The organism is Nonomuraea sp. NPDC048901 (assembly GCF_040649695.1).
Lineage (GTDB): Bacteria > Actinomycetota > Actinomycetes > Streptosporangiales > Streptosporangiaceae > Nonomuraea.
Genome location: NZ_JBEZFW010000006.1, coordinates 498,456 through 554,062, shown reverse-complemented (window position 1 = coordinate 554,062; position 55,607 = coordinate 498,456). Strand labels below are relative to the sequence as shown.

The following is a 55,607-nucleotide window of genomic DNA, read 5'->3' as shown; positions in this document are numbered from 1 at the left end:
CGTCGCTGAACCCCGGCTACGTGCGCTGGGACCGCCGCATCCTTGAGGCGACCTGCCACCGCAACACGTGGGACGGCACGCTCAACGCGCGGATCCGGCTGGTCTCGCCGCTGCCCGAGGAGCTCACCCGCTCACGGGCCTGGTGGCGCGACCGCGGCTGGCTGGGCTGGCAGGAGACGTTCGGGCAGTATGTCGAGCCGACGCAGCAGGACCTGGCCAGGATCCCGTTCCTGCGAGCGACGCTGCTGGTCGAGGTGCCGGTGCCGCTCGACGACCTGCCGCCGGAACCCGAGGGCCCGCATGACGAGGTCGAGCAGAGCGCGGCGCGGGCCCTGGCGGTGCTGGTCCGCGAGCTGAACCAGCTGGTCACCCCCATCCTCGACCAACTCGGCTGACAGCATGCCCGCCACATAACTGGGTAGCGGGGGGCGCATGAGAATGGTGCGCGCCGTGCTATCGATTTCGTCGCTCGCGGGCTGTGCCGTGCTGTCGATTTCGCTGACCGCGGGCTGCGCGGTGGACGCGACCGCCCCGGCCCGCACGGCCGAGCGCTTCCACGCCGCCCTCGCCGCGCACCAGGAGGACGCCGCCTGCGCGCTGCTCTCCCAGCAGACCGCGGAGAAGCTGCCCGACCCCGGCCAGACGTGCGCCGACGCGCTGCGCGAGCTCAAGCTGGGCGCCGCCGGACCGGTCACCTCGGCGCAGGTCTGGGGCGACGACGCCCAGGTACGGCTGGCGGGCGACACGCTCTTCCTCCACCACTACCAGGACGGGTGGCGGGTCACGGCCGCGAGCTGCCGCCCGCAGGGAGACCGCCCCTATGACTGCGAGGTGGAGAGCTGATGCGGGTGATGTTCACGATCACGCTCATCGTCATCGCGACCGGTTTGATCTGGTTCTTCACGACAGGACTGGTCCGCCTATGAAGCAGAAGATCAAGGAGAACGGGCTGTCGCTGGCGTTCCTGGTGATGTTCCTGCTGACGCTGGCCGGGCAGGCCATCGCGGGGACGGGCCAGTTCAACGACCAGCAGCTGGTCAATGGCGGGGAACCGGTGTCGGTCTTCACGTACGTGACGTCCTCGGACTTCGCCGTGGACGTGGCCGAGAACTGGCAGTCCGAATACCTGCAGTTCTTCCTGTTCATCACGATGACGATCTGGCTGGTGCAGAAGGGTTCGCCGGAGTCCAAGGATCCCAAGGAGGCGGGTCTGGAATCGGACGAGAAGCAACTCGTCGGCCGCCACGCCCGGCCCGACTCCCCGGCCTGGGCGAGGGCCGGCGGGCTTCGGCTCCAGCTGTACAGCAACTCGCTCGGGCTGGTGATGGGGATCGTCTTCGTGCTGTCGTGGCTGGCGCAGTCGGTGGCCGGGGTGGCGGCGTACAACTCGCAGCGGCTGCTCGACCTGCGGGATCCGGTCTCGTGGGGCGCCTATTTCACCTCGCCGGAGTTCTGGAACCGGAGCCTGCAGAACTGGCAGTCGGAGTTGCTCGCCGTGCTTTCCATGGTGGCGCTGTCGATCTACCTGCGGCAGCGGGGATCGCCGGAGTCCAAGCCGGTGGGCGCGCCGCACTCCTGGACCGGCGTCGAGGGCTGATGGGTTGCCAGGGTCGAGGTCTGATCGATCGCCGGGCTCCACGCCTGATCGGGCACCGCGCTCCCTGGCTAACCGGTCACCGCGCTCCCTAGCTGGTCGGTCGCCGGGCTCCACGGCTCACCGGTGACGACCGCGACGATGCGGGTGCCCGGCTGGAAGACGCCCTGCCGTACCAGGTCGAAGACGCCGTAGAGCATCTTCCCGACATACACCCCCTCGACCCGATATTTCGCGACGAAGTCATCGAGAACCGGGGTTGAGCGGGCGTAGCCCCCGAAGTGGTAGTCCAGGTTGACCGACCAGTTCGGCCACACGCGCCCGTAAGCCTCGCGCTGCAGGCGCGCCACCTCATCCTCAAGGAACCCGGCCCCCTTGAGCACCGCGAACCCGATCGCCCGCCGGCCCTCCGGCAACCCGGCGGCGATCCCGGCCAGGGTGCCGCCGGTGCCGACCGCGCAGCAGATCACGTCGTAGTCGCCGCCGATCTCGCCGGGCAGTTCGGCGCACCCGCGTACGGCCGCCGCGTTGCTGCCCCCCTCCGGCAGGATCGCCACGTCACCCCACTGCTCGCGCAGCGCGGCCTGCACCTCGGGGGTGTGCTTGCGGCGGTATGTCCCCCGGTCGAGATAGGTGAGCCGCATGCCGCAGGACTCCGCGTACGCCAGCGACGGGTTGAGCGGCAACGTCTCCTCACCCCGGATCACCCCGATCGTCGCGAACCCATCCCGGCGCCCGGCCGCCGCGACAGCCCTGATGTGACCGGAGTAGGCACCGCCGAACGTGAGCACGCGAGGATGGCCCAGGTTGTACTTGAGCTTGCGGGCCTTGTTGTCGTCGCGGACCAGGAAGACCCGGACAGAGGCGAGCGCCGGATCCACCAACTCCTCCATGGCGCTAGTCTACGGTCGGACCTTTGTTGAGGAGTGTTGGATTATGCGCGTTGTCGATGCTTTTCGGGCCGCCTTCGGCGCCGACCCGCGGACGGTCTGGCACGCGCCCGGCCGCGTCAACCTGATCGGCGAGCACACCGACTACAACGACGGCTTCGTCCTGCCCTTCGCGGTGCCGTGGGGCGTCACGGCGGCCGTCAGCCCGCGCGAGGACGCCACGATCCGGCTGCTGTCCCTGCAGTCGTCCGGCGACCCGCTGGTGATCTCCAGTCACGAGGAGTCGCAGGGCTGGAGCCGCTACGTGGTCGGCGTCCTGGCGATGCTGGGCGACCGGGTGCGCGGCGCCGACATCGCCATCGACGGCGACGTGCCCCAGGGCGCCGGGCTCAGTTCGAGCGCCGCGCTGGAGGTGGCCATCGCCTCGGCCCTCAACGACCTGTACGACCTGGGCATGACGCCCATGGAGCTCGCCCTGCTCAGCCAGCGGGCGGAGAACGACTTCGTCGGCATGCCGTGCGGCATCATGGACCAGGCGGCGTCCGCGCTGAGCGCCGAGGGGCACGCGCTGTTCCTCGACTGCCGCTCGCTCGGCTCCCGCAACATCCCGCTCGACCTGGCCGCGCACGGGCTGACCATCCTCATCATCGACACGCAGGTGCACCACGAGCACGCGGGCGGCGAGTACGCCAAGCGCCGCGCGGAGTGCGAGTCGGCGGCCCGCAAGCTGGGGGTCGCGGCGCTGCGCGACGTCACGGACCTGGCCGGGGCCCTCGACCAGCTGCAGGGCGCCGAGCGCAAGCGCACGATGCACGTCGTCACGGAGAACCACCGCGTCGAGGCACTCATCGGCCTGCTCAGGGCCGGGGCGATCACGGAGATCGGGGCGCTGCTGAACGCCTCCCACCTGTCGCTGCGCGACCAGTACGAGGTGTCGTCGCCGGAGCTGGACCTGGCCGTGGAGGCGTCGCTGCGCGGCGGCGCCCGGGGCGCCCGCATGACGGGGGGCGGCTTCGGCGGCTCGGCGATCGCGCTGGTGTCCGACGAGCGCCTGGAGGCCGTGAAGGAGTCGGTGAGCGCGGCTTACGCCGAGCGCGGCTGGCAGGCCCCTCGCTTCCTCCCCGCCACCCCCTCTTCGGGTGCTCGGCGTATTTCCTGACTTCTCTTTAGATCAACATCTTTTGTTACGGCAGGCCCGGTGGGCCCCACCCGCCAACCGGGGCCGGGGCCCGTCCAGGGGCACGCTCCTCCGGTGGAGATGGCTGGGCGCCGTGACGTGCGTCTTCTTGGCCCCGGCCGTGGTCAGTCCGACCCACCGCACAGAGCCGGGCCCGTCCAGAGGCACGCTCCTCCGGTTCACCGGCTCGCCGCCGCAACGTGCGCACGGACATCTTCTGCGTGGTCTTCGGGAACCCCTCTGATTACAAGGGCGGGAAGTTCGGCGGGCGGCGTTCCAGGAAGCTCGCGACGCCCTCGGCGAAGTCCGGGCGGTTGAAGGAGGCGAGCATCTCCTGGGTCGCCGTCTTGGCCGCCTCGTCCAGGGTGATGTCCCAGTCGTTCCAGACCTGACGCTTGATGACGGCCATGGAGGCCGGGGAGCTGTGGGTGGCGAGCTCCAGGGCGTACTCCTGGGCTGTGGCGAGCAGCGCGTCGCCCGGGACCGAGCGGTTGGCCAGGCCGAGCTCGTAGGCCTCCGCGCCGGTGAAGACCCGCCCCGACAGGAGGATGTCCATGGCTCTCTGCTGGCCCATGAGGCGGGGCAGGATCCACGACAGGCCGTATTCGGCGATCAGGCCGCGGCGCGGGAAGGCCGTGGTCCATTTGGCGTCCTCGGCCGTGAAGATCAGGTCGCAGGCCAGCGCGTGGACCACACCCAGACCGGCGCAGGCGCCGTTGACGGCGGCGATGATCGGCTTGGCGATGGTCGTGGGGAAGGTGTTGGGGCGCGGGTCCGGCGTCTCGTCGTAGTCTCCAGTCTGGATGGCGCTGAGCGTCTGGAAGTCGGCGCCCGAGCAGAATCCCTTGCCCGCGCCGGTCACCACGATGGCCCGCACGTTCGGGTCCTTCTCGGCCTCCTGGAGGAGGTCGAAGTAACACCGGCCCATCGCGTCCGTCCAGGCGTTGAGCCGGTCGGGACGGTTGAAGGTCAGGGTGAGCACGCCTTGATCGGCCGAGGAGAGAACGAGTTCCGCCATAGGGCAACAGAATCATATTCTAGCGATGAAGGGCAAGACAACCCTCCGACCAGCGGGCGAAGCGAACGAAAGCAGAGGTCAGAGTGGGTTGCTGGAGTTGGGGGAGGTGGAACACAAGACGAACCTCCGGTCAGCCAGCGTGGTGGACGAAGGCTGGGGTCATCGTGGGGTTGTCGTAGTAGCGGTGGAAGACGCGTGTGGTGCCGCCGGAGATGGGCGGCACGATCCACGACCAGTCGGCCGGGCACACGCGCCCCGCCTTCTCCTCCCGTCCCAGGTGGGTGAGGAACCGGTTCGACTCCGTGTGGTGGTCGGTCATCGTCACCCCCGCCTGCTCGAACGAGTGCAACACGGCCACGTTCAGCTGGACCAGCGCGTGGTCCCGCCACAGCGACCGGTCGGAGGCGGTGTTCAGCCCGAGCCGCCCGGCGACCACGGGCAGTTGGTCGTAGCGGTCGGTGTCGGCGAGGTTGCGAGCGCCGATCTCCGCCCCCATGTACCAGCCGTTGAAGGGCGCGCACGGATAGCAGAGCCCGCCGATCTCCAGGCACATGCCGGAAATGGCCGGCACGGCATGCCAGCGCAGCCCCAGGTCGGCGAACCACGGATGGTCCGGATGCGTGAGGGGCACCTCCAGCACCGCGTCGCCCGGCAGATTGCACAGCAGCCTCTGCCCGCGCCCTGGCTGGATGACCAGGGGCAGCACATCGAACCTGCCGCCCTTCCCGCCCCGCCAGCCCAGCCGCCTGACCTTCTCGGTGAAGTCGACATAGCGGGGATCCCCGACGATCGACCCGTCGCGCATGCGATACCCGGCGTACCGGATGAGCTGCTCGTTCAGCACCCGGGGTCCGCGCCGCTCAGGCGTGTCCGGCGGGAACACGGTGATCGTCGGCCGGATCTTGCCCTCACCCGTCGCGTCGCGCAGATGAGCCACGCACTCTAGGGCCACGCCCTCGGCGCTGGTCACTTGCCTGCGGTCGCGTACCCGTAACGAGCGCCAGTAGAGCCGCCCGATGCAGCGGCTGCTGTTGCGCCAGGCCACCCTGGCACCGAACTGCAACTCCTCGAAGGTATGGGCATAAGTCCCATGACGGGCGATCTCCTTGGCGACCTCACGCAGACGCGCGTGCACGCCACCCGCGTCGGGATTCTCGGCGTGGAAGAGCCTGATGAAGCGCTCCGCCTCGCGAATGTCGATCGTTCGCTCGATGAGCGTCTGTACGGCGATGGCATCGAAGGGACGTAGGGACCTGATCCAGGTACGCACGCAGTAACCAGCACTTTTCCATCAACGGAGCGCCCCGCCGATTCCGGGTCGGCGGCACCTCCTGGCAGGCGGCGCCCTCTCCACACCGCCTTCACGACGTGCCCGCAGCTCCTGCCATCCTTCACCGTCCACAGCCGTTTGTCCCGGCAAATCGAAAATCCCGTGACCTTACGACTACAAAGCGTGAAAGACGCTATCCGCCGGGCCGCCGCACCAGGTCGAGCCGCATCGCCACCACCACCGCCGAGGTCCGGTCGGAGACGCCCAGCTTGCCGTACGCCCGCAGCAGATGCGTCTTGACCGTGGCCTCCCCGATGAACAGCCGCCGGCCGATCTCCCCATTGGTCAGCCCCTCCGCGACCAGTTCCAGCACCTGCCGCTCCCGCGCCGACAGGCGCCACCCTTCGGGTCCGGCCTTGTGCCAGGTCGCCAGGCGGGCGGACACCGACGGCGACAGGACGGTCTCGCCGCCCGCCACCGCCCGTACCGCGGCCGCCAGGTCGGCTCGTGACACGTCCTTCAGCAGGTACCCGGCGGCGCCGGCCGACATGGCACGCTCTATGTCCGCGTCGTTCTCGTACGTGGTCAGCACGATCACCCGGTAGCCCGCGCCCAGCCGCCGGATCGCGGTCACTCCGTCGCAGCCCGGCATGCGCAGGTCCATGAGGATCACGTCGGGCCGCAGCCGTGGCGCGACCGCGAGAGCCTCTTCACCGGATCCGGCCTCGCCGACCACCTCGATGTCCGGTTCGGCGACGAGCATCCCGCGCAGGCCCTCGCGGACCATCGGGTGGTCGTCGACGATCAGCACGGCGAGCATGGCAACTCCACCGTGACCGTCGTGCCCGACCCAGGAGCGGCCGCCACGGTGACGGTCCCGCCGAGCCGCGCCACCCGGACACGCATGGTCCGCAGGCCGTACCCGTCACGGGTGGTGGACGGCTCAAAGCCGTCACCATCGTCACTCACCGACAACCGCACCGCTCTGTCCCCGGAGTCGCTCACCGACAACCGCTCTGCCGCGCCCCCGGAGTCGGTCACCGACGGCAGCACCGCCGTGTCCCCGTAGTCGGTCACCGACGGCAGCACCTCCGTGTCCCCGTAGTCCAGCGCCAGCCGTGCGGACCGAGCGCGGGCATGCTTGCGCACGTTCGCGAGCCCTTCCTGAGCAACCCGCACCAGCACCGCCTCGGCCGTGGCGGGCAGCGCGATGGGCTCGCCCCTGACGGTCACCTCCACCGGCACCTCGAACCCCTCCCCCAACCGGCGCAGCGCCTGCCCCAGTGACGTGCCGTCGAGCGCGGGCGGGGCGAGCGCCGCGATGAGCGCCCGCGTCTCGGCCAGGTTCTCCTTCGCCGTCTGTACGGCCAGCGCCACGTGCCGCTCGGCCCCCCGACCGGCCTCAGCGGCCTGGAGGAGCATGATGATGCTGGTGAACCCCTGGGCCAGAGTGTCGTGGATGTCGCCCGCCAGCCGCTCGCGCTCCGCCAGGACCCCGGCCTCCCTGCTGACCTCCGCCAGCTCCTCCCGGGTGCGGTCGAGCTCTTCGATCAGCTCGGCGCGTTCGCGGTTCTGCTGGTACAGCCGGCTGATGAACGTGCCGAGCAGCGCGCTCGCCGGCAGTCCGACGGCCAGGGCGAGGAGGGTCATCAGCGGATCCGCCCCGGCCGTCGTCAGTCCGTTGATCATCGGCGCGGCGAAGAACGCCGCCGTCAGCACCACGGCGTGCGCCACCCGCAGCGACATGAACGCCATCGGCACCAGCGCGGACAGCGCTATCCCCGCCGCCGACTCCAGCAGCCCGGCTCCGGTGACCAGGACGAGCACGCTCGCCGCGTACCACCAGCTCTCCCGCACGGGGATGGCGTCCGCGCGGACGGCTCTGCGGCCGAACAGGACGTAGGAGAGGGCCATCAGGAGCACCAGTCCGACGGCGATGGGCGGGCCGCCGTCCGCCACCATCGCGATGACGGTGGTGATGAGCACCACCGCGAAGTACGCGTCCCAGAACGGATAGGAACGCAGCCAGGCGTTCTCGGCCCGCGCCGCCACGGGACTCCCCATGATCTGCAGTTTTACCCCCTCATGGCTATATGTCCACCGATCGGTGGATACCCCGGCGACGCCGGAACCGTGATCGTCATGGTCATGAACAAGCACACCTACCGCACGGTCATGCTCGCCCTGTCGCTCGTCTTCGCCGCGCTGATCGCCATTCTGGCCCTCCTCGGCAGCGGCGCCATCGGCCTGGTCGCCGGGATCGGCGGCGTCCTCCTCGGCCTCGGCTGGGCGCTCTACGGAGTGCTGACCGGCAAGCGGGACACCGCGGTCTAGCCGCAACAAGAAACCCCCTCCCCGGAGACCCGGGAAGGGGGTTCAGCCTTGCTCCCGCGATAGGACTCGGACCAGGCATCGCTGGCAAAAGTACTTATTCAGTGACGTAGGTGCGACGGCTGCTAGGTCGAGGGCTCCCGGGCACTGTGCTCCCCGAGCAGCCGATCGATCATCGCCAGCAACAACGGTTGCAACCGATCCAGCGGGGCGTCACCGCGCACAATGATGTCGGCGTACTGCCGGGACGGCTCGATATACAGCGCGTGCCCGACCCGAGCGCTCTCCCGGTAGTAATTAGCGATCATCTCCGGCTCGCTCAGTCCGCGCGGCTCCTTCATGTCCCGCAGCAGCCGACGCAGCGCACGCTCGTCCGCGTCGAGTTCGACGAAGAGCCGCAGATCGAGCCGTTCGCGCACCGCTGCGACATGCAAGATCATGAGCCCTTCGACAAGCAGCACGTCCGGCGCTACTACGTCGCTGGTCCGGCTGTCGAGGTCGCGCAGGAAAGCGAGCCAGTCGACCGACTCGGGCCGGTTGTAGTCGAAGGTCACCTCACCGGTCGTGGGGGAGACGAAAGTCGGGCCGCGATCGACGTCGTGACACATGTACGGGTCGCTGGTGAGCACGTCTACGGTGCGTCCGGATTGCTCGACGGCGGTACGCAACCAGGTGGCGATCGTAGTCTTGCCTGACGCGGAGCCGCCGGCGATGCCGACGACGAGTGGGTGCGCCACGTGGTCTCCAAGGCCGATCGGACAAGATCAGATCAGCCTATCTCCGGGCACGTGCCATCTGGCCGCTTCGTCGATCTGCACGGGAAGTGACGGCGCGTGCTGCGGGGATCACAAGAAGGGCGGGCATCGGGAACCGCTGGAAGGTACGAGAGCTCCGCCACTGCTTCGTCTCGATCCTGAGCGATGGGGACGTCTCGGTGGAACGCATCGCCGATCTCGTCGGGCACTCGACGCCCACCACCACGCAACCGTCTACCGACACCCGATCAGACCGGTCATCGTCCATGGCGCTGAGACCATGGAAGCCGTCTTCGGCGACGCTGACCAAACCGGGTAGTGGCTCCCGGAACGACTCAGGCCCCTCATCCTTGATCCCGGAGAGGGGCCTGAGCTCTGCCTACCTCGGCCTTGCCGAAGCTCCCGCGATAGGACTCGAACCTATAACCTGCCGGTTAACAGCCGGCTGCTCTGCCGTTGAGCTACGCGGGATCGTACGTTCGCGCTGATCGGCGGGCCTTGCGAGCCGCTCCCCTGGGCGCAGGAATAGATTAGCGCACTCGAGGAGTGCGTGTCGCATCGTCATTCGGGTAGGCCCGGAGACAGCGGAGGTGCAATATGCGTTATCGGATGACATTCGCCATTGGTCTCGCCGTCGGCTATGTCCTGGGCAGCCGGGCCGGACGCGAACGCTATGAGCAGATCAAACGGGCCGCCCAACGCGTTGCCGACAGCCCCAGGTTCCAGGAGACCGCGGGCGTGATGGGCGCCCAGCTGTCGAAGGCGGCCGGAGTGGCCAAGTCGAAGGTGGGGGACACACTCCAGCATCGGATCCCGTTCCTCAACGGCCACGACCACCACGACACCGGCACCGGCTGGCCCGGCGAAGAGGTCGAGCAGGCCGGCCAGAAGAAGACCGACCAAACCGGCATTCCGCACTGACGCGGAACTTGACGCGGAACTGCCGCGAGCAACGCCGGGCCCCGGGCATGAGCGCAGGACGAACCACCGCCCATGCCCGGGGCACCCGCGTGCCACCCCACTCACAAGCCCGGGGTCCCACTCCACTCACAAGCCCGGGGTCCCACCCCACTCACAAGCCCGGCGCGCACGCATGTCCCGCTCGTCTACCGGGCGCCCGAACTCATGCCGCCCGCGCGATCCGGCTCCTCAGACCCCCATGCTGCGCCGTACGCCCTCAAGGGCCTGTTCGGCCTGTGCGCGTACGCCCGGGTCGTTCGGATCGAGGCCGTCGTCGAAGACGAGGGTCCACCCCAGTACCTCACCGCCGGGCGGACGCCTGGCCACCAGCCGTACCCCGCCACGACCGGGCAGGTCCACGTGCTTGTTCACCACGATGGTGGCGTTGACCCGCTCCCGGACCGTCTCGGGCAGCAGCCGCGGCTCCGGCAGCTCCACGCGGTGCCGCTCGCCGGACATGGTGAGGATGTTCAGCCCCTCCTCGTCCCAGGCGGCCCGGTCGATCGTCTCGTACGGCACGCGGATCCCGCCGGGCAGGTGCAGCGCTAGATTGGTGGCCACCACGTGCCCGTCGCCGGTGGCGGCGAAGGTCAGCACCCGCTCCCCCGGCTCGGTGACCAGGGCCTTGCGGACGTCGGCGGGCAGGCGGCGAAGAAAACTCATTCCTTCACGCTATCGGCGAGCAGGTCGAGGGTGAGCGCGGCACTCCAGGAGAAGTCCCGGCACCCCCGGCCGCTGCCGTCGAACGGGTCGAAGCACTCGCGGAACCCCGCCTGCCTGACGAGGCGGAGCGTGCCGTTGGCGAGTTGCCGGCCGAGCGAGCCGAGCGCGTGGACGTCGGCCGCCCGGCGCAGCAGCCAGTTGGTGTTCACCCAGGACGGGCCGCGCCAGTAGCGGGTGCGGTCGAACTGGGCGGCGCGGATCTCGCAGCTGGGCACCGGATAGCCCGTGGCGCCCATGAACCTGGCCGATTCGAGCATCTCGATGGCCGCGTGGACGCGGTCGCTGGGCAGCTCGGGGTCGAGCAGCGGGCCGAAGCCGCCGACCGTGCAGACCCGGATCAACCGGTCGGCCCGTAGGTCGCGGGCGTAGAAGCAGCCGTCCCACAGGCGGTCGAGGAGCGCCGACCTGATGCGCTGGGCCTGCTCGGCGTGGGGCACCGGGTCGGCGCGGGCCAGCGGCGCCAGCTCGGCCATGGCCTGGCAGGAGGCGAGCCAGATCCCGTTGAACATCGGGTCCTCGACGGCGAACGGGTGCTCGTCGCGCAGGTATTCGGCTCGGTAGCCGGCGTTGCGGTAGCGCAGCGCCAGCCAGACGTAGCGGTCGTGGTCGCTGTCGGGGTAACGCTGCTCGAGTTCGACAGTGCGGTAGCCGTACCTGATCTCGGGCAGCGCGGCGAGCGGTTGGTCCCAGGCCGGGCTGTCGTCCATGCCCGACTCCCAGGGGTGCACGATCGCCGCGAGCCCCGAGCCGCCCAGGTCGCGCGCGGCGGCCAGGTAGGCGTGCTGGGCGGCCAGCGCCGGAAACGCCCGCCTGACGAAGTCGGCGTCGCCGGTGTGCCGGTAGAGCCACCACAGGGCCAGCGCGTGCAGCGGCGGCGAGGTGAGGCCCGAGGTGAGCACGCGCGGCGCGGCGTCGTGATCCTGTGAGCGCCAGACCGAAGGGCCCGGGAAGTACGCCTCGGGGGTGTGGAAGACGATGTGCGGCACCATGCCGGTCGCCCACTGACCGGCCAGCAAACTGAGCAGCTCGGCACGAGCCCGGTCAGGCCGGTGCCTGGCCAGGCCGATCACCACGAACGCCGAGTCCCAGCTCCACTGGTGCGGGTAGAGACCTGGGGCGGGAACGGTGGAGGTTCCCGTCCAGTTCGCCTCGAGCACGGACAGTGCCTCGCGCCCGAGCGCGGCGTCGTCGACCGCGGGCCGCGCCTCCATCAACCCACTATGCGCCGCTAGGCCGTAGGAAAGCTACGTCCGGGCCCACTTGGAGACGAGCATGATGCCGAAGGCCACGGCTCCGATGATGAGTCCCCACTTGATCAGCGTGAAGACGAAGCCCACGAGGGGGCCGATGAGGATGAACACGGCGATGATCGCCAGGATTGCGAGAAGTATGCGTCCCATGTCTCTGACGTTACGAGATCGTTCAAGCGGATTGCAGGTGAGGCAGGGTTGAATCAGGGACAAGTCAGGGTCTCCCCTACTCTCGGAACCAACCGGCATACTTCCCGGAACCAACCGGCCTCCTCCCGGAACCAACCGGTCGGTTTTGCCGTTTAGCCGGTAGACAACGGGGCGCGGGGGCCCGTATCACGGGGAGCGTGATGAGTCTGGGACCACCCATGAGCAGGGAGGGTGCGGAGTACGCACTGCGCGCCCGAGCCGACGAGCGCGACCGCATCTCCGGCGACCTGCTCGATCTTGAAGCCCACACCACCTACCAGTTACTCAAGGGCGCCTCCTTACGCGGCCCGACCCAGACCCGCTGGGCCGCCGCGCAGGGCGCCATCGCCGCGCTGTGGGCGCTTTATGACACCTATCGGGGGGTGTTACGCGCGGCTGAGCAGGTCAAGGGCGCCCGCGGCCGCCTCGGCGCGGAGCAGCTCGCCACCCTGACCGAGTTGCTGTCGGGCCGCTCGGTGGTGCTGAAGGCCGCCGCCAAGCCCGTCGAGGAACGATCCCTCCTCCCCCAGGCGGACGAGCGGCTCACCCTGGACGAGACGGTCGCCCGGATGGACGCGGCCTTCCAGCAGGCCACGGACGTACTGACGGAGATCGACACGGTCTGGTCCGCGGCGTTACCCCGCCTCGACGCCGCCGACGCCGAGCTGCGCGCGGTCGGCGATCTGCGGCGGCAGCTCGGCGAGAGCCTTGACCTGACCCAGACGGAGACCGATCTGCGGCGGATGCGGACCGCCGTACTCGAAGATCCGCTCGGCTCGGCGCCGCCGGAGCACGAACTGGAGCGCGTCACCCGCCTCCTGGCGAGCACCCGCGCGGACCTGGAGCGCGCGCTACAGGTCAGTCAGGAGTACGGCAGGCGGCGCGAGGAGCTGGTGGCCGCGCTGGACCGGGTACGCGCGGCCGAGAGCGAGGCCAGGGTGGCCCACGGCAGGGTCGTGGTGAAGATAGCCCTGCCGCCGCAGGCACAGCCGCGGAGCAAGGTTGACGCGCTGGCCGACGAACTGGACGCGCTCGACGCCGCGCCCGGCACCTGGCTCGACCGGGCCGGGCGGCTGACGGCCCTGGAGCAGGGCGCCCAGCAGGCCGCCCAGCAGGCACGGGCCACGGCGACGGCGCTGATGGGGCTGCTCGGCAGGCGTGATGAGCTACGCGGGCGGCTCGGCGCGTGCCAGGCGATGGCGGTGCGCAAGGGCCTGGCGGAGGACCCGGGCGCGACTGAGCTGTACGAGCGGGCGCGGCTGCTGCTGTGGAGCGCTCCCTGCGATCTGACGAAGGCGGCACAAGCCGTCGACCTGTATCAGCGTGCGATCCACGGAGGTGGCCGATGACCCGATGCGCCCAGCCAGGCTGTACGGGCACGATCGAAGATGGCTACTGCGACCTGTGCGGCCACGCGGCGGCGGCCGCCGTGCCCGCCGCGGCCTCGACCCCGGCGACGGCGTCGAGCCCCTCGGACTCGCCTGACACCCGGCCGGTGAGCAGGCAGATGACCGGCCCGCTGAGCAGTGGCCGGTCACGGCCGGGCGTGCTGGGCGAGCTCGCCGACCTGCCGTCGGTGCCCTACCGGGACCCGGCCACCGCGATCATGGCCAATCCCATGGTGCCCGAGGAGAAGCGGTTCTGCGCCAACCCGGCGTGCGGCGAGCCGGTCGGCCGCTCCAGGCAGGGGCGCGCCGGGCTGCCCGACGGGTTCTGCCCGCACTGCCGTACCTCGTTCTCCTTCACCCCGAAGCTGGCCAAGGACGACCTGGTGGCCGGCCAGTACCGGGTGCTGGGCTGCCTGGCGCACGGCGGCCTCGGCTGGATCTACCTGGCCGCCGACGAGAACCTCGACGGCCGCTGGGTGGTGCTCAAGGGCCTGCTGAACACCGCCGACGCCGAGGCGCTGGCGGCGGCGGAGGCCGAGCGGAAGTTCCTCACCACGGTCGACCACCCGAACATCGTCAAGATCATCAACTTCCAGCGCTCCGGCGGCCTCGGCTACATCGTCATGGAGTACGTCGGCGGCCAGTCGCTGCACGAGCTGCGCCGCCAGGGACCGCTGCCGCTGCGCGAGACGCTCATGTACGGACGGGAGATCCTGCGCGCGTTCGGCTACCTGCACCAGCACGACCTGGTCTACTGCGACCTCAAGCCGGCCAACGTGATCAGGGTCGGCAATCGGCTCAAGCTCATCGACCTGGGCGCGGTCCAGCGCGTCGGCTCGCCGCCGGGCACCTCCTGGGCCACGGTCGGCTACCACGCGCCCGAGCTGGAGACCCAGCCCTCGTCCGTCGCCTCCGACCTGTACACGGTGGCCAGGACGCTGGCGGTGCTGACCATCCCGTCGTTCAGCCCGGCCAAGGGCGGGGTGGAGAACCCGCTGCCGGCGGACTGCGGCAACGAGTCGTTCGCGCGGTTGCTGCGCCGGGCGACCGCCCCCGATCCCGCCGCCAGGTTCCAGAGCGCGGAGGAGATGGAGGAACAGCTCGTCGGCGTGCTGCGCGAGATCAGCGCGCTGGCGGAGGGGGTGCCGTACCCGGCGCAGTCCGCGCTGTTCGGGCCCGAGCGGCTCGCGGCGGGGGCGGCGCTGGCCGCCGACCGCGGGCGGGTGTTCGCCGGGCTCGACCCGCTGGAGGCGGCGGCCGCGCTGCCGGTGCCGCTGGCCGATCCCGCCGACCCGGCGGCGGGCGCGCTGGCGGGCCTCGTCGGCCGCGATCCCGACGTGCTGGTCAGCCAGGTCGAGGGGATGGCCCGGACGCCCGAGACACTGCTGACCAAGGCCCGGCTGCTCGCCGAGCAGGGCTCGGACCAGGCGCTCTCCGCGCTGGACGAGGCGGGGCGGACGCTGCCCGGCGATTGGCGGGTGACCTGGTACCGGGCGGTCCACCTGCTGGCCTCGGGTCAGGCCGACCGGGCGGCGCCGATCTTCGACGAGTGCTTCTCGCTGCTGCCCGGCGAGTGCGCGCCCAAGCTGGGGCTGGCGTTCGCGCTGGAGTGCATGAACGGCGACCCGGTCCGCTGGTACGAGAGCGTGTGGCGTACCGACCGCTCCTACGTGAGCGCCGCGTTCGGGCTGGCCAGGGCGGGCCGGATCGCGGTGCTCGACGAGGTGCCGACCACGTCGAGCCACCGCGTGGCCGCGCAGCTCGCGGTCGTGGCCGCGGTGGCCAGAACGACGGGGGCGGCCGACCCGGGCAAGCCGAACGAGCTGTCGGCCGCGGCCGACCGCCTCGACGACCTCACCGACCTCGACCCGCGCCGCCGCGAACTGCTCATCGCCGAGCTGCTGGAGAGCGCGCTGACCTGGCTCGACAACAACAAACCACCGGGCGGCCTGAAGCTGGCGGGCGCCGAGTTCACCGAACCCGGCCTACGCAAGCGGCTGGAGGGCATCTTCCGCCGCCTGGCCGTGGCCGCGAGCTCCCGCCAGGAGCGCCAGGCCCTCGTCGACCAGGCCAACGCCGTCCGGCCCCGGACGTGGGTGTGATGGACGACACCGCCGCTCCAAAGGCGGACGTCCGGTGCCCGGTCTGCGAGACCCCTGTGTTCGCCGGCGACTCCTTCTGCGAGGCGTGCGGGCATCCACTCGGAGCACCTGCCTGTACGTCCTGCGGCGCCCCCGCCGTTGACGCGGAGGGCTACTGCGAGCGGTGCGGCGTGCGCCAGCCCACCAGCCGCGACCACGCGGAGCTCGAACTCGACGGCGGTACGGCGGGCGTGACCGACAAAGGCCTGCGCCGCAGCCGCAACGAGGACGCCATGGCGCTGCTGTCCACGGACACGCGGACCGTGGTCGTCGTCTGCGACGGCGTGGGCAGCTCGCCGCGCGCGGACGAGGCGTCGGCGGCCGCGGTGGAGACGGCCTGCGCCGCCCTGGCCAGGGGCGTCTCAACCGAGGAGGCGTTCGGCCTGGCCAGCCGGGCCGTGGGCAAGCTGGCCACTTCGGTGGACGACGCCCCCGCCTGCACCTACGTCTCGGCGGTGGTCGAAGGCGGCCGGATCACGCTCGCCTGGGCGGGGGACTCCCGCGCGTACTGGCTGTCCACCGGCCCCCGGCCGACCAGAACCAACCCGGTCGAAACCGACCCTCCCCCCCATGCCCGGCCGGTCGAGACCGGCCTTCCCACCGACACCCGGCCCGTCGAGACCGATCTTTCCGCGGGCAGCCCGCCGGTCGAGGCGAGCGCTGACACCCGGCCGGTCGGGGTTCTTCCGGCGGCCGCCATCCGGTCCGCCGTGACCGGTCAGGTCGTCGGTACCCAGTTGACCGTGGACGACGCCGCGCCGACGGGTGAGATCACCGCCTGGCTCGGCGCCGACTACGGCGACGTGCGCCCGCACGTCCGCGTACTGGAGCCGGAGACCCCGGGCCTGCTGCTCGTGTGCAGCGACGGTCTGTGGCGCTACCTCGACGGCTACACCTTCCCTTCCACCGGCAGCCCTCTGGACATGACCCGCGCGATGCTGCGACACGCGCTCGACTCCGGCGGGCAAGACAACGTGACCATCGTCCTGATCCCTCTAGGAGACGCACATGGGTGACCAGCCCACTTTCACCCTGCACATCGACCAGAACAAGTACCTCCCGATCGACGGGCGCGAGGTGCACGCCATCCTCACGATCAACTCCACCGGCACGGTGACCACCGAATCCGCCACCCCGGCCGAGGCCGCCGAGGTGATCATCATCGACACGTCCGGGTCGATGAGCGGCGGCAAGATCAGAGAGGCCCGGGCCGCCGCCGCGACGGCCGTGCAGACCCTGCGCGACGGCGTGCACTTCGCGGTCATCGCCGGGACCGACCGGGCCCGTGTCGTCTACCCGAACGGCCCCCAGCTGGTCAGGGCCAGTGCGGCCACCCGGGCCGAGGCGCAGCGGGCCATCGGCAAGCTCTCCGCCGGCGGCGGCACCTCGATCGGCCAGTGGCTGCAGCTGGCGGCCCAGCTGCTGTCGGCCCACCCGAACGCGATCAGGCACGCCATCCTGATGACCGACGGCCAGAACAACGAGCGCGCCGACGTGTTCGCCGGCGCGCTGGCCCGCTGCGAGGGCGCGTTCGTCTGCGACAGCCTCGGCGTCGGCGACGACTGGGTGCCCGCCGAGCTGCGCAAGGTCGCCGAGGCGCTGCTGGGTACGTTTGACTTCGTCCGGAACCAGGGTGACCTGGCCGACTTCTTCCGCAAGCTCACCCAGACCTCGATGAGCAAGACCGTGGCCGAGCTGGTGATGCGGGTGTGGGTGCCGCAGACGGCGACGCTCAAGTGGGTCAAGCAGGTCTCCCCCACGCTGCTCGACCTGACCGGCAAGCGCACCGACGTCAACCCGCTGACCGGCGACTACCCGACCGGCTCGTGGGGCACCGAGGACCGCGAGTACCACCTGTGCGTGGAGGTGCCGCCCGGCCAGATCGGCAGCGAGATCCGCGCGGGCTGGGTGAAACTGCTCCGTCCCGACACCCAGGAGGTCTTCGCCAGTGGCAACGTGCTCGCCCAGTGGACCGACGACCTGGCCCAGTCCACCCGGATCAACGGGAAGGTCGCCCACTACACCGGCCAGGCCGAGCTGCACGAGCTGATCCAGGACGGGCTGAGCGCCCGCGCGGCCGGCGACGTCGAGAGGGCGACGGCCCGCCTGGCCAAGGCCAAACAGCTCGCCGCCGACTCGGGACGCGAGGACACGGCCCGGCTGCTCGACAAGGTCGTCGAGGTGGATCCGGCCTCCGGCACCGCCCGGCTGCGCAAGAACGTCGACAAGGCCGACGCGATCGAGCTCGACACCGGCTCGGTGCGTACCAGCAAGCTGCGCAAGAACGGGGAGGGCAGCTGATGGCGACCTGCCCCCAGGGCCACACGTCGGGCGACGACGAATACTGCGACGTCTGCGGCCTCCAGCTGGCCGCCTCCCCGCCACCGGTCACGTCGTCCGCCGCGCCGGCCGCGCCCGCCGGTGTCGGCTCCGGCGCGGCGGTGGAAGAATGTCCCGTCTGCCAGACGCCGCGTGCCGGGCAGTTCTGCGAGGTGTGCGGCCACGACTACTCCGGCACCGCGCCCACCATGGCGCCGCCGGTGGCCGGAGCTCGCTGGGAGGCGGTCACCGCCGCCGACCGCGCCTACTACGAGAAGGTGATCGCCGAGGGCGGCCCCGATGCCGACGCCGTCGCCTTCCCGCCGTACTGCCCCGAACGGTCCTTCGCGCTGTCCGGCGAGCAGGTACGCATCGGCCGCCGCAGCCGGGGCCGCGACCTGCGGCCGGAGATCGACCTGACCGGGCCGCCCGAGGATCCCGGCGTGTCCCATCTGCACGCCGTGCTGCTCGCCGGGCACGACGGCTCGTGGACGCTCGTCGACCCGGGCTCCTCCAACGGCACCCAGGTCAACGGCAGGCCGGTGGCGGTCAACGTGCCGGTCCGGGTGGGCGCGGGCGACCGCATCCACGTCGGCGCCTGGACCGTCATCACGATCCGCGAAGGCACGCCGTGACCGGCGAGGGGGCCGCCACGACTACCTTCACGACCTGCGAGGGGGCATTATGACCATCGTCCAGGCCAGGCCGTCAGGCCAGGTCGGGCTGGCACCGCCGGGGGCTCCGGCGCACCGGAGTGTGCCGGGGAGGATCCGGGTCATCTCCGGCATCACCGTGGCCTCCCTGGCGCTGCTCTTCGCCGCGCTGGCGGCCGGGAGCGTGAGCGCGCGCGACGGGCTGACGGTGATCGGCCGGGACGCGGGCCCCCAGGTGGTCGCCACCGCCGGCCTGTATCTCGGGCTGAGCGACATGGACGCGCAGGTCGCCGACGCGCTGCTGATGGGCAAGGACTACGCCTCGCAGCGCCAGGCCGCCATCGCCCAGTACGAGCGGCGGCGCTCCGAGGCCAACCAGGCGCTGCTGAAGGCGTTCGAGCTGTCCGGCGACAACCCCGCCGAGCGGCAGACCGTCCAGTCCGTGCTCGACGGCCTCGGCCGATACGAGCGGCTGGCCGGGCAGGCGCTGCTGCTCGACACCCAGTCCGGTCACGCGGCCGGGCCGCCGCCGCAGAAAGTGGTCGAGGTGTACCGGCAGGCCACCGACCTGATGCGGCTGGTCCTGCTCCCGCAGGCGTACAACCTGACGCTGGAGAGCGGCACGATCGTGCGGAGCACCTATGACGAGAAGAGCGTCATGGTGCCGGTCGTACGGTTCGCGGTGATCGTGGCCGGGCTGCTGGCCCTGGCCTGCCTGATCTGGCTGCAGGTCTTCCTGGCACGGCGCTTCCGCCGGGTGTTCGGGCCGGCGCTGCTGGCCGCGACCGTCGTGACCGTCGTCGCGCTGCTCGCCGGGGTGAACGTGCTCGGCCGGGACACGCAAGAGCTGCGCACCGCCAAGGCCGACGGCTTCGACTCGGTGCTCACGCTGGCCAGGGCCCGCGCGATCAGCAACAGCCTGCACGGCGACCAGAGCCGGTTCCTGCTCGACAAGGGGCGGGCCGACACCTACGAGCACACCTTCCTCGACAAGTCCCAGTCGGTGATCTATCTGGAGGCCGGGAACCTCGACACCTACCAGGCCAAGGTGGCGCAGGGCGCCAAGCACTTCCTCGGCCTGCTGGGCACCGAGCTCGGCGGGAGCGACGGCCGGCGGGCGCTCGAGGCGTACACACGCTTCCAGGACGCCGACGCCAAGTTCCGCGCGCTGGCGGCCAGCGGCCAGGCCGGCCAGGCCGTGTCGGCCAGGCTGGGGACGGTGCGCGAGTCCTTCGACGCCTACGACCAGGCGCTGCTGAAGCTCGCCGAGCAGCATGAGGCGGTGTTCAAGCGGGCCACGGACGCCGGCGAGAGCGCGCTCGACAACCTGTGGCGGCTGCTCCCGTTCGCGATCGGCGGCCTCGGCCTGCTGGTCATCGCCGGGGTGTGGCCACGGCTCAAGGAGTACCGATGAAGCGGCTGCTACCGGCGGTGCTGGTCCTGACCACGCTGCTGGCCGGGGCCTGCGGCATGGGCGGCGCGGAGTCGATCGTGGACAAGGACGCGATCGTCATCGGGGTCCGCCCCGACCTGCCGTCGGTCGGCGTACGCAAGTCCAACGGCACCTTCGAGGGCTTCGACGTGGACGTGGCCCGCTACATCGCCCAGAAGCTCGGCAAGGACTTCACCTTCATCCCGGTGCTGGCCTCCGACCGGGAGAAGGTCCTGCTCAACGGCAAGGCCGACCTCGTGCTGGCGACGTACACGATCAGCCAGGACCGCAAGGCGAAGGTCCTGTTCGCCGGGCCGTACCACATCTCCTACCAGGACATCCTGGTACGGCCGGACGAGCCGTCGATCAAGAACGTCCGTGACCTCAAGGGCCACAAGATCTGCCAGGTGAAGGGCTCGAACGCGACCCAGCGGGTCCTGGAGGAGCGCAAGGTGGCGGCGGAGGTGGTGCCGGTGGACGACTACGCGGCCTGCCTGGCGGCGCTCAAGGACCGCCGGTTGGACGCGATCACCACCAACGACGTCATCCTGGCCGGTCTGGCCGTCCAGGACGGCAGCGGGCTGCGGCTGGTCAACGCCCAGTTCAACGAGCAGCGGACCGGGGTCGGCATGCACAAGGGCGACGTCGCGGGGTGCGAGGCGGTCAACCGGGCGATCACCACCATGTACCAGGACGGGACGGCCTCGAAACTGCTGCACAAGTGGTTCGGCAAGGCCGGCCTGAACCTCAGCACCATCGCGGTGCCGCAGTTCGAGGGCTGCTCCTGAAGCTGCGTAGACGAACGAACGGCGGGCCCGGGGAGAACCCCGGGCCCGCCGTTCGTCGCCACGCGAGTCGATCAATCCAGATAGTCACGCAGCATCTGCGCCCTGGTCGGGTGGCGGAGCTTGGCCAGCGTCTTCGACTCGATCTGCCGGATGCGCTCCCGGGTGACGCCGAATTCCCTGCCCACCTCCTCCAGCGTGCGCGGATGCCCGTCGGCCAGGCCGAAGCGGAGCTGGATGATGCGCTGCTCACGGTCCGACAGCGTCGCCAGGATGTCGTCGAGCTGGTCCTGCAGCATGATGAAGGCCGCCGCCTCCATGGGCACGACCGCGTCGGCGTCCTCGATGAAGTCACCGAGGTCGGAGTCTTCCTCACCGATCGGCGACTGCAGTGACACCGGCTCCTGGGCGATGCGCTGGATCTCCACCACACGATCGACCGGGAGGTCCATCTCCTTGGCGATCTCCTCGGGCGCGGGCTCACGGCCGAGGTCCTGGTGGAGCTGCCGCTGCACTCTGACGAGCTTGTTGATCGTCTCCACCATGTGTACCGGAATGCGAATGGTGCGCGCCTGGTCGGCTATCGCACGGGTGATCGCCTGCCGGATCCACCAGGTGGCGTAAGTGGAGAACTTGTATCCCTTGGTGTAGTCGAACTTCTCCACCGCGCGGATGAGCCCGAGGTTGCCTTCCTGGATGAGATCGAGGAAGAGCATTCCACGGCCCACATAACGTTTGGCGATCGAGACGACGAGCCTGAGATTCGCCTCGATGAGGCGCTGTTTCGCCCGAGTGCCCTGCCAGACGAGCTCCCTGAACTCGGGAAAGGCCAGACGCGACACTCCGCTGGCCAGCTTGTCCTCGGCGAACAGACCGGCTTCGATCGATTTGGCGAGCTCCACCTCCTCTTCGGCTGTCAGCAGCGGCACCCGGCCGATCTCCCGCAGGTAGATACGGACTAGATCGCTGGTCGGCGCCCGCTTGCCTACGTCTTCCTCGTCGGCGCGGGTGGTCTCTTCCTCTCCCTGGGGTTCGAGAACCTCCACGCCGTTCTCCGCGAGCATCCGCACGACGCGTTCCAACGCGTCGGACGGCAACTCTGAGCGGTCAAGCGCGGCTGCGACGTCATCGACGGTTACGCTTCCGCGCTCCCTTCCCTTCGCGACGAGGTCCGCCACTTGATCTACGGATGGCGGTCCACTTGGCAGTACCGATGCACCCACGGGACACAGTCTGCAGTATTGGTTCCGTAAAATGGCAGACCCATTTTTGTAACCGAAGGTAAGGCCGTGGCCCTTACCAAATTGAGATCGCTTAAAGGTTTAGCGGCACTTTGATCAGGAAAGTAAAGTCAATTACGCGGTCGAGTAAGGAGTGTCCGGGGCGGGGTTGTCGCCGGACACCAGGCGTAGCCTGCCCGGATGCCTTCTGACACCGCTGTCCTACGCGACCGGTGAAGGATTTCGCCACCGCTATCTGGATTCAACAAGTTCCCGACATCTTCTGCTCGGGAACTCTCGAACGAGCCGTTACAGGGACCATTCGCGGCTCGTCATCCGCCGATGGGCTACGTCAAAGCGGGTGCGCACGGTCCCGCCGAAACCCTGAGCCGGTTGCCGCGGCTGCCCGTGAAAGCGTCCCCAAACCCCTCAGCTGCCTGCGGCCCGGTCGCGGAGCACTCTGCGCTGCTGCTCCAGCGCCACCAGCTCGCCGAACAGCCGGTTGTAGTCCTGCTGCTCATCCACCGGGTTGAGCCGCTGGATGCGCGACTTGACCTGAGCGATCGCCCGGTCGACCGCGATGGCCTCGATCGCCGCCAGCATGGCCGCCCCGTAGCGCTCCTCGGTGTGGGAGTCGGCCCGGATCGCCTCGACCGCGAACCGGGTCACCAGCGCCCGCGTCACGTCGTCATGGCACTGCTCCAGCAGCCGGTCGACCCACTCGCGGCCGCCGTGGCCCGCCGACGCGGCGCCGCCCGCCGCGGTGATCACCTGGTGCACCAGCACGTGGTCGGGCGCGGTGAACGCCCGCGGGTCGAGCGCGTCGAAGCGGGGACCGAGCAGCGCGGGCCGCTGGATGGCCAGCTTGAGCAGCTCGCCCTCGACCCGCACGTTGGGATCGACGGGCGCGGCCTGCGGCGCCCGCCGCGGGCGACCCTGCTGGGCGCCGCCGACCTCGGCGATGCGCTGCATGACGAACCGCTCGTCCATGAAGCCGAGCCATCGGTCGAGGTCGATCGCGTAGCGCTTGCGCAGGCCGACGTCCTTGATCCCGGCCACGATCGGCGCCGCCGCGTCGAGCGCGGCGATCTTGCCCTCGTTGCTGCGCAGGTCGTAGCGGGAGATCGTGCTGCGGATGGCGAACTGGAACAGCGGCTCGCGGCTGGCGATCAGGTCGCGCACGGCCGCGTCGCCCTGCTTGACGCGCAGGTCGCACGGATCGAGCCCGTCAGGCTGCACGGCCACGTAGGTCTGGGTGACGAACTTCTGCTCGTCGGCGAACGCCCGGAGCGCCGCCTTCTGCCCGGCCGCGTCGCCGTCGAAGGTGAAGATCACTTCGCCACGGAACTCCGCCTGGTCGAGCAGGAAGCGCCGCAGGATCTTGATGTGCTCCTCGCCGAACGAAGTGCCGCAGGTGGCGACCGCCGTCGGCACCCCGGCCAGGTGGCAGGACATGACGTCGGTGTAGCCCTCGACGATGACCGCCTGGGACCGCTTGGAGATCTCCCGCTTGGCCAGGTCGATGCCGTAGAGCACCTGGCTCTTCTTGTAGAGCGGGGAGTCGGGGGTGTTGAGGTATTTCGGCCCGTCGTCGGAGTCGAGCAGCTTACGGGCCCCGAACCCGATCACGTCACCCGTCGCGTCGCGGATCGGCCAGATCAGCCGCCCGCGGAAGCGGTCCATCGGCCCTCGCCGGCCCTCCTTGGCCAACCCGCCCTTGACGATCTCGTCGGCGGTGAAGCCGCGCCCCAGGAGATGCCGCGTCAACCCTTCCCATTCGTTGGGCGCGTAGCCCACGCCGAACATCTCGGCGTCGGCCCGCTCGAACCCCCGCTCCGACAGGAATCGCCGGCCGGGCGCGGCCTCGGGGCCGAGCAGCTTGTCGGCGTAGAACTCGGCGGCGGCCTTGTGCGCCTCGATCAGCCGGGCCCGCTCGCCGTGGTCGCGCCGCGGCACGTAGCCGCCCTGGTCGTACTGAAGCTGGATCCCGGCACGCTGGGCCAGCCGCTCGACCGCCTCGCCGAACGTCAGGTGCTCGATCTTCTCGACGAACGTGATGACGTCGCCGCCCTCGGTGCAGCCGAAGCAGAAATACATGCCGCGCTCGGGCGTGACGTTGAAGGATGGGCTCTTCTCGTCATGGAACGGGCACAACCCCTTGAGGTTGCCGCCGCCCGCGTTGCGCAACTGGATGTGTTCGCCGATCACATCGGCGATGGGCGATCGCTCACGAACGAGCGCGATATCGACGTCACGGATCCTGCCAGCCACGCCGGTGAGTCTATTCCCGAGCTACGACAACCGTCCCCACCCGGGCTCATGACTGCCCTCCGTGAGGTGACGGTGACCTGGCGGTAAGAGGATGTCACCGTCGCGTCGCGAAAGGCGGAAATCTGTCGGGAGCACTTCCCCGGTCGGCTACAAAGGTAAATGTTTGCGGTGGACACGTCGACACGGGTGGAGATCATGCGAGCGGGGCATCTCGGACGTTGGGCGGCTTTAGCGGGCGCCGCGCTGCTGGCGAGCGCCTGCTCGCCACAAGCCACCGGAGTGGCGGGCGTCAGCGCGCAGTCACCGGCCACGCCCCCGGCGAGCGCGAGCCCGTCCGTCACCGCCACCATCCCCTCACAGACACCGACCGCCGACCCCCAGTCGGCCGAGACCCCGCCCAAGGGTGAGGACCCGGTCAAGATCCCGCCACCGAAGCTGTCGAAGTACACCTACGCCTTCCCCGTCCAGGGCTGCCGGACGACCTACCAGCGCCAGCTGCTCGTGCTCCCGAAGACGGTGATCTGGGCGGGCAAGGGCTGCGCCTTCGTGGCGCCGGTGGACGGCGTGGTCGACGAGGTCAACACCCTGAACAAGTGGTCGCCCACCACCGACGTGGGCGCCTACCGCGAGGGCCGCTTCGTCACGATCATCGGCGACGACGGCGTCCGCTACCTCGGCGGCCATCTCGACGCCGTGGCCGACGGCCTCAAGCCGGGCGTACGGGTGAAGGTCGGACAGATGCTCGGCCGGGTCGGCAACTCGGGCAACGCCCGCGACACCGCCACGAACCTCTATTTCGCGATCTCCTGGAAGACCGGCCCCGCCTACTGGTGGGTGCGCCGGGGCATGGTGAACCCCTGGGACTACCTCGACGCCTGGCAGACCGGCAACAAGACGCTGTCGCCGAAGAAGGAGACGCTGAAGATGCGCGGCCGGCTGGGCGAGACGCCGCCGTGCGCCGTTCAGTGCGCGTCGAAGAAGGTGGTGGAGCCCAAGAAGAAGAAAAAGAAGACCCACGCCACGCCGACTCCTACGGTGATCATCGTCAATCCGACGTGAGCTTCATCGCCGGTCCGACGTCAGCTCCTTCGGGTCCACGGTAACTCCGGAGCGGATGAGCTGCTGGATCTCGCTGACGACGTCCCAGACGTTGACGTTCATGCCGGCGACGACCTTGCCCTCGCGCAGCCAGTAGGCGACGAACTCCAGGTCGGGGACCGAACCCCGGTAGACGACCTCGTCGTAGCCCTGGATGTCGCCGGAGAACTCCATGCCCAGGTCGTACTGGTCTGTATAGAAGTACGGCACGCGGTCGTAGGAGACCTCCTGGCCCAGCATGGACCTGGCCGCGGCGGGGCCGCCGTTCAGCGCGTTGGCCCAGTGCTCGACTCGGATGCGCCGGCCGTACAGGGGATGGAAGGACTCGGCGACGTCGCCCGCGGCGAACACGTCGGGATGCGAGGTGCGCAGCGCGGCGTCCGTGAGGATGCCGCTCCCGACCTCCAGCCCGGCGTCCCGGGCCAGCCCGACCTCGGGCTCCGCGCCGATGCCGACGATGACGAGGTCGGCGGTCAGGCGCTCGCCGGAGCTGAGCCGCACGCCGGTCTCGGTGATCTCCGCGGCGCCGGTGCCGGTGCGCACGTCGACGCCGTTGCGCCGGTGCAGCCCGGCGAAGACCTCGCCGAGTTCGGGCCCGAGTGGCCGATACAGCGGCGTGGGGTCGGGTTCGACGATCGTGACCTCGCACCCGGCCTTGCGGGCGGCCGCGGCGGTCTCCAGCCCGATCCAGCCCGCGCCGACCACGATCACCCGCTCGGCGCCGGCCAGGCGCGCCTTGAGCGCCTCACTGTCCTCGACCGTGCGCAGGCAGAGGCCCGGTCCGGGCAGGCGCCGCGGCCTCGCCCCCGTCGCGATCAGCAGCTTGTGGTACGGCTGGCGCGAGCCGTCGGAGAGCCGGACCGCGTGCTGGTCGAGCTCCAGGCGCGTGACCCGCAGGCCGGTCCTGAGGTCCACGCCGTTGTCGGCGTACCAGTCGGCGCCATGGACGAAGATCTTCTCCCGCTCGCTCTTGCCCTGCAGGTATTCCTTCGACAAGGGCGGTCTCTCGTAGGGGCGTTCGGACTCCGCGCCGATCAGCACGATCTCGTCGTCGGAGCCCTCTTCCCGCAACGTCTGCGCCGCCTTGGCCCCCGCCAGTCCCGCGCCGACGATCACATATGTAGCCATGGCCGCAGTATCCGCCCGCCGGGGGTCATCGGGAAAGACGCTTGTGCCAGGCGATGGCGGACGTGTCGGTGAGAGAGGCGATCTGGTCGATGACCACCCGGACGCGGCCGGCGTCGTCGGGCGCGCCGAGGTAGGTGGGCCGGAAAGCGGGCTCCAGGGTGGCGGGCGCGCCGAGCGTGATCAGGGAGGCCAGCTCGGTGATGAGGTCGCGCTGCCTGGCCTGGTTGGCGTGGTGGTCCTCGGTGGTCATCACGTAGTGGGCGGTGATGCCCTTGAGCAGCGCGCACTCCAGCCGGGTGGCCGGGGGGACGACGAGCTCCGCGCGGTGCCGCGAGGCGTACGCGTCCTTGGTGGCGGTCTGGGCGGATCGGCAGAAGCGGCCGATGAGACCGCTCGTCAGCGCCTTGAGCCCGGCCAGGTCGGCGAAGGTGGCTTCGAAGCGGCGCGGCCAGAGCGGGGTGGCGATCAGTGCGGCGAAGACGGCCTCGAGCTCGGCGAGGTCGGCAGTGGGCGCGTACCAGGTGCGGGTTGTCTCGCAGACCGCGCGGCGCTCGGCGGCCGACAGGAGCGCCTCGGGCGTGACGTGGCCGGAGTGCAGCGCGTCCTCCAGGTCGTGGACGGAGTAGGCGACGTCGTCGGCCCAGTCCATGATCTGCGCCTCGAAGCTCACCCGGCCGTCGGGAGCACCGTCCCTGATCCATTCGAAGACCGGCAGGTCGTCGTCGTAGACTCCGAACTTCGGCGATCTGTCACAGGTCCACGGATATTTGATGGAGGCGTCGAGCGCGGCCCTGGTGAGGTTGAGCCCGGCGCTGCGGCCGTCCTCGGTGAGGACCTTGGCCTCCAGCCGGGTGAGCAGGCGCAGGCTCTGCGCGTTGCCCTCGAAGCCGCCGCACGAGGTGGACAGCTGGTTGAGCGCCACCTCGCCGTTGTGACCGAACGGCGGATGGCCCAGATCGTGCGCCAGGCAGGCGGTCTCCACCAGGTCGGGGTCGACGCCGAGCGTCGCGCCCATCTCCCGGCCGACCTGGGCGCATTCGAGCGAGTGGGTGAGCCGGGTGCGCGGGATGTGCTGGCCGCCGCCGAGCGTCTCGCCGGGCCCCACGACCTGCGTCTTCGCGGCCAGCCTGCGCAGCGCGGAGCTGTGCAGGACCCTGGCGCGGTCGCGTTCGAACGCGCTGCGCTCCGGGTTGCCGGGAGGTTCCGGCACCCACCGTGCCTGGTCGTGTTCGTCGTAACGGGCCATAAGAGCTGTGATTTTATCCAGTTTCCGGTCTCCGCTAGTGTCGACCCTCGCGAGAACCCCATTCCCCGGGAGCCCCTCCTCCATGACCACAGCGTTCCGGGCCGTGCTGGCCTTCGCCCTGCTTGCCGGCTTCTACGTGCTGGTCGGCCTCGTGCTGGTCGCGGCCGTCTTCTTCGATGTGCTGCTGCTGGTCGACTTCCACGTCAACGGCCTCAAGTACGCGGTCATCCTGACCCTGGCGGGGGCCGCGCTCGTGCGCGCCCTGATCATGGTCAGCCGCCGCAAGGACGGCGAGCAGCCGGGCGTGCTGGTCACCCGCGAGCACGAGCCCGCGCTCTGGCAGATGGTCGACGACCTGTCCCAGCGCGTCCGTACGGCGCCACCCGACGAGATCCGCCTGGTGCCCGAGGTCAACGCGGCCGTGGCGGAGGACACCCGCTTCCTCGGCATGAAGGCCACCAGACGGCGCATGTACATCGGGCTGCCGTTGCTGCAGACCCTCACGGTCGACGAGATGCGCGCGGTGCTCGGCCACGAGCTGGGCCACTACAGCGGCGCCCACACCCGCCTGGGCGCGCCGGTCTACCGGGGCCGGGAGGGGCTGATCGCGACCGTCGAGGGCCTGGCCGGCAACCCGTACGTCCAGCGGCTGTTCACGTACTACGCCAAGCTCTACATGCTCGTCTCCCAGAGCGTGTCGCGCGGGCAGGAGCTGGAGGCCGACCGGTTCGCGGTGGCCATCGGCGGCCGCCAGGCGATGTCGGAGGCGCTGCGCAAGATCCACAGCACGGCGACCGCCTGGAAGATCTACGCCGAGGGCTACCTGTCGATGACCGGGGCGGGCGGCAACCGGCCCGCGGCGGTGTTCGGCGGGTTCCACGCGCTGATGAGCGATCCGGCCAGGCAGGCCGAGGTGGCCAAGCTCGGCGAGGAGCCGCGGGAGACCTCCCTCTACGACTCCCACCCGAGCCTGGCCGACCGGCTGGCCGCCATCGAGCTGCTTCCGGAGCCGGAGCACGTACCCGACCCGCGCTCGGCCCTCACGCTGCTGCGCGACGCGAACGTGGCGGTGCAGGCGGTCGAGCAGTCGATGTGGACGCCGGAGGCGCTCACGGGGCTGCGGGCGGTGTCGTGGGAGGAGCTGGTGTCCCAGGGCATGTACGCGGCCCGCAACGCCGAGGCGCTCAACGACCTGGCGCTGGCCGGGCAGCGGGTGCTGGGCGCCACCCGGCCCTACCTCGACGCGGCCTTCGAGGTGATCGCCAGGGGACGGCGGCCCGAGCTGGAGGAGAAGCTGCGCGAGCTGGGCTGGAACCCGTCGGAGACGCTGCTGGCCGGGGTGCTCGGGCAGGCGCTGGAGGCGGTGCTGATCCAGCACGGCCAGGCCCGGTGGACGCTGTCGTGGGCGGGGCCGGCGCGGCTGCTGTTCGACGACGGCGAGGAGGTGGCGCTGTCGGAGTACGCGGCCCAGGTCGCGGCCAACCCGTCCGCCGTTCCCGGGCTCCGGAAGTGGCTGGGCGACCTGGGCATGCGTCACGACTACGTGCCCGCCACGCTGGAGCAGGCGGAGGCGACCGTCTCGCCCGGTTGACCACGATGGTCCCCACAGGGACACCAGCCACGACGGGCCGTCTCCATCCCCTCCCCCGCAGGGGGAATCTCACCCAAAGGACCCCCACCACAACGGGCCGTCACAGGGATCGAGGCGGTCGGGTGATCCCCCTTCGGGAGAGGAAGATCTGACGGTCCGTCGTGGGTGGTGTCTGGGGGTACCCCCTTCGGCTGCCTACCGGGTGTCGGAGTCGCATTCGGCGAAGGCCGCGCGGCCGGCCTCCAGGCGGGCGACCGGGATGCGGAACGGCGAGCACGAGACGTAGTCGAGCCCGGCCTGGTGGCAGAAGTGCACCGAGTCGGGATCGCCCCCGTGCTCGCCGCAGATGCCGAGCTTGAGGTCGGGGCGGGCCGCGCGGCCCTCCTCGACGGCGATCGTGACCAGGCGCCCGACACCGTCGCGGTCGAGGGTCTCGAACGGCGAGACCCCGAACATGCCGAGCTCCAGGTAGCGGGAGAAGAACGCGGCCTCCACGTCGTCCCGCGAGAAGCCCCAGGTCATCTGGGTCAGGTCGTTGGTGCCGAAGGAGAAGAACTGAGCCGCCTCGGCGACCTGGCCCGCGGTGAGCGCCGCCCTGGGCGTCTCGATCATGGTGCCGATCAGGGCCTCGACGCCGAGGTCCGCGAGGATCCCGGCGGCCTCCTCGCGGACGGCCTCCAGCTCCTGTACGGCGGCCACGAGCGGGATCATGATCTCCGGTTTGGCTCCCGGCACCTCCTTGGCCGCCTGGGCGATGGCGCGTACCTGCATGGCGAACAGGCCGGGGATGACCAGGCCGAGCCGCACACCACGCAGCCCGAGCATGGGGTTCTGCTCGTGCAGCCTCTTGACGGCGACCAGCAGCTTGCGGTCCTTGTCCGAGGCGTCCCCGGTGGCCACCTTGACCGACAGGTCGGTGAGGTCCGGCAGGAACTCGTGCAACGGCGGGTCGATGAGCCGGACCGTGACCGGCTGACCCTCCATAGCCTGAAATATCCCGACGAAGTCAGCTTTCTGGAGGGGCTCCAGCGCGTCCAGCGCCGCCTGGCGCTCCTCGTCGCCCGAGGCCAGCACCAGGTCCTCGACGAGCTGCCTGCGCTCGCCCAGGAACATGTGCTCCGTACGGCACAGCCCGATCCCCTCACCGCCGAAGCGGCGCGCCCTGGCCGCGTCGTCGGGCGTGTCGGCGTTGGCCCGCACGCCCAGCCGGCGTACCTCGTCGGCCCGCCGCATGATCCGGTCCACGGCCCGGACCAGGTCGTCGTCGGGCTCCCGGCCCTCGAAGTACTCGACCACGGCCGAGTCCACCACGGGCACCTCGCCGAGGAAGACCTCGCCGGTCGTGCCGTCGATGGAGATGAGGTCGCCCTCGTTCACCACGATGTCGCCCGGCGCGGTGAACCTGCGCTCGCCGATCGACACCTCCAGCTCCTCGGCGCCGCAGACGCAGGTCTTGCCCATGCCGCGGGCGACCACGGCGGCGTGTGAGGTCTTGCCGCCGCGGCTGGTCAGGATGCCGCGCGCGGCGATCATCCCGGACAGGTCGTCCGGGTTGGTCTCGCGGCGCACCAGGATGACGTCCTCGCCCTGGCCGGCCAGCTCGACGGCGCGCTCGGAGGAGAACACGACCTTGCCGACGGCGGCTCCCGGCGAGGCGTTCATGCCCTTGGCGATCTTCTTCTTCTCGGTGCCCGAGTCGAAGCGCGGGAACATCAGCTGCGCCAGCTGGTCGCCCGTCACCCGCGTGACGGCCTCGTCGAGCGTGATGAGGCCCTGGTCGACGAGCTGGGTGGCGATGCAGAACGCGGCGGCCGCGGTGCGCTTGCCGACCCTGGTCTGCAGCATCCAGAGCTTGCCGCGCTCGATCGTGAACTCGATGTCGCACAGGTCGCGGTAGTGGTTCTCCAGCGTCTCCATGATCCGCAGGAGCTCGTCGTACGAGCTCTTGTCGAGGCGTTCCAGCTCCTGGAGCGGGATCGTGTTGCGGATGCCGGCGACGACGTCCTCGCCCTGGGCGTTCTGCAGGTAGTCGCCGTAGATGCCCTGCTGACCGGAGCCGGGGTCGCGGGTGAAGGCGACGCCGGTGCCCGAGTCGTTGCCGACGTTGCCGAAGACCATGGCCACGATGTTGACCGCGGTGCCGAGGTCGGCGGGGATGCGTTCCTGGCGGCGGTAAAGGATGGCGCGCGGGGCGTTCCAGGAGTCGAAGACGGCCATGACGGCCAGGCGCATCTGCTCGCGCGGGTCGGCGGGGAAGTCCTTGCCCGTCTGGTCGCGCACGATGCCCTTGAACGTCTCCACCAGGCCCTGCAGCTCGGCCGCGCCAAGGTCGGTGTCCTGCCGGTCGCCCTTCAGCGATTCGAGCGCCTGCTCGAACAGCTCGCCGTCGATGTCGAGCACGGTCTTGCCGAACATTTGGATGAGCCTGCGGTAGGAGTCCCAGGCGAAGCGGTCGTTGCCGCCGGCCTGCTTGGCCAGGCCGTGCACGGACTCGTCGTTCAGCCCGATGTTGAGGACGGTCTCCATCATGCCGGGCATCGAGAACTTCGCGCCGGAGCGGACGCTGACGAGCAGCGGGTCGTCGGCCTGGCCGAGCGTCTTGCCCATCCGCTTCTCCATCGCGGTCAGGTGCTCGGCCACCTCCCGCTCCAGGCCGTCGGGGACCGCGCCCTCGGCCAGATAGTGGCGGCATGCCTCGGAGGTGATCGTGAACCCGGGAGGGACGGGCAGCCCGAGATTGGTCATTTCGGCGAGGTTTGCTCCCTTGCCGCCGAGAAGATCCTTGAGATCCTTGTTGCCCTCGGTGAAGTCGTAAACGTACTTGGCCACCACAGCTCCAATCAACGCCTCTGGTTCGGACTCTACCGGCGATAATCATGATGAAACTGCACTCATCGGTTAAGTCAACGTTTCAGCTGGTGAAGGGCCTATCACCGGTCTAATCCAATTTATGTTCTGTTTGACCAAGAATTGGTTTATACCAATTGGTATAAACCAATTCTTGAAAGATCCAGAAGTAAGGTTCACAATCAGGAGCACCCCCTAGCAGGAGGCGCCCGATGGCCACTCCTACCAAGCCCCAGCGTTCGGCCCGCCTGGTCGCCGGATCGGCCAAGGCCGCGCAGGGCTCCGCGCGCTACCTGGACGAGCGCCTCGGGCTGGCCGGCTGGCTCGGCCCGAACCTGCGCAAGCTCTTTCCGAGCCACTGGTCGTTCCTGCTCGGCGAGTTCGCCCTGTACTCGTTCGTCCTGCTCGTGCTGACGGGCACGTTCCTGGTCTTCTTCTACAAGCCCAACCCCGACGTGGCCTTCGCCTCGGTACGCGAGCTCAGCCTGGACATCAGGGGCGGCCTGCTGGTGCGCCAGATGCACCACTGGGCGGCGACGATCTTCGTGCTGTCGATCGTGGCCCACCTGTTCCGCGTCTTCTTCACCGCCGCCTTCCGCAAGCCGCGGGAGCTGAGCTGGATGACCGGCGTGCTGCTGTTCGGGCTGGTGCTGTTCGAGTCGTTCCTGGGCGTCTCACTGCCCGCCGACCAGCTCGCCATGACCGGCCTGCGGGAGGCTCAGGGCCTGCTGCTGTCGATCCCGCTCGTCGGCGGCTACCTGTCGGCGTTCGTCTTCGACGGCGGCTTTCCCGGCCAGGTCATCCCGCGCCTGTTCGTGACGCACGTGCTGCTGGTGCCGGGCATCCTGCTGGCGCTCGTGCCGCTGCACGGGATCGTCCTGACCTGGCGGCAGAAGCACACCGAGCACCGCACGCCGGCGTCGGACGAGACGCGGGTCACGGGCGGCCCGTTCTTCCCGTACTTCGCCGTCAAGAACGGCGCCACCACGCTGTTCACGATGGCCGTCATCACGCTGCTGGCCACCTTCGTCCGGGTCAACCCGGTGTGGGAGCACGGGGCGTACCAGCCCGGCGGCTGGCCGCCGTCGGCTCAGCCGTTCTGGTATTCCGGCGTTCTGGAAGGCGCGTTACGCCTGACGCCGCCCTGGGAGATCACCGTCGGCGGCTTCGTCCTGCAGGTCGGCCTCTGGATCCCGATGCTGGTCCTGGCCGCCTTCTTCACGGTCCTGCTGTTCTATCCGTTCCTGGAGCGCCGCTTCACCGGGGACCGCCGCGTGCACAACCTCCTGGACCGCCCCTCGCACGCGCCCGTCCGCACGGCGCTCGGGGCGGCGGTGATCACGTTCTTCACGGTGCTGTGGGCCGGGACGTGGGTCTCGGAGACCCCGCCGGACCCGAAGGCGCCGATGCCGCTGCTCGCGGCACCGCACGAGACCTACCTCTGGATCGTGTACGGGCTGCGCGTGGCGATCTTCGTCCTGCCCCCGATCGCGTACGCCATCACCCTGGCGGTGTGCCGAAGCCGCACCCGCCGCTGATGCCCCTGCCCACCTGCTCCAACGGCATCGACCCCGCCCACGGTCCAGGAAGGACCGCGAACGGGGTCAACAATGCGCACGTCGCGGCGGCCGACCCCGTAAACCGCAGGAGCGTGCCCCTGGACGGGGCCCGGCCACGTATGGCGGGTGGGGCTGGCCGCTGCCGGCCGTAAAAGAAAACTAGTCGTTCAGGTGCTGGCGGAGGTAGGAGTCGACGGCGTCGAGGGAGATGCGCTGCTGAGCCATCGTGTCACGCTCGCGGATCGTGACCGCCTGGTCCTCGAGCGTGTCGAAGTCGACCGTGATGCAGAACGGCGTGCCGATCTCGTCCTGGCGCCGGTAGCGGCGGCCGATCGCGCCCGCGTCGTCGAACTCGACGTTCCACCGCCGGCGCAGCTGCGCGGCCAGGTCGCGGGCCTTCGGCGACAGGTCGGCGTTGCGCGACAGCGGCAGCACCGCGGCCTTGACCGGGGCGAGCCGGTGGTCGAGCCGCATCACCGTGCGCTTCTCCATGACCCCCTTGGCGTTGGGCGCCTCGTCCTCGCTGTAGGCGTCGAGCAGGAACGTCAGCGTGGCCCGGTCGACACCCGCCGCCGGCTCGATGACGTAGGGCACGTAGCGCTCGCCCGTGTCCTGCTCGAAGAAGCTCAGGTCGACGCCCGACGCCTTGGAGTGGGCGGTCAGGTCGAAGTCGGTGCGGTTGGCGATGCCCTCGAGCTCACCCCACTCACCGCCCGCGAAGTTGAAGCGGTATTCGACGTCGACCGTGCGCTTGCTGTAGTGGGACAGCTTCTCCTTGGGGTGCTCGTAGAGCCGGAGGTTGTCCTTGTTGATGCCCAGATCGGAGTACCAGCGGAAGCGCTCGTCGATCCAGTATTGGTGCCACTCCTCGTCGCTGCCCGGCTTGACGAAGAACTCCATCTCCATCTGCTCGAACTCGCGGGTGCGGAAGATGAAGTTGCCCGGCGTGATCTCGTTGCGGAAGGACTTGCCGACCTGGCCGATGCCGAACGGGATCTTCTTACGCGCCGACTGCTGCACGTTGAGGTAGTTGATGAAGATGCCCTGCGCGGTCTCCGGGCGCAGGTAGGCCAGACCCGACTCGTCCTCGATCGGGCCGAGGTAGGTCTTGAGCAGGCCGCTGAACTGCTTCGGGTCGGTGAAGGCGCCCTTGTTGCCGCAGTTGGGGCAGGTGATGTCGGCCAGGCCGTTCTCGGGCGCCTTGCCGTTCTTCTCCTCGTATGCCTCGAGGAGGTGATCGGCGCGGTAGCGCTTGTGGCACGACTGGCACTCGGTCAGCGGGTCGGTGAAGGTCTCCACGTGACCGCTGGCCTGCCAGACCTCGCGGGCCAGGATGACGCAGGAGTCGAGGCCCACCACGTCGTCGCGCGACTGGACCATCGACAGCCACCACTGCCGCTTGACGTTGTTCTTCAGCTCGACGCCCAGGGGACCGTAGTCCCACGACGCGCGCAGTCCGCCGTAGATCTCGCTCGACGGGTAAACGAGCCCGCGGCGTTTGGCGAGGCTGACGATCGTGTCCATGACGTCTGTGCGTCGTGCCATTTTGGTTGCGTCTCTTTCCGGCTGGAGGTCGGCGAAGGGAATGGGTGAGCTCCCAGCTTAGGGGACGCTCACGAGCCCTCGCGCGCGAGTATTTCTACTCGCCGTCTTGAAGATAGACGTCCTCGAACGCGCTTGGTTCATTGACCATGAGGATCATCAGGGGATACATCGCCATCCGCGCCGCGGACAGGGCCCTGCGGTAGAACCCGGCGCCCTCCCACTCACTGACCAGCGCCCACAGGTTGGGCTCATCGACCGAGCGGGCCAACCGGCCGCGCAGGAATCCGGGCTGGTCGGCCAGTGTCTGAAGGATGACATGGGCTTGCTTGACGAAGTCTTGGGACTGGGACTCTGGGACGGTGTAACGGATGACGGCGAGCACGCACACCAGGATGTCAGACGATTACGTACCGCTGGGCGATTCCAGTCCCTGACCTGCCCGCACCCACTGACCGATTCGGGCGCTCCGACCGCCCACCTGCTGTTCGATGGGGACGGGGCTAGGCTCGGGCCGTGGCCACCAATGACAACCGCCGCGGGAATGCCCGGCGGCCGCTTCCCGCCGGCGAGCAGTTCTTCACACCCGGCGCGACCGGCCTGCGCAAGGCGGTCGAGGAGCGCAGCGCGACTCCGATGACGTTCCTGTTCACGCAGGTGCCCAAGTGGGCGGCGCCCGCCGTGCTGGTGGTGCTGCTGCTGACCGGGTTCGCCGTGGACAGCTGGCTGGGCGGCGTGGCGGTGCTGCCGGTGCTGGGGTTCGTGGGCTGGCTGGCGTACCTGTCCTGGCCGTCGCTGGGGCTCGGCGGGCGGCTGCTGCGGGTCGTGATGCTGGCCTTCCTGCTGGTCCTCGCGGCCGACCGCTTCGGAGTGTTTTAGCCGGAGATTTTGACAATCATTTTCATTTTCCCCATAATCGGGGGCGTGATGTCCCGAACGCCCCTAATCGGTGCTGCCATCCTCGCGACCACCCTGACGGCCGCCGCGTGCTCCAACACCGGCGCGGCTGAGACGGCGGCGCCCGGCAAGCCCGCCGTGATCGCCGCCTTCTACCCGCTCCAGTGGCTCACCGAGCAGGTCGGCGGCCCCGACGTGAGCGTGTCGGTCCTGACCGCCCCCGGTGTCGAACCGCACGACCTGGAGCTGGGCGCGCACCAGGTGGCCCAGCTCGAAGACGCGACCCTGACCGTCTACATCAAGGGCGTCCAGCCCGCCGTGGACGACGCGGTCGACCAGGACAAGAGCTTCGACGCCGCGACCGCCGTCAAGACGCTGCCCGCCGGCGAGCACGCGGAGGGTCACGACATCGGCTACGACCCGCACCTCTGGCTGGACCCGTCCCGCCTGGCCACCGTCGCCGCCAAGCTCGGCGAGCGACTGGCCGCCGCCGACCCCGCGCACGCCCAGGGCTACCGGGACCGCGCGGTCAAGACGGCGGGCGCCCTGGGGACCCTCGACCAGGAGTACGCCAAGGCCCTGACCACCTGCGGGACCAAGACGCTGGTCACCGCCCATGAGGCGTTCGGCTATCTGGCCGACCGCTATCACCTCAAGCAGATCGGCATCACCCTGGACCCGGAGACCGAGCCCTCCCCCGCCCGCATCGCCGAGGTCGCCAAGCTGGCCAAGGACGAGAAGGTGACCACGATCTTCACCGAGGCCCTGGTCAGCCCCAAGGTCTCCGAGGTGCTGGCCAAGGAGGTCGGCGCGCGGACGGCGGTGCTCGATCCGCTGGAGAGCAAGCCGTCGGGCGACTACCTGTCGGGAATGCGCGACAACCTGAAGACCTTGCAGACCGCATTGGGGTGTACGGCATGACCGGCGCATTGGGGTGTATGAGATGAACGGCACATTGGGGCGTACGGCATGAGCGGCACAGGTGAGACCGCCTTCGCCATGACCGGCGGCCGGGTGAGCCTGGACCGGCGCGACATCCTGCGCGGCATCGATCTCACGATCTGCCCCGGCGAGGTCGTGGCCCTCATGGGCGCCAACGGCTCCGGCAAGTCCACGCTGGTGCGCGCCCTGCTGGGCCTCACTCCGCTCTCGGGCGGCCAGACCCTCCTGTACGGCACACCGCCCGCGAAATTCCGCGACTGGTGGCGCATCGGCTACGTACCGCAGCGCCTGGCCGTCGGCGGCGGGGTGCCCGCCACGGTCCGGGAGGTCGTGACCTCCGGCCGTGTGGCCAGGCAGAGCCGGCTGCGCCGTACCAGCGCCGCGGACAAGGCGGCGGCGGCGAGCGCGCTCGAGGCCGTCGGGCTGGCGGACCGGGCGGGCGACCCGGTGCAGTCGCTGTCCGGCGGCCAGCAGCAGCGGGTGCTCATCGCCCGCGCGCTGGCCGGCGAACCCGACACGTACGTCATGGACGAGCCCACCGCGGGTGTCGATGCCGACACTCAGCAGCTGCTCGCCGATACGCTGGCCACGCTGGTGCTGAACGGCAAGACCATCGTGCTCGTCGCCCACGAGCTCGGCCCGCTCGAGCCGCTCATCACCCGCGGCGTGGTGGTCCGTGAGGGCCGGATCGCGCACGACGGCAGACCACCACGGCCCGAGGGCGACTGCGCCCGGCCGGGACACGAACACGTGCACCCGCACGCCACCGAGGCGAGCGCGGGACCGCTTTCCGGATGGCGGGGAGAGCCATGATCGAGTTGTTGGGCACGCAGTTCTTCCAGCTGGCGCTGATCGCGGCGCTGCTGGTGGGGCTCTGCGCGCCCGCCGTCGGCACGTTCATCGTCCAGCGCAGGCTCGCGCTGCTCGGCGACGGCATCGGGCACGTGGCGCTGACCGGTGTCGCGCTGGGCTTCCTGACGGGCCAGGCGCCCGTGCTCACCGCCGTGGCCGTGGCCGTCATCGGCGCCGTGGCCATCGAGCTGGTACGGGCGCGCGGGCGCACCAGCGGCGACGTCGCGCTGGCGCTGCTGTTCTATGGCGGCATCGCGGGCGGCGTCATGCTCATGAGCATCGCGCCGGGTGGCAGCAACGCCAAGCTGAACTCCTACCTGTTCGGCGCCATCGCCAGCGTCACCATCGAGGACATCTGGATCATCGGCGCGCTGGCCGTCGCGGTGATCGCGGTGGTCGTGATCTTCGGCAGGGAGCTGTTCGTGCTCTGCCAGGACGAGGAGATGGCCAGGGCCAGCGGCCTGCCGGTGCGCTTCCTCAGCCTGCTGATCGCCGTCACGGCCGCGCTGACCGTCGTCATCGCCATGCGCGTGGTCGGATTGCTGCTGGTCAGCGCGCTGATGGTGATCCCGGTGGCGACCGGTCAGCAGCTCACCAGGGGGTTCCGCTCGACGATGGCGCTGGCCATGCTGTTCGGCGTCGTCGCGGCGGTGGGCGGGCTGCTCGCCTCGACGCTGTCCGCCAGGGTGCCGCCGGGCGCCGCGATCGTGCTTCTTGCCCTCTGCGGCTTCGTCCTGGCCCTCGGTGTCGGTAAGTTCGTACGGCGAGGCAGACCCCAGGAGTCCACAGTGAGCGAGCGATCCACCATGCGCGTCGAGGAGGTCGCACGATGATGTCCACGAGACGCGACGCCGTGCACGACACCCTCCGCCAGAGCAAGAGCTTCCGCAGCGCCCAGGACGTCTACGCCGAGATGCGCGCCCACGGCGCCAAGATCGGCCTGACCACGGTCTACCGGGCGCTGCAGGCGCTGGCCGACGGCGGTCACGTCGACGTGCTGCGCACCGACGACGGCGAGTCCGTCTACCGCGCGTGCGCCAGCGGCGACCACCATCACCACCTGGTGTGCCGCCGCTGCGGCCGGACCGTCGAGGTGGCCGGTCCCGCCGTCGAACGCTGGGCGGAGACGGTCGGCTCCGAGCACGGCTTCACCGAGATCACTCACACGGTCGAGGTGTTCGGCACCTGCTCCGGCTGCTCGGCCTCGGTGCGGGCGGGCTGAGCGCGCCGCGAGCCGTACAGGACGCCCAAGACGATCACCCCGCACCCGGCGAGCTGGAGCGGCGACGGGTGCTCTCCGAGCAGCACCGCCGACAGCCCGACCGTCGTCATCGGCTGGACGAGCAGGAGCAGCGCGGTGAGCGCGGCGGGCTGCCTGGGCAGCGAGTACGCGATCAGCGACCAGCCGGCCACCTGCGGCCCGAGCGCGAGCAGCAGCAGCCAGCCGTGCGCCGGCCAGCTCGGGACGAAGTCGGCGCCCCCGAACACCGGGCTCAGCGCGGCCATCCCGACCGTGGCCACGGCGGTGGCGTGCGTCAACGGCCCGACCGTACGCCCCGAACCGCCCTTCAACACGAGCAGGAACCCCGCGTACGAGATCGAGGTGGCCACACCCGTCACGACCCCGAGCAGCGGGTTCGCCCCATACGCCGCGCTGTCGAACACCCCCGAGATCAGCACCACCCCGGCGAACACCACCGGGGTGGCCATCATCAGCCGGTTCGACGGCCGCTCACGGAACAGCGCCCACGCCGCGAAGGCCACGATGAAGACCTGCAGATTGCCCAGTACGGTCGCCAGCCCCGCGCCCACGTACTTGATAGCGTGGTGCCAGAACAGCAGGTCGAACGCGAACAGCACGCCCGCCAGCCACGCCAGATTGCGGCTGCGGGCCGGGAGGGGCCCCAGCCTCCGCCGTTCGAGCCAGGCCAGCACCAGCATCGGCGGCAGCGCGTACGCGCACCGGAAGAACGCCGAGGTCGCCGGCGAGACCCCCGACAACCGGACCAGCGGCGCGGAGGTGGAGATGATCAGCGCACCCGCGATCGCAATCAGCACGATACGACGATGTGCACCCACAGAAACCCCCGAGCTCCTTGGAGCGAGATACGCTGCGACCACGCTAGAGCCGGTCGTCGACAGGAGTCAACATGCCGTTTGGCCATGACATGGTGCATTCGCTGGCCACGGTGGTAGAGCTGGTCAACACGTCCCCGTCGACCGGCGGAGACGACGGCCTGGCCGAGCTGGCCGACCTGCACGCGTTCGTCGAGTCGCGGCAGGTCAGCGGCATCGGCGCGCTCACGGCCCGCGACCTGGGGCAGGTGCGACTGGTGCGAGAGGCGTTCCACCGCGTCTTCACCGCCCCGGACCAGCCGACGGCCGTACGACTGCTCAACACGCTCCTGTCGGGGACCCGCATCACGCCCCGGCTGACGGAGCACGACGGACATCCGCTGCACATGCACTACTTCGCCCCGGACGCGACACTTTCCGAGCACCTGGCGGCGGACTGCGGGGTGGCGCTGGCGCACCTGGTGGTGGACGAGGAGTGGGAACGGCTGCGAACGTGTTCGGCACCTGATTGCGACCGGGTGTTCGTGGACGAGTCCCGCAACCGATCCCGTGTCTACTGCGACAGCCGTACCTGCGGAAACCGGATGCACGTGGCCGCCTATCGGGCTCGGCGGCGGGCCTGACACAGCTCGGTCATCGCGATCGGGGCGCGCTACGCGCGGGTGGCGCTCAGGCGTGCTTCCCAGGGGGCTCCGCCCCCTTCGGCCCCCTCCTCGCTGACGCTCGCGCTGTGCCCATCGGGGCTCCGCCCCGAACCCCGGGCGGTGGCCTGCCGGCCCCCGCGCCCCCGGACGTGAGCCGCCTTGTCATCAAGGTCTCTGGCCAAGTGCTAGTGGCGACTCGTGGCCTGCGTAGGGTGTCGCGTGATGATCACAACTACATGAGCCGTCTTACGTCACGGCTTTGCGGCCCAAGCTGGCGACGCCGTCGGAAGCGCGAGCGTGGAAGGCCGTACGAGAGTTGGCCCCGCATCCGGTGCCCGCAGCGGCCAGCCCTGCCACGGCGCCTGCCCGCAACGCGCCTCTCCTGTTGATCGCAGCACTGAGCATGAGGCGATCCTGGGCGTTCCGGCCGCATGAGGAACAGGGGTGTTGCAGGTTCCCGCAACAGGCTTGACCTCGGTTGATGTAGCGAAAGTCAGCGGGGGTCTGGTGATATTTGCATCTGTCGGCCGACGCATCTCCCAGACATGGTGGGCGCCACAAGCTGATCGACGGAGGAAACGGAGTGCCTGGTATGGCCAAGCTCATCGTCTGCAACATCATGTCTCTTGACGGCTTCTACGCGGCGGCGGACGGCAACCCGCTCGTGCTGTCGATGGACGCCGCGTTCGACGCCTACAACCTGGAGCGGATCCAGGCCGCCGGCTCGCTGTTGCTCGGCGCCAACTCGTACCAGATGTTCATGGGGTTCTGGCCCGCCCAAGCGGACAACCCCGAGACGTCCACGGTGAACCAGCAGTTCGGCGCGATCTACGGGCGGATCGAGGTCAGCGTCGTGTCGGACTCGCTCACGGACTCGGACATCGCGTCGTGGGCGGACCGGACGACCGTGGTCAAGCGCGCCGACGCCGAGGGGTGGGTCAAGGAGCTCAAGCAACGTACCAGCGGCGACATCGTCACCTTCGGCAGCCGGATCACCTGGAACGCTCTGCTCCGCGCCGGGCTCGTCGACGAGTTGCACCTGATCGTGGGGGCGAAGGCGCTCGGCGAGGGGACGCCGATCTTCACTCAGCCGGTCGAAGGGCTCACCGTCGCGGAGGTCCGCAGCCTCGACGGCTCCGACAACGTCCTGCTGCGCTATGCCACGACCGGCTGAGCCGGCGGAAATGTGGCAAGAAGCCGAGTCGTCCGAGGGAGATCCTTCGGGCGACCCGGCTTCTGATCGGGTGGCCCGCCCGGTCCACCGTGACGCCACTGCCTCGACATCCCGAATGCCTCGACAGCGCCGGGCCTCGCGATGCGGATCTGGCGGTGCAACAGCACAACTGCTCAGGTCTGGGACGACACCTTCTGAGCCGGCGGTGGCACGATCGGTCGACGTGAGCCGATCTACTGCACGATGATCGCGTCCGCTATAGTCTGCCGATCCCGTCGGATGTCGAGGCCGTACTTGCAGGAGGTGTGCAGCAGATGCGCAGGACCGTTCAGCGGCAAGGCCGCAACTCTGCTATCACCCACCACCTCCCCTCAAGCCGGAGACATCGTGTCGATTCGCATCACCCCTCTTATTGACCCCAAGCTCACCTCATCCAGCCGACGCCTCGCCTGGCTGGCCACCCGATCCACCGGCGTTCCCGTCGGGTCGGCTTTTCTGCGCCTGTTCACCAGGGCGGGCCAGGATCATCTGGCCGAGCTCGATCTCCACGTCCACCCGGCCGAACAGCGCGTCGGTGTTGGTTCTCTCCTGTTGACGGCCGCGCTGGCCGCGGCCCGCGATGCGGGCCGACGCTCCGTCATCGCGGAAGCAGAGCCTGGCTCGCCGGGAGAGGCCTTCCTGTCGGCACACGACTTCCGCAAAGTGCTGACCCTGACCTACACGCGACTGCCACTGGCGCAGGCCGACCTCGCCGGCCTTCGGGAGATCGTCAGCAGCCCGCACCTCGGGTACCGGTTGGTCGCGTGGGACGGGATGGTGCCCGACGAACTGGCTGATACGTTCGCCGCGGCCCGCTGCGCCATGGACGACATGCCGATGGACGACACCGACTACGGCAGCGTGCATTGGGACGTCGACCGCGTACGGGAGGCGGTGCAGACGATCGAGAACCGAGGCGATCTGCTCCACACCGTGGCTGCCGTCGCCGAGTCGGACGGTTCCGTCGTCGGCTTCACCGAACTGGTCGTCCCAGGGGACGGCAAGGGCGATGCCCAGCATTACAGCACCGGCGTGCTGCCTGAACATCGCGGGCACGGCCTGGCCCGCTGGATGAAGGCCGAGGCCATCCGGCAGGCCCGCGAGCGCTATCCGTACCTCGATGGCCTGTTGACCGACACGGCCGACAGCAACCGTCCGATGCGCGCCATCAATGACGCGCTCGGCTACATGCCGACCCATCAGAGGGTGACACTCCAGCTCGCCCTGTAGCGGAGCCGTAGCGGACGAGCGTCTGTTCGTCGCTGTTGTTTCGGACCGTGACGTGCTCAGCGGTGATGCACTGATGCGACGGCGTACAAGTGGGGGTCGAATCCGTCTGCCAGGGCGGCGGCCTGGCGCATGTGCACCTGAGCGGCTGGGGTGCCGAGCATGGCCTGGAATGCCTCCGCGGTCTCCCACTGGGCGTAGTTGACCACCCTGGTGCCGTCGTCGCTGGCGTGGATGTTGGCGGCGACGAATCCGGGGAGGTGCTGCATGACCTCCTCGGTGGCGGTGACCAGCAGGTCGACGAGCTCGCGCTGACGGTCGGCCTGGACGGTGAAGACATTGATCAGGGTCGCCACCGGGGCGTCGACGGTGATGGTGGTGGTCGCGGGCACGGCTTCTCCTCATGTCAGGTTCCTTACATGGTGGATTATGTGTAAGGTTCCTGTCATGAGTCAAATGGATGTCCGTCAGCGCGTCGGCTATCTGGTCAAGCAGGTGAGCCAGGCCTTCCGCGGCGCGTGCGAGGAGCGCTTGCGCGAGATGGGCCTGTCCATGTCCCAGTACGCGGTGCTGCGGGCACTGGCCGACGCGCCCGGCGCCCCGGCGGCCGAACTGGCCCGACGCACCTTTGTCACTCGGCAGTCCCTGCGGGACGTGCTCGCCGGGCTCACCCGGGCGGGGCTGGTCTCCGTCGCCACGCAGCCGACCTCAGGTCGAGCCCTGCCGGTCACCCTCACCGATGCGGGTCAATCCCTGCTCGACCAGGCCCACAGCGTTGTGCTCGACGTGGAGGAACGCATGATCACCGACCTCCCGCCAGGCGAGGTGGAACAGCTGGCCTCCCTGCTCACCGCCTGCGCACGAAACCTGGCCTGACACCGCCGCCGGCACAAAGCGCAAATCGGTCTGCGTATTCATGCAGGCCGATTTAAGGATCTGCGTCAGTGGTGAGCACCTCCGCCCACGCCGCTTTACCGCCAAGGCCATCGTATGGTCTGCGTAGCGGGGATGTGTTCGTGTCCTACCTGACTACCGGGACCCCGGCTCACGTGGTGGTGAAAGGCGGCTACCTGCTCAAGGCCCCGGACTTGTGCGCGGCACGGATCGCCCCTTGCTCATGCGCAGGATCAAGGCAACCGCGTCCTCCGAGTGGACTGCTGAAGTCAGAACCTCCTGCAAGAGCAGGCCACGAATCGCGGCAATGGTGACGGTGGCCACATCCCGCGCTTCCTTCGTGTCGAGCCCTTCGCGTTCCGCGAGAGAGGCCAGCATGTTGGTCAGGTCGTCGAGCGAGTCGATGAACTCACGAAAGTCCTCTGGGCTGTACGCGGCCAGTCCGACGACGTAGAAGAAGCCGCGGGCACGCGGCAGCTGCTCTGGCCGGGTGTAAGTACGCCAGATCGCCACAACGAAATCGTCGAAGGTGCCCTGCTGGGCGGCCTCCAAAAGTGCCTCGTTGTCACGGGATCGCTGCGCCTTGAGCATGGTGGCCAAGACGCCCGAGAGTGACCCGAAGTGGTATCGCAACAGGGCGTGGCTGGTCTCGATCCGGGCGGCGATCTCACGGAGCGACATCTCCGGCGAGGGAAGGGCCTCGCCGAAGGCGTCGAGAAGCCGTGCCAGGAGTCGCTCGCGCGCGCTGCCCTTGCGTTCCGAGGTTGACAGGATCACTCCCACAGTTTATCCATTGGAAAAGAAGGATTGGCGGTTCCGTGTTGCTTCGCACATGGTCGCAGTCAGCTCGCAACGGCGGAGGATCGACTATGGGACCTGCTCATGTAGTCGGCGCGGCGGTCATCGACGGATCGGGGCGCGATCCCAGCAACCTCGACATCACCATCGAGAACGGCCGCATCACCCAACTCGGTGCCTCCAGCGCGCACGGCGAGCGTCTCGATGCCGAGGGATTGACGATGACGCCCGGCCTGATCGACGCTCACGTCCACCTGGGCCTGTCGAGCCCGATCCAGCCGCACTTCTCGTTTCAGATAAGCGCCGCCGAGATCGCGGCGGACATCTTCGCCACGGCCGGCGCGACGCTCGACGCCGGCTTCACCACCGTTCGCGACACCGGCGGGATCGACGGCGGTGTCGTCACCGCGATCGCGAAGGGCAAGGTCAGAGGGCCGCGCGTCCTGTCGTGCGGCCCTGTTCAGTGCCAGATCGGCGGGCACGGCTACTACGGAGCCGAATGGGAACCCACCGAGCTGTGGAGCAGCCACCACATCCCGGGCCTGTGCGCCCTCTCCATGATGGCGGGCAACGCGGACGAGCTGCGACACAACGTCCGCGAAGCCTTCCGCCGTGGAGCCTCCTTCCTGAAGCTCTGCGTGACCGGCGGAGTGGTGGGCGCACATGATCGACTGACCGACACCCAGTTCACCGTCGAAGAGATCGCTGTTGCAGTTCAAGAAGCTGCGGCACGGAACACCTATGTGACAGTTCACGCCCACAACAACGAGGGCATACGAAATGCGGTCGAGGCCGGGGTGTGCTGTGTCGAGCACGGCACTAGCCTCGACGAATCCACAGCGACCCTGATGGCCGCTCGCGAGGTTGCCCTCGTGCCCACGTTCGCTGTCGTCGAGCAACTGCTGCACGACACCGCCGGAGCAGGTCTCGCCGAGTCGACCCGCGACCGAGCCAAGGGCGCACGCGAGCAGATGACGAAGGCGCTCGCTGTCGCCAAGCACGCAGGAGTACGGATCGGGCTCGGTTCCGATCTCATCGGTCCGGCCCAGGACCGTCGCGGCAAAGAACTCAGCCTGCGCGCAGCCCTCGAGACGCCGATGGAAGCGCTCGTGGCGGCGACCCAGACCAACGCCGAGATCCTCCGCCTGTCCGGCCAGGTGGGTGTCATCACTCCCGGCGCGCAGGCAGACCTCGTTCTTTGGAACGGCAACCCGCTCGAAGACCCAGAACTGTTCTCCGACCCCACCAACGCCGTCCTCGTAATCCAGGCCGGCCAAATCGTAAAGGACCTCAGATGAGCACCATGTGGCAGGGCTGCCTCGCCCACACCGACTACTTTGAGGTGCGCTCCAGCGGTGGGCACGACTACGGCGTCTGGGTCACCACGCCACCGCGCTACGACCCTGCCGCGGCGCAAGCGCCTGTCGTGTACGTGCTCGACGGCAACTGGGCCGTGGGCATGACCGCCCCACTCATCGTCACGCAACTGGACCCCATGCAGTCGATTCAGCCCTACGTCCAAGTCAGCGTGGGTTACGCAGGCGAGGAAGCAGAGCACTGGGAGCGGTTGCGCAACCGCGACCTCGTGCCCCCCGGCGAACCCATCGCGAAGGAGTACATCGATGCGGTGGAGATGGGGGTCGAAGCGGGCACGATGACTCGCGAGCAAGCCGACGCCTACCTCGCTGAATTGAGCGACAGCCGCGGGGATATGTTCCTGAACTTCCTTACCGACGATCTACACCCGCGGATCGAACGCGACTACGGCACTGCCCCGAGCGGTCACGGCCTCTTCGGCTATTCCTACGGCGGACTCTTCAGTCTCTACTCCTGGCTCACCAATAGCACCTTCTTCGAGAGCATCGGCGCGGGCAGCCCCGGCATTGTCAATGCAGACAGTCAGGTCTTCGCTCGTCTTCAAGCAATGGGTGACACCCTGCCTGCTACCAAGCTTCACGTGACCTTCAACGACCGAGAGATCCTCGGAGACGTGGCGGTCTACCAGAATCTCGCGAAGAACGCGGCCACGTTCCTTCACCGCCTCACCTCACGCAGCGGATCCGTCACCAGCGCACTCATGCACGAAACGCACGTGACTGGGCTGCAGGCCTCGTTCCTCAGCTACCTCAGGACCTGCCGTGCCCTGTAAGCGCGAACGCCGCGGTTTGTGCAACCGCCGCGCTGGGTGGCCGCACTCCTCGTCAGTGCCATCTTGAATCCCTGTGCCACCATGTTTCCCTCACCCAACAGTCAGCCGAATCCTGCGCTGACCTAGGCGGAACATCCCTTCAGGGTCATGACGGCGATGATGGCCGCGGGCCTCTGCGAACTGGCTGTTCGGCGGCGAGGACGGTACCGATGGGAAGGGATGCAGCTCGCTGCGATGACGCCAAAGGAGTTGTTTCCGGCGGGCTGAATCCGCGACGGCAGTCGAGTGCACCGGTCCGCGACGGCGCGGACGTCGCCGGCGCGGTCGAGGAACAGCTCCGCGGTGGCGAAGACGATGGGATCGGTGTTCAGGAGCCGGCCCACCATCGAGTCGAGCTGGCCCGGAAGCCAAGACGGACGGGGAGGCCGGCGAGTAGCCGGTAGACCTGAGTTCCCGAACTCGACAACCGGCCGGAACATCGGCATGGTGTCAGCGACCCGGGCCGCCTGTACCGCGCCCCGGTAGGACAACGTCACCTCGGCGAGTGTGGGTACCGCAGGTCCCACTCTCACGACGACGTGGTGTCCGTTACCTGTGTTGTCGAGCAGCCGTGCGCCGCGCCATGCAGCGCGGTCGGCAACTCGGGGCAGCGGCGCCGGGCCGGTTCGGTGGTGACCAGAACTCCGCGGGTCGGCCCCACCGCGACCACCGCCTGAAGGTTCCTACAAAGCAGGCTGAGCCCGGCGCGTGCGGGCCTGGCGCACATGTGACCGCATTGCCGGCGGCCTGGACCACCGCGGTGCCGCCCGCCGCGGCCAGAGCCACCAATGCCTCTTCCAGCATCCTTGCCCCCTCGCTCGCACATCCGGCCCTGGGACCGTACCGCCGCTTCGGCGCACGTGGAACGGCTACGCCGAAAGAGGTCTGTCCACGGCTGTGCCCAGCTCGCCGGACTGGTCGTCGACCTGGCGGACTGAACCGCTGCGAGCTCGGCGGCGCATGAGGCCCCACCGACGGAGGTGAACGTCACGACCGAGATCTGAACCGGGCCGTACACCCACCTGGCCAGCCCGAACAGCGGTGAGTCGACCGGCAGCGGTTCGGGGTCGGTGACGTCGAGGATCGCGCTGAGCCGCCCGCTCACGCATTCGGCGGTGAGCGCGCCGGTGTCGATCAGGCTGCCTCGGGCGGTGTTGATGACCGTGGCGTGGTCGGGAAGCAGCGCGAGGCGGTCGGCGTTCAGCAGGTTCCGGGTCTCGGGCAGCGACGGCGCGTGCAGGGTCACGATGTCGCTGCGGTGCAGCAGGTCGGGCAGCGGAACGAGGGTCGTGCCGAGGGCCTGGGCGTCCGCCTCGGTGGCGTAGGGGTCGCTCGCGAGCACGGTGAGGTCGAAGGACCGCAGCAGGTGTGCCACCCGCCGGCCGGTATGCGACAGGCCGACGATACCGACGACGCGTCGGTAGTTGGACCGACCACCCCCCACAACTGCTTGGCTGCGACGCAGGTCAGAGACGGGTTCGTTGTTTTTTCCGCGATTGCTACCGGGACCCCCAGCCATGAGGAGCGAAACCATGAGCATCCCGACCTTCCGTACGGCAGCCGTCCGCACCCCGACCGGACCCGACTCGATTGAGATCATCGACGTTCCCGTCGTCGAGCCCGGGCCCGGTGAGGTCCGGGTCATGATCGCCGCCGCGTCGGTCAATCCCGTCGACCTCGCGGTCGCCCGCGGCCTCTTCCATGCCATGGGGCTGGTCAACCAGCCCGAGCACACCGGCCTGGGCTGGGACTTCTCCGGGACTGTCGTCGCGACCGGCCCCGGCGTGGACCTGAGGGCCGGCACGCCGGTCGCCGGCCTGGTGGACGGCTTCGACCGCGACTTCGGCACCTACGCCGAACAGCTCGTCGTGCGGGCCGCCGACGTCACCGCCGTTCCCGGCGGGCTGGACTTGATCGCGGCGTCGACGGTACCGCTCAACGGGCTGGCCGCCGCCCAGATCATCGATCTCCTTGGTGACGCACCCAGCGACGGCGACCAGTTGCTGGTGACCGGGGCGGCCGGGGCGGTCGGGGGGTACGTCGTCTCGCTCGCGCGGGACCGCGGCTGGCAGGTGACCGGTCTGGCCAGAGCCGAGGACGAGGAGTTCATCCGGGGCCTGGGTGCCGGGTTCACCACGCACGCGGAGCCGGGCTGGGACGCGGTCGCCGACGGTGCGGTGCTGCAGGAGCGGGGCCTGGCCCTGGTCCGTGATGGCGGCATCTTCGTCGGCGTCCAGCCGAGCGCCAAGCCGGTCGCGGAGCGCGGGATCACCGTAGACGCCGTGGTCGTGCATCCCGACGGCGCTCGACTGGGCGACCTGCTCGCCCGCACCGCGTCCGGTGGGCTGCCGGCCCGAGTGCACGCGGTCATGCCGCTGGACCAGGTCGCCGAGGCCCACCGGGCCATGGCCAAGGGCGGAGTGCGCGGTCGTTACGTGCTCAAACCCTGACCAGCTCACCCAGCCGCCGGGCTCCGGATGCCCAGCTGGCTGGAAGGAGGCAATGCCGCGCGAACATGCCCGGTGTGCGGGCCGCGATGTGGATCTGCGGGAGAGCATGCCCGGCGAATGAGACAGAATCGGTGCCGTGCAGTTCGGGATCCTTGGGTCGCTTGAGGTGCGGACGGCCGCCGGTGAAGCGGTCGCCGTGGGTGGGCCGCGCCCTCGGGCGCTGCTCGCGTTGCTGCTGCTCGACGCCGGGCGGCTGGTCAGCGTGGAGCGGCTCATCGACGGTCAGTACGGCGACGACCCGCCCGCCGGGGCGGCCAACGCCATCCAGGCTCACGTCTCCCGGCTGCGCCGAAATCTGCCGGCCGGGTTGGTGGAGTTCCACGGCGCCGGTTATCGGCTGGCGGTGGAGGCGGAGGACATCGACGCGCACCGGTTCGAGCGGCTGGCCCGGGACGGGCGGAGGCTGCTGGCGGCGGGGCAGCACGAGTCGGCCGCGCGGGTGCTGAGGGAGGCGCTGGCCCTGTGGCGGGGGCCCGCGCTGGCCGATGTGGCCGACGCGCCGTTCGCCGCGCCGCAGGTGGCGCGGCTGGAGGAGGCGCGGCTCACGGCCAGGGAGGATCTGGCGGAGGCCGAGCTGGCCCTGCCCGGCGGGACCTCGGTCGCCGAGTTGCGCGAGCTGGTGGCGGCCCATCCGCTGCGCGAGCGGCCGCGCGGTCAGCTCATGCGGGCGCTGCACGCCTCCGGGCAGCAGGCCGCCGCGTTGGCGGTCTACGACGAGGTACGGCGGCTGCTGGCCGACGAGCTGGGGGCCGATCCCGCTCCTGAGCTGGCGGCCCTGCACCTGGCGATCCTGCGTGGCGAGGAACGGCGGGAGCAGGCTCCCCGGCGGCGGGTGCCCGTGCCGCTCAACCGGCTCGTCGGCCGGGAGGAGGAGCTGGCCAGGATCGTCGCGCTCGGCGACGCCCGGCTGATCACCATCGTCGGCCCCGGGGGCATGGGCAAGACGCGGCTCGCCGTCGAGGCCGTCCACCGGGCGGGTCCGGGCCGGGAGGCGGGGTTCGCCGATCTGTCGTCGGTCGACGACGGGCTTCAGGTGGCCCCGGCCGTGCTGGGGGCGCTCGGGCTGCGCGAGGCCGGGTTGCAGGTGCCCGCGCTGGACCGTCCCGACCCGGTCGACCGGCTCGTCGCCGCCCTCGCCGACCAGCCGGCGCTGCTCGTGCTCGACAACTGCGAGCACGTGGTGGCCGCCGCCGCCGAGCTGGTCCGGCGGCTGCTGGACGCCTGCCCCGGCGTCGCGATCATGGCGACCAGCCGGGAGCCGCTCGGGCTCACCGGCGAGATTCTGGTCCCCCTCGCGCCGCTCGCCGTGCCGCCGCCGGGCATCGATCCCGCCGAGGCCCTTACCTACCCGGCCGTACGGCTGTTCGCCGAGCGGGCCGCCGCCGTCCGGCCCGGGTTCACCGCCGATCCCGAGGTGATGGAGGTCTGCGCCGGGATCTGCGCCACGCTGGACGGCCTGCCGCTGGCCATCGAGCTGGCGGCGGCGCGGCTGCGTACGTTCACCCCGGCGGAGATCGCCGACCGCCTGAACGAGCACGGCCGCTTCAAGCTGCTCTCCCGCGGCGACCGTACGGCGGCGGCCAGGCACCGCACCCTCCACGCGGTGGTCGAGTGGAGCTGGAGCCTGCTCACCCCGCAGGAGCAGGAGGTGGCGAGGCGGTTCTCGGTGTTCGCGGGGGGAGCCTCGGTGGAGGCGGCCGAGTCCGTCTGCGGTGACGGCGACGTGCTGGCCGACCTGGTCGATAAATCGCTCATCGAGGCCGACGGCGGGCGCTACAGGATGCTGGACACGATCCGCCTGTTCTGCGCCGAGCGGCTGGCCGAGGCGGGAGAGCAGCGGCGGATCCGCGACGCGCACGCCGCCTGGTTCCTCGATCTGGCCCGGCGGGCCGACCCGTGGCTGCGGCGGGCCGAACAGCTCGACTGGCTGGCCAGGCTCTCCGCCGAGTACGACAACCTGCGGGCCGCGCTCCGGCACACCGTCGAGGACGATCCGGAGACGGCGTCGCGGCTGGTCGCGGCCCTGTCGGTGTACTCGTGGCTGAGCGGGCGGCGCGAACAGATCGCCTCGTCCGCGATGCGGCTGCTGCATCTGATGGGTGGCGAGCCGGTCGCGGGGCTGGAAGAGGAGTACGTCATGTGCGTGCTGCAGGCCGTACCGGAGGTGTCCCCCGAGCGGTGGGCGCGGGCCGTGGACATCATGACGACGCTGGACGGCGAGTTGCGGCACCCGTTCCTGGCCGTGCTGTGGGGCATGACGGCGGGCCCGGCAGACGCGGTGTCCACCCGGCGCCGCGGGCGACTGCTCGGCTCCGACCCGTGGAGCCGGGCCGTGTCCATGCTGGGAGAAGGGCTGATCCTCCTGCACGACGGCCAGGTGGCCGAGGGTGAGCAGCGGCTGGAGGAGACGCTGACCCGCTTTCGCGCCCTCGGCGAGCGCTGGGGGATGGCGCAGAGCCACGAATGGCTGGCGATGATCGCGAGCCGGCGCGGCGACTGGGCGGCCGCCAGGCGGCTCTGGGGCCAGGCCGTGGACCTGAACGGCCAGCTCGGCGCGGCGGACGAGCTGGTGGACGTGCTGTGCCGCAGGGCGGCGGGGCTGACGCGGGAAGGCGACCTGGACGGGGCCCGCGCCGATCTCGAACGCGCCACCGAGCTGGCCCGCCGGACGGGCATGTCGCGCGGGCTGCCGTTGCTGAACATGGCGTGGGGCGACCTGGCGCGGTTCTCGGGTCAGTACGACGAGGCGCGGGCCCGCTACACCGCCGTGCTGGACGCCGCCGTTCCCGGCTCGTACGCGACCGAGGGCATGAGGCCATTCGCCTGTACCGCGCTGGGCCGGCTGGCCGCGGCCGAGGGAGATCTCACCGAGGCCAGGCGCAGGCACGGGGAGGCGCTGGAACTGGCGCGCACGGTGGTGCCGACGGACGCGGCCGAGATCGCCGAGGGCCAGGCGGGGCTGGCGCTGCTCGACGGAGCGGCTGAGCGGGCGGCGTACCTGCTGGGTGTGGGGGTGGCGCTGCGCGGTACGACCGTCGCGGGTGATCGGGACGTCGCCATGGTCGCCGCGGCGGCGACCGAGCGGCTGGGCCCGGACGTGTTCGCCGCCCACTTCGCCACGGGAGCCGCGCTGAGCGCCGACGAGGCGCTGTCAGTCCTCGTCGGTTAAGGGGACGCACTGTCAGCCGGTTGTCCTCAGGGTGTCAGCGCGCCCCGCGAGAGTCGGGGACATGCAGAACACCAACGTCCTCATCTCCGGTGCCAGCGTCGGCGGCCCCGCCCTCGGCTACTGGCTCGCCCGCTACGGCTTCCGCGTCACGATCGTCGAGAAGGCCCCCGGCCTGCGCCCCGGCGGCCAGGCCGTCGACTTCAAGGGTGAGGTCCACATGACGGTCCTGCGCCGCATGGGCATCCTGGACGACGTGCGCCGCCTGCAGACCGGCGGTACCGACCAGGCCTTCGTCGACGCGCGCGGCCGGACGCTCGCGGTGATGCCCGGCGAGTTCAGCGGCGGCGAGCTGGAGATCCACCGCGGCGACCTGGCCCGCCTGCTCTACGACAGGAGTGTCGAAGCCGGCTGCGAGTACGTCTTCGGCGACTCGATCACCTCGCTCACTGAGACCCCGGGCGGGGTGCACGCCACCTTCGAGCGCTCCGCGCCCCGCACGTTCGACCTGGTGATCGGGGCCGACGGCATCCACTCGAACGTCCGGCGGCTGGTCTTCGGCCCCGAGTCGGACTACGTCGAGTTCCTCGGCCACTACTACGCCCTGGCCGAGGTGCCCGAGCGGTTCGGCGCGAACGCGAAGATGTACAACGAGCCAGGCAGGATGGTCGCCGCCGGCGGTCCCAAGGCGTCGGCCTTCTTCGTCTTCGCCTCCCCGCGCCTCGACTACGACCGCTACGACACCGAGGCGATGAAGCGGGTCGTCCTCGACGCCTACGCCGGGATGGGGTGGCGGACGCCCGAGATCCTGGACGCGGTGCGCCGCACCGGCGACTTCTACCTCGACTCGATCAGCCGGGTGAAGATCGACCGGTACTCCCAGGGGCGGGTGGCGCTGCTGGGTGACGCGGCCTACGCCAACACGCTGGGCGGGTTCGGGTCAGGGCTGGCGCTGGTGGGGGCGTACGTGCTGGCGGGTGAGCTGGCGGCGGCCAACGGCGACCACCGGGTGGCGTTCCGGCGGTACGAGGAGGGCTTCCGCGAGTACGCCAAGGTCTCGGAGAAGGGCAACGCCGGTCCGTGGCTGGCGCCTCCGTCGAAGGGGCGGATCCGGATGCGCAACTGGATGTTCAAGGCGAGCTTCATGCTCAAGCTCATGATGAAGATGGCGGACGACTTCGCCGAGAACATCGCCCTCAAGGATTACCCGTCGCTGGTCCGCGACCTGGCCAGGTGAGCGGGCGCGGCGGTGAGAGCACGGCTGAGGGCCCCGTCGGGGGCCTCTCAGCCGTGGCATCCGTCAGCAGGCGGCCTTGTCTGTCGCCGTGCCCTTCTCGCAGGCCGACTCCTGGGCCCGGCCGCGGAGCTGCGCCAGCGGGGAGTCCCCGGTGGACCTGAGCTGCGCCTGCCGGCCGTCGGTACCCAGGAGCTGGGCGGCACGGTCCTCGTCCGCGAGGGGGGCGACGAGCGCCGCCCCCGGCTTCTCCTCGACGAACACCCCCTGGCCGATCGGGAGCTGCACGGACGCCTGGTACGCCTGCGCCTGCGGCGACGCGGCCCGCCGCTTGACCCGGTCCAGGGCGTTGTCCACGTAGAACAGGCCGCGGCCGGCTGTGCCGATCGACTGGCGCAGGCCGTCGAGCGTCGTGCCGGTGGGCTGCTCGACCCGGAGCCGGATCTGTCCCCCGGTGTACCCGCGGCCGAGCTTGCCGGCGAGGACCTTGTCCACCTTGACCACGACGCTGGCCCAGCGGATCGCGGCCTCTTGGCTCTCGTATGGCACGACCCGCGGCGTCAGCGAGTCGTCGTCCGAGGCGTACGCGATGCCCGGCTCTACGCCGACGACCGTGCCCTCCACCAGCGCGGCGGCCGGGCGGAACGCGCCGGACGGCCGGGCGCCGGGGGTGATGTCCTCCAGGGAGTCGAAGAGGTACTGGCCCGTCCCACCCGCGTCCGTGTGGAGCTGGGACCAGAACGAGCGCTGCGGCTGCTGACCGGCCTGCGGGGCGGCCTGCTGGGCGCATCCGGTCAGCGCGGCGGTGGCGCAGGCGGCGACGGCCGTGAGGAGTTTGAGGTTTCGCATCGCCGGTCTCCTAGTAGCGGCCGTTGATGTGGGCGACATCATGCGCGCTGTATTTGATGATCTTGTGCGCTCCGGTCTTCAGGCACGACGTCGACTCGGTGGAGTGGTCGAGCCCGACCGTGTGCCCGACCTCGTGACAGGCCAGGGCCTGCCGCTGGGTCGCGGTCATCCAGTCGATGTCGGCCAGATCGTAGCGGACCTCGTACTGGTCGCAACGCCACGGCTGGCTGCTGTCGGCCGGGGCGACGGTCTTGACGCACTTCGAGTACGCGAACAGGTTGTAGCCCGTGCTGGAGCCGTCCCAGTCGAGGCCCCAGTGGTCGACGTAGTACTGGTCGAAGGACTCGACGTCGGTGCTCGGGTCCGCGGTGGTGTCGTGGGCCACGGTCATGTCAGTCTGGGAGTCCAGGTTGAGCAGAGCGGCTTTCACGGCGGTCCTGGTACGAGTCTCCAGGGACGCGTAGTTGTACCAGTGCTTGCCGTTGTCGGCGAAGGGACAGCAGCCGTTGGCGCTGCCGAAGCCGTTGGCGCTGGCCGGAGGCGCGGCGGTGGTGGTGATCGCGGCCGCGAGGATGATCGCTGGCAGGAGCTTTCGGTATGACATGTCATCCGTAAATTGAGGGTAAAGGACGTCCGGATATCCTGCCGGGTGCTTGAGAGGGGATCAACTCGGGTCATCCCCTTCGCCGCACAGCACCGGCTGAATGGCTGGTGGGACTCAGCGGCCGAACTTCCAGCCC

General features: G+C 69.8%; 53 protein-coding genes and 1 tRNA gene (2 of these 54 cut by a window edge). 30 read left to right on the top strand and 24 right to left on the bottom strand.

All coding sequences use genetic code 11. From position 1 onward, the window contains the following. From AB0C30_RS23845 to AB0C30_RS23835, 3 genes are all read left to right on the top strand, one after another. On the top strand, positions 1-395 hold the 3' portion of the coding sequence (locus AB0C30_RS23845; RefSeq protein WP_357947724.1) for a hypothetical protein. 151 nt of this gene lie to the left of the window's left edge; only the last 395 of its 546 coding nucleotides appear in the window; its start codon lies off the left edge, out of view; it ends in the stop codon at positions 393-395. Between the two features lie 55 nt (positions 396-450). Continuing rightward, complete coding sequence (locus AB0C30_RS23840; RefSeq protein ID WP_357947721.1) at positions 451-843, top strand: hypothetical protein; 393 nt, start codon at positions 451-453, stop codon at positions 841-843. Positions 844-922: 79 nt separating this feature from the next. After that, positions 923-1,597, top strand: coding sequence for a DUF6766 family protein (locus AB0C30_RS23835; RefSeq protein ID WP_357947718.1), 675 nt, complete (start codon positions 923-925; stop codon positions 1,595-1,597). A 68-nt stretch (positions 1,598-1,665) separates the two neighbouring features. Here the strand turns inward: AB0C30_RS23835 and AB0C30_RS23830 are convergent, their stop codons facing one another. Beyond that, entirely contained in the window at positions 1,666-2,487 is an 822-nt protein-coding gene (locus AB0C30_RS23830) for a 1-aminocyclopropane-1-carboxylate deaminase/D-cysteine desulfhydrase (RefSeq protein WP_357947715.1), read from the bottom strand. A 43-nt stretch (positions 2,488-2,530) separates the two neighbouring features. Here AB0C30_RS23830 and galK point away from each other — a divergent pair, with 43 nt between their 5' ends. Further along, positions 2,531-3,643 carry a galactokinase gene (gene galK / locus AB0C30_RS23825; protein ID WP_357947712.1) on the top strand — a complete coding sequence of 371 codons (1,113 nt, stop codon included), beginning with the start codon at positions 2,531-2,533 and terminating at the stop codon, positions 3,641-3,643. A 262-nt stretch (positions 3,644-3,905) separates the two neighbouring features. Here galK and AB0C30_RS23820 read toward each other — a convergent pair whose 3' ends face one another. The 4 genes from AB0C30_RS23820 to AB0C30_RS23805 form a co-directional block, all read right to left on the bottom strand. Next, positions 3,906-4,679, bottom strand: a complete 774-nt coding sequence (locus AB0C30_RS23820) for an enoyl-CoA hydratase-related protein (RefSeq protein ID WP_357947709.1) — start codon at positions 4,677-4,679, stop codon at positions 3,906-3,908. Positions 4,680-4,809: 130 nt separating this feature from the next. Continuing rightward, positions 4,810-5,949, bottom strand: a complete 1,140-nt coding sequence (locus AB0C30_RS23815; RefSeq protein ID WP_357947706.1) for a nitric oxide synthase oxygenase — start codon at positions 5,947-5,949, stop codon at positions 4,810-4,812. A gap of 193 nt (positions 5,950-6,142) precedes the next feature. Then, the gene (locus AB0C30_RS23810; RefSeq protein ID WP_357947703.1) at positions 6,143-6,769 is read right to left on the bottom strand and encodes a response regulator transcription factor; all 627 of its coding nucleotides are present in this window, start codon (positions 6,767-6,769) and stop codon (positions 6,143-6,145) included. Then, entirely contained in the window at positions 6,754-8,013 is a 1,260-nt protein-coding gene (locus AB0C30_RS23805) for a sensor histidine kinase (protein ID WP_357947700.1), read from the bottom strand. The genes AB0C30_RS23810 and AB0C30_RS23805 overlap by 16 nt, the downstream gene beginning before the upstream one ends. Before the next feature lie 84 nt (positions 8,014-8,097). Here AB0C30_RS23805 and AB0C30_RS23800 point away from each other — a divergent pair, with 84 nt between their 5' ends. Beyond that, positions 8,098-8,283, top strand: coding sequence for a hypothetical protein (locus AB0C30_RS23800; protein ID WP_357947697.1), 186 nt, complete (start codon positions 8,098-8,100; stop codon positions 8,281-8,283). Between the two features lie 122 nt (positions 8,284-8,405). On the opposite strand, the gene AB0C30_RS23795 is transcribed toward AB0C30_RS23800, so the two are convergent. Both AB0C30_RS23795 and AB0C30_RS23790 read right to left on the bottom strand, forming a co-directional pair. Next, complete coding sequence (locus AB0C30_RS23795) at positions 8,406-9,017, bottom strand: hypothetical protein (protein ID WP_357947694.1); 612 nt, start codon at positions 9,015-9,017, stop codon at positions 8,406-8,408. A 417-nt stretch (positions 9,018-9,434) separates the two neighbouring features. Continuing rightward, positions 9,435-9,506: transfer RNA gene (locus tag AB0C30_RS23790), tRNA-Asn, on the bottom strand. A 126-nt stretch (positions 9,507-9,632) separates the two neighbouring features. Between AB0C30_RS23790 and AB0C30_RS23785 the strand changes: the two genes are divergently transcribed. Further along, on the top strand, positions 9,633-9,956 hold the full coding sequence (locus AB0C30_RS23785) for a YtxH domain-containing protein (RefSeq protein WP_357947691.1): 324 nt from the start codon (positions 9,633-9,635) through the stop codon (positions 9,954-9,956). A 228-nt stretch (positions 9,957-10,184) separates the two neighbouring features. On the opposite strand, the gene AB0C30_RS23780 is transcribed toward AB0C30_RS23785, so the two are convergent. Genes AB0C30_RS23780 through AB0C30_RS23770 form a run of 3 tightly spaced genes read right to left on the bottom strand, consistent with a single transcriptional unit; the run spans position 10,185 to position 12,118 of the window. Then, positions 10,185-10,658, bottom strand: a complete 474-nt coding sequence (locus tag AB0C30_RS23780; RefSeq protein ID WP_357947688.1) for a hypothetical protein — start codon at positions 10,656-10,658, stop codon at positions 10,185-10,187. After that, a complete protein-coding gene (locus tag AB0C30_RS23775; RefSeq protein WP_357947685.1) occupies positions 10,655-11,929 on the bottom strand; it encodes a hypothetical protein in 1,275 nt (424 codons plus the stop codon). Before AB0C30_RS23775 ends, AB0C30_RS23780 begins: the two co-directional genes overlap by 4 nt. A 33-nt stretch (positions 11,930-11,962) precedes the next feature. Then, the gene (locus tag AB0C30_RS23770; RefSeq protein ID WP_357947682.1) at positions 11,963-12,118 is read right to left on the bottom strand and encodes a hypothetical protein; all 156 of its coding nucleotides are present in this window, start codon (positions 12,116-12,118) and stop codon (positions 11,963-11,965) included. Between the two features lie 218 nt (positions 12,119-12,336). Here AB0C30_RS23770 and AB0C30_RS23765 point away from each other — a divergent pair, with 218 nt between their 5' ends. The 7 genes from AB0C30_RS23765 to AB0C30_RS23735 are packed head-to-tail and all read left to right on the top strand — an operon-like array spanning position 12,337 to position 20,878. Continuing rightward, positions 12,337-13,506, top strand: coding sequence for a hypothetical protein (locus AB0C30_RS23765; RefSeq protein ID WP_357947679.1), 1,170 nt, complete (start codon positions 12,337-12,339; stop codon positions 13,504-13,506). Beyond that, positions 13,503-15,647 (top strand): tetratricopeptide repeat protein, encoded by a 2,145-nt coding sequence (locus AB0C30_RS23760; RefSeq protein WP_357947676.1) that lies wholly within the window; start codon positions 13,503-13,505, stop codon positions 15,645-15,647. The genes AB0C30_RS23765 and AB0C30_RS23760 overlap by 4 nt, the downstream gene beginning before the upstream one ends. Beyond that, the gene (locus AB0C30_RS23755; protein WP_357947673.1) at positions 15,647-16,702 is read left to right on the top strand and encodes a protein phosphatase 2C domain-containing protein; all 1,056 of its coding nucleotides are present in this window, start codon (positions 15,647-15,649) and stop codon (positions 16,700-16,702) included. The genes AB0C30_RS23760 and AB0C30_RS23755 overlap by 1 nt, the downstream gene beginning before the upstream one ends. Next, the gene (locus tag AB0C30_RS23750) at positions 16,695-17,987 is read left to right on the top strand and encodes a VWA domain-containing protein (RefSeq protein ID WP_357947670.1); all 1,293 of its coding nucleotides are present in this window, start codon (positions 16,695-16,697) and stop codon (positions 17,985-17,987) included. The genes AB0C30_RS23755 and AB0C30_RS23750 overlap by 8 nt, the downstream gene beginning before the upstream one ends. Then, positions 17,987-18,640, top strand: a complete 654-nt coding sequence (locus tag AB0C30_RS23745; RefSeq protein ID WP_357947667.1) for an FHA domain-containing protein — start codon at positions 17,987-17,989, stop codon at positions 18,638-18,640. Before AB0C30_RS23750 ends, AB0C30_RS23745 begins: the two co-directional genes overlap by 1 nt. A 49-nt stretch (positions 18,641-18,689) precedes the next feature. Further along, positions 18,690-20,072 carry a hypothetical protein gene (locus tag AB0C30_RS23740; RefSeq protein ID WP_357947664.1) on the top strand — a complete coding sequence of 461 codons (1,383 nt, stop codon included), beginning with the start codon at positions 18,690-18,692 and terminating at the stop codon, positions 20,070-20,072. Then, positions 20,069-20,878 carry a transporter substrate-binding domain-containing protein gene (locus AB0C30_RS23735; RefSeq protein WP_357947661.1) on the top strand — a complete coding sequence of 270 codons (810 nt, stop codon included), beginning with the start codon at positions 20,069-20,071 and terminating at the stop codon, positions 20,876-20,878. Before AB0C30_RS23740 ends, AB0C30_RS23735 begins: the two co-directional genes overlap by 4 nt. Positions 20,879-20,949: 71 nt before the next feature. Here AB0C30_RS23735 and rpoD read toward each other — a convergent pair whose 3' ends face one another. After that, on the bottom strand, positions 20,950-22,053 hold the full coding sequence (gene rpoD, locus AB0C30_RS23730; RefSeq protein WP_214638280.1) for an RNA polymerase sigma factor RpoD: 1,104 nt from the start codon (positions 22,051-22,053) through the stop codon (positions 20,950-20,952). Positions 22,054-22,524: 471 nt separating this feature from the next. Then, a complete protein-coding gene (gene dnaG, locus AB0C30_RS23725; protein ID WP_357947658.1) occupies positions 22,525-24,366 on the bottom strand; it encodes a DNA primase in 1,842 nt (613 codons plus the stop codon). A gap of 168 nt (positions 24,367-24,534) precedes the next feature. Here dnaG and AB0C30_RS23720 point away from each other — a divergent pair, with 168 nt between their 5' ends. Next, a complete protein-coding gene (locus AB0C30_RS23720) occupies positions 24,535-25,425 on the top strand; it encodes a peptidoglycan DD-metalloendopeptidase family protein (RefSeq protein WP_357947655.1) in 891 nt (296 codons plus the stop codon). 3 nt (positions 25,426-25,428) lie between these two features. Here the strand turns inward: AB0C30_RS23720 and AB0C30_RS23715 are convergent, their stop codons facing one another. Together AB0C30_RS23715 and AB0C30_RS23710 are read right to left on the bottom strand one after the other, a co-directional pair. Next, a complete protein-coding gene (locus AB0C30_RS23715; RefSeq protein ID WP_357947652.1) occupies positions 25,429-26,592 on the bottom strand; it encodes an FAD-dependent oxidoreductase in 1,164 nt (387 codons plus the stop codon). Between the two features lie 25 nt (positions 26,593-26,617). Continuing rightward, positions 26,618-27,838: a deoxyguanosinetriphosphate triphosphohydrolase gene (locus AB0C30_RS23710; RefSeq protein WP_357947650.1), complete on the bottom strand. Its 1,221-nt coding sequence runs from the start codon at positions 27,836-27,838 to the stop codon at positions 26,618-26,620. Between the two features lie 82 nt (positions 27,839-27,920). Here AB0C30_RS23710 and AB0C30_RS23705 point away from each other — a divergent pair, with 82 nt between their 5' ends. Further along, entirely contained in the window at positions 27,921-29,429 is a 1,509-nt protein-coding gene (locus AB0C30_RS23705; RefSeq protein ID WP_357947647.1) for a M48 family metallopeptidase, read from the top strand. A 195-nt stretch (positions 29,430-29,624) separates the two neighbouring features. Here the strand turns inward: AB0C30_RS23705 and ppdK are convergent, their stop codons facing one another. After that, on the bottom strand, positions 29,625-32,258 hold the full coding sequence (gene ppdK, locus AB0C30_RS23700) for a pyruvate, phosphate dikinase (RefSeq protein WP_357947644.1): 2,634 nt from the start codon (positions 32,256-32,258) through the stop codon (positions 29,625-29,627). Positions 32,259-32,488: 230 nt separating this feature from the next. On the opposite strand from ppdK, the gene AB0C30_RS23695 reads away from it, so the two are divergent. After that, positions 32,489-33,814, top strand: coding sequence for a cytochrome b N-terminal domain-containing protein (locus AB0C30_RS23695; RefSeq protein WP_357947641.1), 1,326 nt, complete (start codon positions 32,489-32,491; stop codon positions 33,812-33,814). Positions 33,815-33,994: 180 nt separating this feature from the next. On the opposite strand, the gene AB0C30_RS23690 is transcribed toward AB0C30_RS23695, so the two are convergent. Together AB0C30_RS23690 and AB0C30_RS23685 are read right to left on the bottom strand one after the other, a co-directional pair. Then, positions 33,995-35,380, bottom strand: coding sequence for a glycine--tRNA ligase (locus tag AB0C30_RS23690; RefSeq protein WP_357947638.1), 1,386 nt, complete (start codon positions 35,378-35,380; stop codon positions 33,995-33,997). A 94-nt stretch (positions 35,381-35,474) separates the two neighbouring features. Continuing rightward, on the bottom strand, positions 35,475-35,762 hold the full coding sequence (locus AB0C30_RS23685) for an antibiotic biosynthesis monooxygenase family protein (RefSeq protein WP_357947635.1): 288 nt from the start codon (positions 35,760-35,762) through the stop codon (positions 35,475-35,477). Positions 35,763-35,893: 131 nt separating this feature from the next. Between AB0C30_RS23685 and AB0C30_RS23680 the strand changes: the two genes are divergently transcribed. The 5 genes from AB0C30_RS23680 to AB0C30_RS23660 are packed head-to-tail and all read left to right on the top strand — an operon-like array spanning position 35,894 to position 39,290. Further along, entirely contained in the window at positions 35,894-36,256 is a 363-nt protein-coding gene (locus AB0C30_RS23680; protein WP_357947632.1) for a DUF6703 family protein, read from the top strand. Positions 36,257-36,304: 48 nt separating this feature from the next. Further along, complete coding sequence (locus tag AB0C30_RS23675) at positions 36,305-37,195, top strand: metal ABC transporter substrate-binding protein (RefSeq protein WP_357948145.1); 891 nt, start codon at positions 36,305-36,307, stop codon at positions 37,193-37,195. 48 nt (positions 37,196-37,243) lie between these two features. After that, positions 37,244-38,029, top strand: a complete 786-nt coding sequence (locus AB0C30_RS23670) for a metal ABC transporter ATP-binding protein (protein ID WP_357947629.1) — start codon at positions 37,244-37,246, stop codon at positions 38,027-38,029. After that, positions 38,026-38,901 carry a metal ABC transporter permease gene (locus tag AB0C30_RS23665; RefSeq protein ID WP_357947626.1) on the top strand — a complete coding sequence of 292 codons (876 nt, stop codon included), beginning with the start codon at positions 38,026-38,028 and terminating at the stop codon, positions 38,899-38,901. The genes AB0C30_RS23670 and AB0C30_RS23665 overlap by 4 nt, the downstream gene beginning before the upstream one ends. Then, positions 38,901-39,290 (top strand): transcriptional repressor, encoded by a 390-nt coding sequence (locus AB0C30_RS23660; protein ID WP_357948142.1) that lies wholly within the window; start codon positions 38,901-38,903, stop codon positions 39,288-39,290. The genes AB0C30_RS23665 and AB0C30_RS23660 overlap by 1 nt, the downstream gene beginning before the upstream one ends. Here the strand turns inward: AB0C30_RS23660 and AB0C30_RS23655 are convergent. Beyond that, complete coding sequence (locus AB0C30_RS23655; protein ID WP_357947623.1) at positions 39,230-40,126, bottom strand: DMT family transporter; 897 nt, start codon at positions 40,124-40,126, stop codon at positions 39,230-39,232. The genes AB0C30_RS23660 and AB0C30_RS23655 overlap by 61 nt on opposite strands. A 92-nt stretch (positions 40,127-40,218) precedes the next feature. Here AB0C30_RS23655 and AB0C30_RS23650 point away from each other — a divergent pair, with 92 nt between their 5' ends. The 3 genes from AB0C30_RS23650 (at position 40,219) to AB0C30_RS23640 (ending at position 43,231) form a co-directional block, all read left to right on the top strand. Next, positions 40,219-40,767, top strand: coding sequence for a CGNR zinc finger domain-containing protein (locus AB0C30_RS23650; protein WP_357947619.1), 549 nt, complete (start codon positions 40,219-40,221; stop codon positions 40,765-40,767). Between the two features lie 613 nt (positions 40,768-41,380). Then, positions 41,381-41,962 (top strand): dihydrofolate reductase family protein, encoded by a 582-nt coding sequence (locus AB0C30_RS23645; RefSeq protein ID WP_357947616.1) that lies wholly within the window; start codon positions 41,381-41,383, stop codon positions 41,960-41,962. Between the two features lie 387 nt (positions 41,963-42,349). After that, positions 42,350-43,231, top strand: a complete 882-nt coding sequence (locus tag AB0C30_RS23640; RefSeq protein WP_357947613.1) for a GNAT family N-acetyltransferase — start codon at positions 42,350-42,352, stop codon at positions 43,229-43,231. Between the two features lie 56 nt (positions 43,232-43,287). Here the strand turns inward: AB0C30_RS23640 and AB0C30_RS23635 are convergent, their stop codons facing one another. Then, positions 43,288-43,620, bottom strand: coding sequence for an antibiotic biosynthesis monooxygenase family protein (locus tag AB0C30_RS23635; RefSeq protein ID WP_357947610.1), 333 nt, complete (start codon positions 43,618-43,620; stop codon positions 43,288-43,290). A 55-nt stretch (positions 43,621-43,675) separates the two neighbouring features. Between AB0C30_RS23635 and AB0C30_RS23630 the strand changes: the two genes are divergently transcribed. Further along, on the top strand, positions 43,676-44,104 hold the full coding sequence (locus AB0C30_RS23630; RefSeq protein ID WP_357947607.1) for a MarR family transcriptional regulator: 429 nt from the start codon (positions 43,676-43,678) through the stop codon (positions 44,102-44,104). Positions 44,105-44,302: 198 nt separating this feature from the next. Here AB0C30_RS23630 and AB0C30_RS23625 read toward each other — a convergent pair whose 3' ends face one another. After that, the gene (locus AB0C30_RS23625) at positions 44,303-44,899 is read right to left on the bottom strand and encodes a TetR/AcrR family transcriptional regulator (protein ID WP_357947604.1); all 597 of its coding nucleotides are present in this window, start codon (positions 44,897-44,899) and stop codon (positions 44,303-44,305) included. 92 nt (positions 44,900-44,991) lie between these two features. Between AB0C30_RS23625 and AB0C30_RS23620 the strand changes: the two genes are divergently transcribed. Further along, entirely contained in the window at positions 44,992-46,218 is a 1,227-nt protein-coding gene (locus AB0C30_RS23620; RefSeq protein WP_357947601.1) for an amidohydrolase family protein, read from the top strand. After that, entirely contained in the window at positions 46,215-47,069 is an 855-nt protein-coding gene (locus AB0C30_RS23615; protein WP_357947598.1) for an alpha/beta hydrolase-fold protein, read from the top strand. Before AB0C30_RS23620 ends, AB0C30_RS23615 begins: the two co-directional genes overlap by 4 nt. Positions 47,070-47,637: 568 nt before the next feature. On the opposite strand, the gene AB0C30_RS23610 is transcribed toward AB0C30_RS23615, so the two are convergent. Then, positions 47,638-48,627 carry an NAD(P)-dependent oxidoreductase gene (locus AB0C30_RS23610; RefSeq protein WP_357948140.1) on the bottom strand — a complete coding sequence of 330 codons (990 nt, stop codon included), beginning with the start codon at positions 48,625-48,627 and terminating at the stop codon, positions 47,638-47,640. A 13-nt stretch (positions 48,628-48,640) separates the two neighbouring features. Between AB0C30_RS23610 and AB0C30_RS23605 the strand changes: the two genes are divergently transcribed. The 3 genes from AB0C30_RS23605 to AB0C30_RS23595 all read left to right on the top strand — a co-directional run bounded on the left by AB0C30_RS23605 (position 48,641) and on the right by AB0C30_RS23595 (position 54,021). Beyond that, on the top strand, positions 48,641-49,558 hold the full coding sequence (locus tag AB0C30_RS23605; RefSeq protein ID WP_357947595.1) for an NADP-dependent oxidoreductase: 918 nt from the start codon (positions 48,641-48,643) through the stop codon (positions 49,556-49,558). A 136-nt stretch (positions 49,559-49,694) separates the two neighbouring features. Then, on the top strand, positions 49,695-52,787 hold the full coding sequence (locus AB0C30_RS23600; RefSeq protein ID WP_357947592.1) for a BTAD domain-containing putative transcriptional regulator: 3,093 nt from the start codon (positions 49,695-49,697) through the stop codon (positions 52,785-52,787). Positions 52,788-52,848: 61 nt separating this feature from the next. After that, the gene (locus AB0C30_RS23595) at positions 52,849-54,021 is read left to right on the top strand and encodes an FAD-dependent monooxygenase (RefSeq protein ID WP_357947589.1); all 1,173 of its coding nucleotides are present in this window, start codon (positions 52,849-52,851) and stop codon (positions 54,019-54,021) included. A 63-nt stretch (positions 54,022-54,084) separates the two neighbouring features. Here AB0C30_RS23595 and AB0C30_RS23590 read toward each other — a convergent pair whose 3' ends face one another. From AB0C30_RS23590 to AB0C30_RS23580, 3 genes are all read right to left on the bottom strand, one after another. Further along, on the bottom strand, positions 54,085-54,867 hold the full coding sequence (locus AB0C30_RS23590; RefSeq protein WP_357947586.1) for a hypothetical protein: 783 nt from the start codon (positions 54,865-54,867) through the stop codon (positions 54,085-54,087). 10 nt (positions 54,868-54,877) lie between these two features. After that, the gene (locus AB0C30_RS23585) at positions 54,878-55,471 is read right to left on the bottom strand and encodes a matrixin family metalloprotease (protein WP_357947583.1); all 594 of its coding nucleotides are present in this window, start codon (positions 55,469-55,471) and stop codon (positions 54,878-54,880) included. Positions 55,472-55,585: 114 nt separating this feature from the next. Then, positions 55,586-55,607, bottom strand: the 3' portion of a protein-coding gene (locus tag AB0C30_RS23580; protein ID WP_357947580.1) for a hypothetical protein. 998 nt of this gene lie beyond the right edge of the window; 22 of the gene's 1,020 nt are visible here — the last part of the coding sequence; the start codon falls outside the window, past its right edge; its stop codon occupies positions 55,586-55,588.

Excerpts from the sequence above, each read along its gene's own strand:
- AB0C30_RS23830 (WP_357947715.1), bottom strand. The coding sequence starts at position 2,487 with ATGGAGGAGTTGGTGGATCCGGCGCTCGCCTCTGTCCGGGTCTTCCTG.
- AB0C30_RS23690 (WP_357947638.1), bottom strand. The coding sequence starts at position 35,380 with ATGGCACGACGCACAGACGTCATGGACACGATCGTCAGCCTCGCCAAA.
- AB0C30_RS23735 (WP_357947661.1), top strand. The coding sequence starts at position 20,069 with ATGAAGCGGCTGCTACCGGCGGTGCTGGTCCTGACCACGCTGCTGGCC.
- AB0C30_RS23615 (WP_357947598.1), top strand. The coding sequence starts at position 46,215 with ATGAGCACCATGTGGCAGGGCTGCCTCGCCCACACCGACTACTTTGAG.
- AB0C30_RS23775 (WP_357947685.1), bottom strand. The coding sequence starts at position 11,929 with ATGGAGGCGCGGCCCGCGGTCGACGACGCCGCGCTCGGGCGCGAGGCA.
- AB0C30_RS23590 (WP_357947586.1), bottom strand. The coding sequence starts at position 54,867 with ATGCGAAACCTCAAACTCCTCACGGCCGTCGCCGCCTGCGCCACCGCC.
- AB0C30_RS23710 (WP_357947650.1), bottom strand. The coding sequence starts at position 27,838 with ATGGCCCGTTACGACGAACACGACCAGGCACGGTGGGTGCCGGAACCT.
- AB0C30_RS23810 (WP_357947703.1), bottom strand. The coding sequence starts at position 6,769 with ATGCTCGCCGTGCTGATCGTCGACGACCACCCGATGGTCCGCGAGGGC.
- AB0C30_RS23760 (WP_357947676.1), top strand. The coding sequence starts at position 13,503 with ATGACCCGATGCGCCCAGCCAGGCTGTACGGGCACGATCGAAGATGGC.
- AB0C30_RS23620 (WP_357947601.1), top strand. The coding sequence starts at position 44,992 with ATGGGACCTGCTCATGTAGTCGGCGCGGCGGTCATCGACGGATCGGGG.
- AB0C30_RS23695 (WP_357947641.1), top strand. The coding sequence starts at position 32,489 with ATGGCCACTCCTACCAAGCCCCAGCGTTCGGCCCGCCTGGTCGCCGGA.
- AB0C30_RS23660 (WP_357948142.1), top strand. The coding sequence starts at position 38,901 with ATGTCCACGAGACGCGACGCCGTGCACGACACCCTCCGCCAGAGCAAG.
- AB0C30_RS23820 (WP_357947709.1), bottom strand. The coding sequence starts at position 4,679 with ATGGCGGAACTCGTTCTCTCCTCGGCCGATCAAGGCGTGCTCACCCTG.
- AB0C30_RS23630 (WP_357947607.1), top strand. The coding sequence starts at position 43,676 with ATGAGTCAAATGGATGTCCGTCAGCGCGTCGGCTATCTGGTCAAGCAG.
- AB0C30_RS23770 (WP_357947682.1), bottom strand. The coding sequence starts at position 12,118 with ATGGGACGCATACTTCTCGCAATCCTGGCGATCATCGCCGTGTTCATC.
- AB0C30_RS23585 (WP_357947583.1), bottom strand. The coding sequence starts at position 55,471 with ATGTCATACCGAAAGCTCCTGCCAGCGATCATCCTCGCGGCCGCGATC.
- AB0C30_RS23740 (WP_357947664.1), top strand. The coding sequence starts at position 18,690 with ATGACCATCGTCCAGGCCAGGCCGTCAGGCCAGGTCGGGCTGGCACCG.
- AB0C30_RS23835 (WP_357947718.1), top strand. The coding sequence starts at position 923 with ATGAAGCAGAAGATCAAGGAGAACGGGCTGTCGCTGGCGTTCCTGGTG.
- AB0C30_RS23705 (WP_357947647.1), top strand. The coding sequence starts at position 27,921 with ATGACCACAGCGTTCCGGGCCGTGCTGGCCTTCGCCCTGCTTGCCGGC.
- AB0C30_RS23605 (WP_357947595.1), top strand. The coding sequence starts at position 48,641 with ATGAGCATCCCGACCTTCCGTACGGCAGCCGTCCGCACCCCGACCGGA.
- AB0C30_RS23595 (WP_357947589.1), top strand. The coding sequence starts at position 52,849 with ATGCAGAACACCAACGTCCTCATCTCCGGTGCCAGCGTCGGCGGCCCC.
- AB0C30_RS23780 (WP_357947688.1), bottom strand. The coding sequence starts at position 10,658 with ATGAGTTTTCTTCGCCGCCTGCCCGCCGACGTCCGCAAGGCCCTGGTC.
- AB0C30_RS23665 (WP_357947626.1), top strand. The coding sequence starts at position 38,026 with ATGATCGAGTTGTTGGGCACGCAGTTCTTCCAGCTGGCGCTGATCGCG.
- AB0C30_RS23805 (WP_357947700.1), bottom strand. The coding sequence starts at position 8,013 with ATGGGGAGTCCCGTGGCGGCGCGGGCCGAGAACGCCTGGCTGCGTTCC.
- AB0C30_RS23750 (WP_357947670.1), top strand. The coding sequence starts at position 16,695 with ATGGGTGACCAGCCCACTTTCACCCTGCACATCGACCAGAACAAGTAC.
- AB0C30_RS23650 (WP_357947619.1), top strand. The coding sequence starts at position 40,219 with ATGCCGTTTGGCCATGACATGGTGCATTCGCTGGCCACGGTGGTAGAG.
- AB0C30_RS23645 (WP_357947616.1), top strand. The coding sequence starts at position 41,381 with ATGGCCAAGCTCATCGTCTGCAACATCATGTCTCTTGACGGCTTCTAC.
- AB0C30_RS23745 (WP_357947667.1), top strand. The coding sequence starts at position 17,987 with ATGGCGACCTGCCCCCAGGGCCACACGTCGGGCGACGACGAATACTGC.
- AB0C30_RS23675 (WP_357948145.1), top strand. The coding sequence starts at position 36,305 with ATGTCCCGAACGCCCCTAATCGGTGCTGCCATCCTCGCGACCACCCTG.
- galK (WP_357947712.1), top strand. The coding sequence starts at position 2,531 with ATGCGCGTTGTCGATGCTTTTCGGGCCGCCTTCGGCGCCGACCCGCGG.
- AB0C30_RS23785 (WP_357947691.1), top strand. The coding sequence starts at position 9,633 with ATGCGTTATCGGATGACATTCGCCATTGGTCTCGCCGTCGGCTATGTC.
- AB0C30_RS23800 (WP_357947697.1), top strand. The coding sequence starts at position 8,098 with ATGAACAAGCACACCTACCGCACGGTCATGCTCGCCCTGTCGCTCGTC.
- AB0C30_RS23610 (WP_357948140.1), bottom strand. The coding sequence starts at position 48,627 with ATGGCTGGGGGTCCCGGTAGCAATCGCGGAAAAAACAACGAACCCGTC.
- AB0C30_RS23765 (WP_357947679.1), top strand. The coding sequence starts at position 12,337 with ATGAGCAGGGAGGGTGCGGAGTACGCACTGCGCGCCCGAGCCGACGAG.
- AB0C30_RS23670 (WP_357947629.1), top strand. The coding sequence starts at position 37,244 with ATGAGCGGCACAGGTGAGACCGCCTTCGCCATGACCGGCGGCCGGGTG.
- AB0C30_RS23715 (WP_357947652.1), bottom strand. The coding sequence starts at position 26,592 with ATGGCTACATATGTGATCGTCGGCGCGGGACTGGCGGGGGCCAAGGCG.
- AB0C30_RS23755 (WP_357947673.1), top strand. The coding sequence starts at position 15,647 with ATGGACGACACCGCCGCTCCAAAGGCGGACGTCCGGTGCCCGGTCTGC.